Below are 56,049 nucleotides of genomic sequence, written 5' to 3' on the forward strand. Positions count from 1 at the left end.
ACACCTGCCCAGGTGGCGGAATTGGTAGACGCGCTAGCTTCAGGTGCTAGTGTCCGTATGGACGTGGAGGTTCGAGTCCTCTCCTGGGCACCATTCCCCCTCATTCAAAGACCGGCTTACTGCAGCAACGAAACTGCGTGCTTTCGAAGCCATGCGCGCCCGCCGTTTCCGGCAGGCGCAGCGGAGAGTGTCAGGCCGCCTGATATTGCGGTGCTGTCGCCAGGAAGCGGCCATAGGCACTGGCATCGGGTGGTGCGAATTGCTCCGCTAATGGATTCGACCGTTTCCACTGCGTGGCGCCCATATCCATCAGCAGCTCGTCGAAATGTTTGAAGTGGAATGGCGCCGAACATAGCCCTCCATAGATCTGCGCTGCTGGACGCTCCTTGCGGCGCCAGTCGAGCATCATCTGAATGTTCTCTTCCATCTCCGCCCGCGACGGCTGGCGCGCCAGCTTGCCATCGGCGTAGCGCACCAGCCAATTTGCCACCATCTCAGCCGACAGGATGGTGCAGAAGCTGGAGTTGAACCCGACAAAGCCCATCTCCGGCAAATCCGGGTTCACCGCAAGGCGGTAGGTCCGGTACTGGCCGTCCGCCTCGATCAGCTTGTCCAGATGCTGCTGCGCCAGATAGGGGATCCCCAGCTTCCAGCCGACCGCCGAAATCACAAGATCAGCGCCAATACGCTCGCCATTCTCCAGAACGATTTCATCACCGTCATAGTGCGAAAAGGTGGTCCGATGCGGGAGGATCGAGCCGTCCTTGAAACCCTCGAACAGACCGGGCGTCACGATCGGCACCGAGCACGATACATCCTTTTCAATCGGAATATCCGGGACCATATCCCATTTTTTCAAGCCCAACTGCAGCTTCAATAGCGTCTCTAACCCACGGAAATTCGCCCATATCAGCGGCTTGGCGAGCCCGTAAAATGCCTTGTGCAGCCAGCTGCGCCCCCAGCCGTTGAACTGCACTTCTTGCGCCCGCATATAGAGAAGCTTCTTAAAGTTGATGCCGCCGACGAAATACGGAACCCGCCAGACATTCTGCCGGTAGACCAGATGGACCTGTTTCGCACCGTTTTGCGCCGCGTTCACCGCCACATCGGTTGCGGATTTTGAGCCGCCGAGCACCACCACCCGCTTGCCGCGCGCGTGCTCTGGATCCAGGTACTCCGAGGAGTGCATCACCTCCCCGCCCTGCTCGGTGAACGTCTCTTGCCCGGGATGGGTCAGGATATTCTTCTCTGAGAACTGCCCGGTGCACACCACCGCGAAGTCCACATCCTGCACCCGGCTGTCGCCGTCCACCTCAATCACCAGTCGCCAGCCTGGCTGCCCGTCTGGGCGCCGGTCCATCTCAAGCACATTGGTGTTCATCTGGAACAGCCGGTGCAGGTCATGCTTGGTTGCATAGGAATGCAAATAGGCATGCACCTGCGGCCCCTTCGGCCATTCCGGGTAATCATCCGGCATCGGGTGATCGGTATAGCAGTAGAGATCCTTGGGCGACTGCGTCTGCACACCGGGATAAGAGCGCGACGGCTCCCAAACCCCGCCCAAATCATGGCTCCGCTCGAACCCCAGAACCTGATGCCCCTTCTCCGCAAAGGCCTTGGCCGCGGCCAGCCCGCTCACCCCGCCGCCGATCACGGCGACCGTCTTGCGTTTCACCATGTCCGCCTCCCTTATTCCGCCGGCGGCGGCAGGAAATCGACCTCATGCAGGGCCGACAGCCGCACCAGTTCTTCCGGGTCGGTCACGCCGTCAAGCGCGCAGAAAAGGTCATAAAGCTTGCGTGAGGGCGCCACCCCGAAGACACAGGACGCGGTGCTGCCCGAGCGGTTGAAGATGCCGTGCGCCACGCCCATCGGCATTCGCACGGTGTCGCCCGGCCCTGCCCTGTAAACATCGCCGCCGAACTCCACGTCCAGGGTGCCCTCCAGCATGGTGATCCATTCATCCTGGGTAGGGTGTACATGCGGTGGCACAAATGTGCCGTCTGGAATGACTGCGTGCCAGATAAAGGCATTCTCGCTGTGAAGCTTGGGCGTATAGGTATGCCCGACCACATTCCAGGACGTGCCGCTCAATCCGTCGGCGGCCTTGGTGATTCCCTGATCCAGAGCCATTTGTTCCTCCCTTTCCAGCTCGTTCCAAAAGCCTAGGGGCAGCTCTGGAAAAGGATTATCCAAAATGCGCAAATAAGCGCACCCCGGCGTGATTGCCTGACCTGCAAACCGTGCTAGGCTGCGGAAATGACAGCACCGCAGCCTTTAGGAGAACGCGAGCCGCTGCGCGCATGGCGGCAGTTCCACAGCCGCGACATCGACGAAGTGCGCGCGCTGGTGGCACGGCAGTTCTGCGACCACCGTCTGCAGCCGGAAGGCCCTTCAAGGGGAACTGGCGCCCGCTACAACCATGTGCGCGGGCAGGCCCTGTCACTCAATTTCCTCAGCTACGGGTCCGCGGTGCAAATCGACCCGGGCGAGTTGCAGGATTTCTACCTGGTGCAGATGCCGCTCAGCGGCCGGGCGCAAATAGCCAATGGCAGTACTTCGGTGGCGTCAGACCGACGCACTGCCACGGTGCTCAACCCGACCCGGGAAACCCGGATGACCTGGCACGCCGACTGCCGGATGCTGCTGCTGCAGATCAGGCGGAGCGCCCTGCACAGGATCGCTGAGCAGGCTGCCGGCCTGTCCCTGCCAGAGGCTGTTGTTTTTGACACAGCACTCCCCGTGTCCAGCGGTGACTTGCGTGGATGGGCGCGCCAGTTTGCAGCCTGTGTCAGCGCCACTGAAAACCAGACCGGCTTTGGCAGCTGGAGCGCGCTGCAGCAGCAAGTGATCGAAGAGCAGCTGATTCTTGGCCTGCTCACCCATCAGCAGAGCAATATCCGGCACCTGCTGGCTGCCCGCGCTTCAGGGAGCAGCAGCCAAATCCGCCGCGCCCAGGACTTTATCCACGCCAATATCGGCGAGCCGCTTTCCGTCCCGGCCATAGCTGCCGCCGCAGACTGCAGCATCCGGTCGCTGCAGGCCGGGTTCCGCAAGCATTTTGGCCTGACCCCGATGGAATACCTGCGCGACCTGCGGCTCGACCTGGCACGCTACCTGATGTTGTCGCGGAGCGCGCAAACCCCGGTCAGCAGCATTGCCTATGACTGCGGGTTCTCCCACCTCGGCCGCTTTTCCCAACTCTACCGGACCCGTTTCGGGGAACTTCCAAGCGCCACCCCGGGCAATCCGGGCCATTCCCTGTGATCCCCACTTGCGCGGGAATTGCGCAGTGTTTAAACGGACATCACTTGTCTGCCGCCACCGGCGGAGGCCGGTGCCGCTGTAGCTCAGCTGGTAGAGCACGTCATTCGTAATGATGGGGTCGGGGGTTCGAGTCCCTTCAGCGGCACCACTAACCTTTCCAAATCAAGTCTGTGCGCCAGTTTCTGAACCTGGCAGGACGCCTTTCCCGGCGGCCGCCTGCCGCACCCGCTTTTCCGGTGACCGAAGTCCTGGCAGGAATTCAATAACCCGCAACCAAAGGAGTTTTAAGCAGAGGGATTGCCAGCTGGAACAACTTTATGGCGACCCCGGCAGGACACAAAGAGCCCTGCAATAATAACACCTTAACTTGTCCACTGGTCCGTATCGGACACATTGAAAACAAACCGGAATTTGCCGATTTGTCCAACGAGGACAAGCTGATCCACACACCGCCACTTCTAGAAGCTGCGAGCTGAAAATACGTAGCCCCGCCAACTCTGGTCGGCGGGGCATGAAGCTACCTTGGCGGCCGCCTCGTATTTTCATTTAGCACACTCAGAAGATACAATTCGCGCGCCCGCCGATCAATGGGATCGGTGTTATGACACAACATTATTCACAATTGACCGCGCCTCCAATTGCTCGCTCAATCACTTCGGAGAAAAGGGGCAACAGGGGCAAAGCCCCCTACGACGCCGGGAAGGAGGCGGCTGAAACGGTTGCTTGCGTCAGCCAGGACGACAGCGTTAGCGGCGCTTCCCAGCCCGTGCGGGCACAGGTTGCGACTGCCAAGCGCTCTCCAAACCCCTCACTAGCTAATAGGAGGGGTATTTTGAGGCATCAGTCTGATGCCTCACCGGGGGGCGAAGGGGGAAACCCCCACAAAGCCCCTGTGAATACAGGGGCTTCCGATCAGACCGACCGTTCGGGAGGGATGCCTAATCTCCCCCCAGTGGGGGGAGATTACCGCACCGCACCTGTGGGAGGTGCCGCAAACCACCCCCCACAGGTGCGGGTGGTCACAAAAGGAAGGTCGAAACAGAAACGGAAATCCCGCGCGGCGTGGCAGAGTCCGGAAATGGCGGCTTTCCGCGATGAGTGGAAATTTGACTGGCTCAGCGTGACCATTCCGAACGGTTTGGACGGAACAGGGCGGCGGCGGCGTGCAGCCCCAGGTCGATCGGACCCAGACGAGGATGGAGCCGGGGCCGCTGAGGAACGCCACGCGGAGGAAATCTTGACACGTTTTTGTGTTGCGCAAGGGCTGCATCGGCAACGTGTCGGCAACGCGACAGATGGTTACCGGGGTGGAATACGGTACGGTGTCACACCGGTGGATGATGACCGCAAAGTAACTGTGCGGACAAGACACGTAACAAATATGCCTTCAATGGAGATTCCAGGCGGCGATGGCATGTGCGCGGAACTGGCCTCTCGCGCATTCTCGCATCTTGGGCCAGTCAATGTCTCGCGCATCGACGTGTGTTTGGATTGCAGAAGTGATGGCCTTTACGAAGCACTGTCCAGCTACCTTCGTGCGGAATATAATCGTCGCCCGAGTTCAAACGCGCCGGAGGAAATCGACGGCGGCAAGGGCAAAACGATCAAGTGGAACCGTGGTGAGCAGCGTGTCAAAGTTTATCAGAAGGACTGCGAGCAGGCTGCTAATGGCAAGCTAATCGGCCCGCCGGACCCGCACCGGATCCGGATCGAGTTCAGCTTTTACCCGCACAAGATCGGTGACAAAGCAGGATTGGCGCGGCTCGCAGCAGCGGAAGGGCCCGGCGCGCTGCTGGGCACGGCGCGTTGGGTCCGTAGGATGGTCTCCCAAATCGCCATCATGCTAGGTGTCTGCGACAAGAACGCGGCGGAACTGCCGATTACGCGGTATGAGCGTCTCCCCATTGTTCGCAGCATAAAGGACAAGGCAAGGTGGGCGCTTGGGTCAAGTGTGCGGACGCTTTGCCACGCAGCAGCAGCCCAGATTGTCGAGGAACGGCACGGGGGTGACTGGAGCGCGGCCGACGTCGAACCCGAGGACATCAAAGAGGGTGTTCTGCGTCTAGTCGAAGATTTTCTGGATGCTACCGAAGCGCCGTATCGTGCAGCATCTCGGCTCGGTCTCGAAAAAGCGCGCGATATTGAAGACCAAGCCGCTTGTGACCGCAAAAAGCTGAGGCGCTGGATGGACTGGCAAGAGCAAGAGGAAGCGTATGCCCGTGACCGGTTAAATACCGTCTATGAGGTTGCTGCGGATGGAGAACATCGGCGACTGAATCGTTTGCGCGCTGAGCTACAGAGCGAACACACCTCATACATCACGCAGCGCGGTCTCAACTTAACGCCTGCGCTCCTGGCACTGGAACGTGCATATGCAAAACAACTCGCCCCGGCCACCACCGGACAATAGCGCTGACCCTCGCGAGCGAGGAGGTAATGCCAGGAGAGCGGCAAGTGTTCACCGTATTGACCAGGACATCTGCATCCGATGTGACGATATCCCGATTGGGTTCATAGGTGCTCATGGCGGCCTCGCTGAATTCTGGAGCATTCATACTCGCGCCACGGCGCGAAAATCCAAAGCGGCAGCCGTTGAACCGCCACCCGTTGACAGAATGATTTACGTAAACTATAGACTTTACGTAATTTCACCTATTCACGAAGGATTACACACTTATGGAGTTCCGGTCTCCCAACGCGGCTGCAGAGAAATGCAGCTACGCACGCACATACCTCACCGAAAACCTGGATGATCCCGAAGCTGGCAAGGCGGTGTTCGAGGAGCTTCGGGAAGAGCTTGGAAACGTCATCGAGAACTTTCCAAGCTGGCATCCCATCCTGACCGCTCCGCCTCAACCCTACGGCCGATCTGCAACGAGCATCTCCAGTCTTGATGTGTATCGGGGGCGCGACCACACCGTGGAATTCGTCCGCGGATTTGTGACGTGCCCATACAGTGAAGAAGCGGCAGACAATTTGGTGGAGGCTGTCAATAAATTGCTCGGACTGCATGCGCGTCGGCTCGACCAACCCCTTTACGCAGACAATGCCTATCCCGTTGTTGTTTCCGCCATTGAAGTCGAACTCGAGGCAGACGGCACAATCCGCAGCCGCGACGCTCTCGCCTGGTTTGTCCAGGAGCAAGCCAACTCAGCGCCGCGCGCGGAGGTGGCTGAGACATGGTGGACGATGCGCTCTTATATTCTCGGCCGCCCGCATGGCTCACGCTCCTCCCTGTGCGTGAACCAGTATACGGGGTCGCACATGCGGAAGATCCTGGAAGCAATGAATGACAGCGGCATGTTTGGCCCCATCAAGGAATGGTCGCTGGACATGCTGTCCGGGAAGAAACGCGAAACGATTGCCAGCACCCTCATTCGTGCCGCACTGAAGGAGAGCAAGAAGCTTGGCCTGGAGGACGAAGAGGAGTTCAGCTTCGAACTCCGGGGCGAAACTTGCCGCGCAACGGTGCGCGACACCTGGAGCGACGGGACGGAGTATTCGGTCCGCGTCTGGATCGGACAGGATAATGTCGACGATCTGTCCGTCAGCGGCCTATTCAATACGAAGGACGACCGGGTCTCTGCATCAGACCCCAACGGCAAACTGGCGCTCGCCAAGAAGTTTCTGTGAGCGGCTAAGCCCGATGGCGACCTTCCCTGAAATTGCACCCAGCCAGGTCCTGGCTGGGACGCCTTTCAACGATTTCAAGGCGCAAAGAGCAGTCGGAAGGCAAATGCGGCCGCTTTCAAGTCGCGCAACACCATGCGGGCAATTGCCGTCTCCCACGCATTCCGGAAATCCTGGTACCGCTCCTTCACTCTGAGGCCGCCACCCTGGCTCTTCACCGAGTAGAGGACAAGGCACGGTACGCGCTTGGGTCCCCGACTGATCGCTCGAACAGCGGCCTAGACCGAACTTTGATTGAACTGACGGGTCACGACGTGATGGAAGCTGAAATTTCCTTTCTTTTTGCCAACTTACCGGAGAGTTAATGAATATCGCTTCGCCCTTAATCAGGAAGCACATGGAAAAGACCTTCCACCCAAACTACAAGTCGGGTATTGACCCAACAACACAACACAACATATGAGTTGTCATGACGGTAAATTTTGGAGGCGTTTCAGGCCGCTTACCTAAAGGAATACATCGAATGTCTTGGTCGGAGGCGGAAAGCCTTCTGGCATACAACGCAAAGAGGCGTACGCTGATGGAGGGGTTACTACGTGCATGTCAGGCCCTAAAGTCTGCTGGTGTAGACACCGTTTTTGTCGATGGAAGCTTTGCTACGAAAAAGCCCAACCCTAGCGATTGGGACGGATGCTACCTGTCAAAGGGTGTTGATCCGTCCAAGATCGACCCTGTTCTCTTGGAGTTTTCCAATGAGCGGGAGGCCCAGAAAAAAAAGTACCTTGGAGAGGTGTTTCCAGCTGAGATGGATGCAACGGGATTTGGAGAGCCATATCTCTCGTTTTTCCAACAGACAAAGGAAGGGAAACCGAAAGGTATTGTCGCGATAGACCTTGGAACATTGCCATGATCAAAAACAAACTTCAGTATAAGGTTTCCATATCTCAGCTCGAGAACTTTCAGGAGGCGTTGAAAAATGCCTCTGCCATGGAGTGCCCGCCTGAAGGCACTCACCCCTTAATGTGGAAAGCACAAATTGAGGGTATGAAAAGTCAAATCACCACATTAAAGCGCGAAATATCCGAGTATGAAGCACTCGCCTCAGGGGAAATTCAATCCATTGAGGTCAACTCTTTAGAAGATTTTCCAAAGTGCTTGATCATGGCTCGAATCTCCAAAGGATTCACCCACAAAGACTTGGCAAATCTTGTGGGAGTGAAGCCGCAGCAAATTCAAAGGTGGGAAGAAAGCGACTACTACAAAACAAACTTTGCACGCTTGATCGAAATCGCGGACGCGCTAGAAATTACGATCTCTGAAAAAGTGTCATTTCAAAGAGAAGCAAAAACCAATGCTAAAGCTCTTAGCGACGTCGGAATTGACCTGAACTTCCTAAAGAGAAGATTTGCAGTCGAAACGTCCGGTGAAGTTCACGATGTTATTTCCAGATCCGCAGACTTCTTGCAGAAGATCTGGGGAATTATCGTGCGTCCAAATGGAGATCTCGACCTTAGCGGCGTCAACCTGAATCAAGCGGAGTTTGCACGATTCAAAGTTCCGAAGAACGCTGATGAAAAAAAAGTCAAAGCCTATGCACAATATGCCTACTCGGTTGCTGCGACCGTTTCAGCGGTGGAGGAAACACCAATCTCCTCCACCCCATCTGATTGGTCGGAAGCCAGGAAAGCAATTTTGCAGCGTGGAGACATCAACCTGAGAAACTGCCTCGAATATGCGTGGGATCTTGGTGTGCCGGTTATTCCTCTCAGTGACCCTCTCCGTTTCCACGGCTGCTGCTGGAAAGTAGGGGGTAGAAATGTAATAATTCTTAAGCAGTCGGTTAGAGCTGAGTCTCGATGGATGTTTGATCTACTTCACGAATTACATCATGCATCGGAACAAGGAATTAATGGAACGTTTGCACCAAACCATTTGGATGGGACCTCTTCCGAACGCCGTGAGTCTTCTGAAGAAATGGAAGCTAACGACTTTGCTGGAGACGTACTGCTGGCAGGAAAAGCTCGAGAGTACTTTGATGAAGTTCTTAAATTATCCTCTCACAAAATTCCATTTGTAAAAAAGAATGTGGAAAAGGTTGCGAGGAAACGCCAGGTCAACGTTGGCGTCCTGGCCAATTATGTTGCGTTCCGGCTAAAGCAGGACTTTGACGTTGATTGGTGGGGGGCAGCAACAAATTTACAGTCAGATAGTGACGATGCGCATTCAATTACGCAATCTGTATTTCGAGAACGGTTTAATTTCGATGCGCTTCCCGAAATTGACAAACGTATTATTGAACTTGCAGTAGCGGAGCCGGATCTCTAATTGTGGCCCCGGCCTGGTCCGGCCGGGGTTACTTCACCTCTCCTCAAACTGAAGGGTTCCTTGGAGGGCAACCGCCGAAGTGAGCGCCAGTCCGTCTACTTCCGGAGTGGTTACGACTTGGGCCAACCGCTTGACGATCTGGTGCGAGGTACAGGCGACTATCGTCGGATCGCGACTGGACACGCTAAGTGTAGCGGCTTGCAAACATAATCGTGTCGACCTGCAATCCTTCCGATTTTCGGCCCGAGTTATTGGCATCTATCTGGCGCCTCAAACCCGGATGATTTGCAAACGAACCCAGATTATTTGCGACCAGCTTACATTCATCCACCCGGGCTCACATTAAATGCGAACAGGGGTTTCGCCGTGCCTTCAGGTGCCTACCTTCCCACCCAATTGTCGAGGTCCTAAACGTAGATAGTTGTACGCGATTTTAAGACAGTATTCTCCAGCGGTTGTGGTCCCGCCTGTGGTCGCAGCCTACTGTCTGGAAACACCCCGTTTCCTGAACTGCCCAAGGTCGGCCACCTCCTGACCAGCCCCTTGCGATCTTCACTAGTGGATCCCGGCGGAGCCGAAAAATCACGCTACAAGGTTGACCTATAGAGAACTTGAGACACCTTAAGGGTGTTCCTTTATAAGGTGAAGGAGGTAATGGTGTCACATCTTAAACAAGTAATATTTGCGCTCTTCCTGTTTGGCTCGGGACCAGTTTTCTCACAAGCGCAAGTGAAAGAAATTGATGCAATCAGTCAGGACATACTTGATGCAGTTCGGCTGGCTCCAATCGAAACAATCGTTTCGGTTAGCGGAGACTACCTAGTAGAAGGGAATGTCATCAAAGCTGATCAGTTGGTCATGGACTGCAACTCCCGCATCACATTCAAAAGTGTTGACCACCCTTGGCTGATCGTGGCTGCCAAAAGATTGAAATTTAAAGACGCTGGCGGGAACTGCAGTCACATATTCAGGCGGGCTGTATCAATTTCCGCACCGCCGGGATCCACTGGTGCAGATGGTTCACTGGGCAACCCAAATTACGTTCACCACCAGGGAGGACAGGGTCGTCACGGCGGGCACGGGACGGCTGGAAGTTCTGGGGGGGTTGGTGGGACACTTCATCACCCACCCGTTTATTTTGTCATTGGAAACCTTGAAGCACAGACAGGGAACTCGCTTGAAGCAAAGCTGTTTATGTTCTTCCGCGGGATTACGGGAGGCCAAGGCGGTCTTGGTGGCAACGGTGGATCTGGCGGAAGTGGGGAAAAAGGTGGCGATGCAGCCGATGGACTGCTTGACTGCAGGCGTGGTCCCGGTCGCGGAGGAAATGCTGGAAACGGGGGCACGTATGGTATTGGTGGTCAAGGCGGACCGGGCGGTAATGGACCCTCAATCTATCTGGTTGGCCCTAGGCATGTAGTGGACACCCTGTCCTTTGCGGGCTTCATGATTGCGGGAGGGATTGGAGGTCCCGGCGGGGAGTGTGGACAGAGTGGAAACCCCGGAATGACTGGTGATCAGGGACGTCTCAGCAATCGTTGTCGCAGCGGCCCTGGCCCAGGCGCAAGAGGTACTAAGCCCAACAGACCTGCCGAGTGCAAAGGTCCAGATGGGAAAGATGGCGGTCGCGGGAGCATTTTCGCCGCAGCTATCGACATCAACAACCTATTCTAGTTTGGGAAGGCATGGCGGTTGCGTTGAGGCATTTATTAACCTCAGCGCACTCCTTGCTGTCCCATTTTGAACGATTTGGGAAAGGCAGCAATAGCTCTGGCGAACGGCAAGTTTGGGCCCTTGATGTTTATTGCCTTTAACCATCCCAGCGGCTGGAAAGTTCTGCGTCTTTCGAGTTTATGGCCCGGCAGAGAACGGCGGTTGCTGCGATTTCATTCGTCCAGCCTTGACAGGCCATGTTCTCCAACCGGCCTACCGTTCGCACGAAATCTGGGTTCGGCCCGATGATTGCAGGATGGTTGCATACAATGTGAGTTCATTCGCAAATCATCCGGGTTTGAGGCCATTAATAGACGCTATTAATTAAGGTGGAAAATCGCGGTGTTTGCAGGTTGTTACAGCTAAGCACTTCCGCTCGGGTGACGCCGAGACCGAAGCCACATCACGCGATAAAGCCGTATACAACGGGCTTCCCGTAGACAAGGCGAGCTTGGGCCTTCAAACAGCTTCGTGAATAGGCGGTAAGATACCATCCAGTGCCTCAGCACGAAATAGAGCAATGGCGTCCGTATCCGGCGTAGCAACTATCTCCGAAAGTCGCCGGTTGATCTGGCGGGAGGTGCGTGAAACCTCACTCGACTTACGGCTGCTTATACCCGCAAGTTCGGTTGCAGTGACACCGAGACCAAAACTATCTGCCTGCGCAATCAAAATTGCACAACGTCGCATCGCAAGGAGATCAAGTGCGGACCACTTGCAAGATGCCGCTTCAGCACGGTCGCGCGCGAGGCGCTCCGGGATGTCGATGACGGGCGCGTCGGACTTGCGCTGACCATTTTGCTCCTTGAGTTCGACGCGGCGCGCCTCCTCATCGAATACATCCATGCAGATCTCTCGGCGCAAGTGTACGAGCGCGCCACTATTATGCCGATTGTCCTGTTCGGTCTCACTATCGATTTCGAAAGGATCAGCAGGTGCTTCCAAATTGTTCATGATTTTTTCCTTTTTTACATGCCGAAGCGTGGTAGGTTCCGGCGTTTCGCCTTCCGGGCCCCTAACTTCCGGCCTGCACCAATCAGCCCTCCGCGAATGGCGGTGTCCTTGGCGACGGACCCGATAAGCTCTGCGGCAACCTCCGCACCGACCCCTACCACGACCTTTAGGCGTTCTTCTGGCTTTTGCTTCTTGCGCCCAATATGGGTACCAGGAGGTTTTACCAAGGCCAGCGGCCTGCCGTTCGCCCCATCTGAAACCTGGGCGCCAGCATTTGAATGCTTTGAGGTGTCGAGACGGAAACGGAGTTTTGATAATGTCGCCTCGCGGTCGATCTTGCCCGCGGCGATCCTTTGACCGCCTGGGCCGACGAGGACGGCACCTGGGGAGCGCTTGCCCTTCTGGACGGTCTCGAGCCGCCATCCGTCGCGCGCAAGCTCCCTGTGCAGGCCTCGCCATGTCTTTGCGGCGATGAGTGTTTGGCGCACGCGCTCGGGCGCGCTGTGCTGGCGCGGATCTGGGCTGCTGCGATGGCCGGTCATCCTCTTGCCATTAGCCGGGGCGTGGCGCCCATCAGTTATGGTCAGACCACGGCGGAGTTCAATGCGGCGCAATGCGGCTTCAATGCGCGGATAGCTTTGACTGTCGCGGACGGCCTTCCCGTCCGGTCCAACGCGGTTCACCATGATGTGAAAGTGCCGGTAGGCGCGGTCATCGTGCTTGATGACCACGGCCTGATTATCCGCCAGCCCAAGTTCGTCCAGAACTTCGGCGGCGTCAGACCGCATGTCGGCATCACTTGGAGGTGTGTCCTCTGGGTTGTAGCTGATGCTGATGTGCATGACCGGTCTGCTGGTCCGAGTACTGACTGAGGCGGCTATCTGCATTTCGCCGGCGGCTTCGTCTGGAGTCCCGGACGCGAGGTTGCGTAGGTCTAGCAACTTGCCCCGCCCATCTTTGGTGAGGTAGTGGGCGAGGCCCGCGAAGTACGTGCCCTTACTTATCTTCGCGATCAAGACTGCAACTCGGCTATTTTTCTGGTGGGCAAGAGCGTGTGAGGCTCGAGGTCGTTGCTGGCGCGAATGAAATCGAGGGACGTAAGACCTTCGTGCATGTTCATTTCTCCTGAGCGGCGCGGTGCGCACGGCGACATTCACCGGCCCTAACAGCGTAACCGATCATGCCGTTAATGAGGATCATCATGACTGTGACGGCTGCACCACCGCCCGCAACGGTCGCGATACGAGTTGTACGGCGGCTGTTCATTGTGTTGATCCTTGCCGAATGGCGCTAACCGCTTCGGCGACCTCGTTGGTTAGTACGCTTAGCATGCGCATATCGGCGGCGGACAGGCTCCTACTCCTGTTCCCAATCCGGGCAATCTGATTGAGGTTTGCGCCGACCCTGTTCAGAGCGGCGACGGCTTCGACCTCGACGTTCGCACGGCGGGCGGGCAGTTCGATGCTCAATGCGGCATGCCGGACAAACTTCGATACGGGCACGCCAGCCGTTCGGGCCCGGCGGTCGATTTCGGCCCGCTCGTCATTGCTTAGGCGGACTTCCATTCTGAAACTACGGTTCAAACGTTTCGCCACGTCCATTTTCCTTCGGAGCATTCATGCGACCACTATCCGGGCAAGTCCCGGAAGCGTTTTTTGGATTTGTCCGTAAAAAACATTGCTTGCTGTCAATCTTATAGCGAATGGGGTATTATATTACCACACTAAATCTGGAATGATTGAGGCAACGACATGGACAGAATGGAATGGCGAAGATGGGTGCGCCGAGTTGTTTTCTGGCACTTGGCATCGTGGCCGTCGGTGTTTCTGGCCGATTCTCAAAGCTTGCGCGGCAATCTCGGCGCTTACGCAAAAGGCAAGATTTGGCTGGCTGAAGAGCTTGAGTGTCGTGATGATACCGAAGCCCTTGAAGTGCTTTTCCACGAAATCTGCCACGGAAAGATCGACGCTTTTCGTTGCCGGGGGGCCTGGGTCGGCGGTATGCCGGTTGAGGACGCAGCGCGCTACGCCGGTGATGTTGCTCCGGTTCTTTACCCTCGCGGGCGGCGGGCTGAACTTTTGGAACATTATCGGGCTAATTCGGTAGCTGACTACGAAGAGGAGTGCCTAGTGCGGATGTGTTGCGACTTCTTGCGGGACGAAGACCCAGGGATCCCACGTGATCTGAAACAGGTCTGCGCAACGTTATGTAAGCCGCTTGGTCTACGGTGGTCATTTTCCGGAGGGCTGCTGTTTGCCGCGCCAAGCCTGTTATTCGGGATTCGGAAGTGGCCCATAGGAAAACCGTTGCCTGGAACAAGCATAGCCACCGCGCCCGTCTTCCAAGATGAAGGATGTTAGCATTCTGGCGTAGGCACATGGGCCAATTCTCACCAGCTAACGGGACAAGGACTTTCTTAGAACTAGCACAAGACTAGGATTTCCGTCGTCCGCCTCAAGTTTGAACTCCCAACCAGAAGACTCGATCTCCGCATTCGCCCAAGCCAGCCTGTTCTCAAACGTGCCTTGGTCTTCAGCTTCGAAAATATAGTCTTGCCAGTGCTCGATCTCTGCTAGCGTTGGCAGCTCTTTTGTTTCGTCAGGAAATTGATCCTCCAGAAGAGCGACAATTTCCGCGTTCATAGAACGGCCGTTTTTCTTCGCGGCAGCACGGATGCGAGCCCGCATGCCATCTGGAAGGCGGAGCATGAACTTGTCAATGAGAGCGCGTTTTTCAGTCATGATGTCAAATGGACATACGCTTCCACTTGACGCAATAGTGTCCAATGGACATATTTTGTACATCGACAGGAAAACATGATGGAGGTTGCATGACCAAGCGAAAGGGAAAGCCGTTCCAGCTTCGTTTGCCGCGCGAAGTCAAAGAATGGATAGAGCGACAATCGAAGACGAATATGTCGAGCCAAAATAGCGAAATTGTCCGCGCGATCCGCGCTGCCATGTCCAGCGCAACTGATGAGGTATGACCCTTAAACGCCGCCCGCATCTCTAGAGAAAGGAAAGAACCATGGCCAATCGCCCAGTCTTCATCACACAAAATGAGCTCACGGGATACGCTAAGGCAATAATGGCCGCAGGCGTGACGACGTTTTCTGTTACTGCCGAACGGCCCGACGGGACCCGACTAACGATCAAGGCAGGAGAGCGAGAAAGCGGAAGCCCTTCGAGCGAAATTGATGCAATGTTAGGGATCAACAAATGAGGCGGCGCAACCCATTTCCTGGAGCTGCAATTGTCACCGATGCACGTGGTGGCAAACGCATTCGGCTTCGCAGAACGATTAAAGGCAGAAAGATTGATACTTATCTTCCGGGCCCCTGGGGAAGTCAGGCAATGGTCCTGGCTTATAATCAAGCGATCACCGATAGCCCGGTCCAGTCAAAACCCACGAGTACTCGCGGAACCGTCGAGTTTGTAATTACCGACTACCTTTCGAAGAGCGAATTCCTTGCCTTAGCTCCGTCTACCCGCACCGCAAAGCGTCGTCGCCTAGATTGGGTACGCAATTTGATCGGTACCGCCCAATTAGGTGACCTCCAGAGGCACCACATTGAGCACCTCATGGATAGAAAAGGCGGGCCCGAAGCCGCAAACCGGCTACACAAAGAACTGTCGGAAATCTTTAACTTTGCAAGGCGATATCACCAGTTTAAGGGCAACTCACCAACTAGCGAAGTCAAACGCCGCAAGACTAAAACCGGTGGCTTCCATACTTGGACTGAATTTGAGGTTGAACAGTTCCGCGAAACCCACGTCTCAGGAACGCCTGCTCGACTAGCGTTGGAACTGATTATTGGTACTGGCGCGGCACGCCAAGACGTTGCTGCAATGGGGCGCCACAACCTCCGGGGGACTTCGATCTGGTATGCGCGCGGCAAAACTGGTCAAGATGTAACCCTGCCACTTGAAAAGCTTCCTGAGCTCCGAACCGAATTGCGCCAGCTTCCGCCTGGACAACTGATTTTCATTCTAAACCGCAGGGGTAAGCCGTACACGACCGAGAGCTTTGGAAACTGGTTCGCCGACCGCTGTCAGAAGGCAGGCTTGAGCCACTGCAGGGCGCATGGGCTACGCAAATACGGAGCAACCCGCCTCGCCGAACGAGGGGCAACTGAATGGCAGATCATGGCTTTTCTCGCTCACAAAGATCCACGCCAGGCGCGCACATATGTTCAGGCAGCCAGCCGCAAAAAACTTGCCGCTGATGCTCTCTCGCACCTTACGCCCGCTGTCCAACAAAATCGTTCGTTGGACAATTCGTCTTCTTAAGCATTCGGAAAGAAATCAAAAAATGACATGCATGGCGACCCCGGCAGGATTCGAACCTGCAACCTGCCCCTTAGGAGGGGGCTGCTCTATCCAGTTGAGCCACGGGGCCGCGCTTGTTTACGCGATAGCAAATCCCTCTTGCGATCACAATGGGATGGAGGCTGGTGAAAGCCGTTTTGCCGCGCGCAGTTTCCATTGTGCAGCAAGTGATGTCTGCGCTAACGTTAGAGGCAGACAAAACAAGAGGCTCAGGAACGTGACCACGGACAGCAAGCGCCCGCTTACCCTTCGCGATGTATCCGAAGCAACCGGTGTTTCCGAAATGACTGTGAGCCGGGTTCTGCGCAATCGCGGCGATGTGTCGGAGAAGACCCGCACCAAGGTGCTGACCGCCGCCAAGGAGCTGGGCTATGTGCCCAACAAAATTGCCGGCGCGCTGGCCTCGAACCGGGTGAACCTGGTGGCGGTGATTATTCCGTCGCTCTCGAACATGGTGTTTCCCGAGGTGCTGACCGGCATCAACAAGGTGCTGGAAAACACTGAGCTTCAGCCCGTTGTCGGCGTGACCGATTATCAGCCTGAGAAGGAGGAGAAGGTCCTCTACGAGATGCTGTCGTGGCGTCCTTCCGGGGTAATCATCGCGGGCCTGGAACATACGGACGCCGCCCGCGCCATGCTGAGCAGCGCCGGAATCCCGGTGGTGGAGATTATGGACACTGACGGCAAGCCGGTGGACGCGATGGTCGGCATCTCCCACCGCCGTGCAGGCCGTGAAATGGCCAAGGCCATCCTCAAGGCCGGCTACCGCCACATCGGCTTCATGGGCACCAAGATGCCGCTGGACCACCGCGCACGCAAACGGTTCGAAGGCTTTACCGAGGTGCTGGCCAAGGAAGGCGTGGAGATCGAGGACCGCGAATTTTATTCCGGCGGGTCGGCCTTGGCCAAGGGCAGGGAAATGACCCAGGCCATGCTGGAGCGTTCCCCTGAGCTGGATTTTCTATATTATTCCAACGACATGATAGGCGCAGGCGGCTTGCTGTACCTGCAGGAACAGGGCATCAGCGTTCCCGGACAGATCGGCCTAGCCGGTTTTAACGGGGTTGAACTGCTGCAGGGTCTGCCCCGGCAGCTCGCCACTATGGATGCCTGCCGCCTGGAAATCGGACGCAAGGCGGCAGAGATCATTGCCGCCCAGCTGGAAGATCCCGAAGCTGACATCGAAAAACATGTCACACTTACCCCGACCATTTCTTATGGCGACACGCTGAAACGGCGCTGATGGCGCTGCAGCGGCTCGGCACTCAAGGCGCGCTGCGGCTGTTCCTGGACCGCCACGCCCTGCTGGAGCAGCCTGCGGGTCCGGCCAAGGGCGCAGATCTGCTGGCACTTATCCAGCGGCTTGGATTTGTGCAGCTCGACAGTATCAACACCGTGGCGCGGGCGCATGACGTGATCCTTTTCTCGCGCAGGCCTGGGTACCGGGCGAAGAACCTCAAACAGCTTTACGAGCGTGACCGGGGGCTATTTGAACACTGGACCCACGATGCCGCCATGATCCCGATGGCTTTTTTTCCTCACTGGCACCTGCGATTTCAGCGCGACACTGAGCTGCTGCGAAAGCGCTGGCGCAACTGGCGGCGGGACGGTTTCGAGGCGCAGTTCGAAACCGTGCTGAACCATGTCCGGGACCACGGGCCTGTCAGCTCCTCCGATGTGGGCAAGGATGAAAAGAAAGGCTCTGGCGGCTGGTGGGACTGGCACCCGTCCAAAACAGCGCTGGAATACCTCTGGCGCTCCGGAGCGCTGACAGTGGTCGGGCGCGAAGGTTTTCAGAAACGCTATGACCTGACTGAGCGGGTCATCGAAGAACATCTGCGGCCCGGAACTTTCTGCGACGAGGCCGCGACCATCGGCTGGCTGTGTTCTGCCGCGCTGGAACGGCTGGGCTTCGCCACATCCGGCGAACTCGCCGCTTTCTGGGATACAGCCTCGCCAGCGGAAGCCAAGGCCTGGTGCGCCAAGCAGCTGCGCCGGGGAGAGCTGGAAGAGATAGAAGTGGAACAAACAGACGGCCAGCTGCGCAAAGTATTCGCCCGTCCGGGCACGGTGGAGGCCGCCGTGGATCTTGGCCCGGCTCCGGGCCGGATGCGTGTGCTCAGCCCCTTTGATCCTGCCCTGCGCGACCGCAAGCGGGCTGAAAGGCTGTTTGGCTTCCACTACCGGATCGAAGTCTTCACTCCCGCCGCCAAGCGGCGGTACGGATACTACGTCTTTCCGCTGATGGAAGGCGCGCGCCTGGCGGGCCGCATCGACATGAAGGCGGACCGCAACGCGGATATCCTGCGCGTCACTGCGGTCTGGCCGGAACGGGATATCAAATGGTCAGCGGCCCGCACCAAACGGCTGGAGGCCGAGCTGGACCGGGTCGCCCGTTTTTCGGGCGTTGGCCACGTGCGTTTTGCAGACGGCTGGCTGCGCTGATCCGCGTTACTCCGGCCGCAGCTGCGCCTCGATCACCTGACGGTAATCCTCCGGCGCGGGCCTTGCAGTGAAGGTTTCCGGTGCAATGAAGACACAGACGAACTTCCCCTCGAAACACAGCTTGCCGTCCTGCCGCGCGTTCACCCTGAAAGTGACCGACTTACTGCCCAGCGCCGAGGGCCAAACCTCGCACAGCAACCGGTGCCGCGGTGTGACCGGCGAGCGGAAGTCAATGCTCATGTGCACAAAGGGGGTGCCGGTGCCGCGGTCCAGCTCCATCTGATACCAGCCATCGCCGCCCAGTTGATGCTCCCACCAGGCGTCGATTGCCTCCAGCGCAAAGGCCGGCAACCGTCCGGTATAGGCGATCCGCGCCGGATCGCAATCGCCCCAGCCCACGCGGATTTCATGGATGAAAGTGTCCTGCTCTGCCATTTTCTGCCGCCCCGCATATTTCTGCAGGTGCATCCTAGCGGTGCCGGTCTGAGGTATCAAACTGCAAAGGCAGAGGGGACCGCCGCGTCACGAACTGCCGCGTTTGCGGGACAGGATAAGATCCGGCAGCACCAGCGCGTCAATCAGCGCCTCGCACAGTCCAACGCAGTTGCTGCAACCCACACAGGGCCCTTGCAGCCCGGAAACCTCGGTGGCCAATGCCCTGACCTTGGATGCTGCGGTTTTGCTTCGGCTGATTTGCATGGCGGGTCTCCCCTTGTGCGCAGTGTCGGACAGAACCAGCGGAACCCCGAAAGGTGATTCAGGTCAATCCGGACCGGTGTCACAAAATATTTCCATATCCTGCACGAGCAGGCGAAAGGCCCCCTCCCGCGCACAGCGGGAGAGGGCAGTGCGTCACTGCATAAGCATCAGCGGCAGCAGCGTGATGATCGGGAAGGCCACAAGGATGATCACCCGGATAATGTCGGAAGCGACAAAGAACATGACCGCCTTGTAGGTGTCGATCATACGGGTCTTGCGGTCCATCGCATTGATGATGAACAGGTTCATGCCCACCGGCGGGGTGATCAGGCCAACCTCCACCACGATCAGCACAAGCACGCCGAACCAGATGGCGACATATTCCGCTTCGATCCGGTTCACCCGGCCTTCGGTTACGCGGATGCCCAGTTCCTTCATCTGCTCGCGGGTGAGTTCTGCCCCGGTCGCGATGGCATCCTGTATCGAGGCCAGCATCTCCGCCCCCATACCTTCAGGCACGCCGGCCTTCAAAACCTCCATTGCCGCATCCGCCTGCATCGCGGGCAGCGACAGCAGGCCAAAGTCCATGGCGGAGATCACAGGGAAGAAGATCGGAATGGTCAGCAGGATCATCGACAGCGAATCCATCAAACAGCCGAACACCAGGTAGAAGGCCAGGATCAGCGCCAGCACCATCCAGGGGCTCAGGCCCTGGCTAACAACAAAATCCGCCAGTTCCTGCGGCACCTTGGTCAGCGCCAGGAAACCGTTGTAGAAACCCGCGCCCAGCACGATGAAGAAGATCATCGCGGTGGAACGCGCGGTCACCAGGAAACTATCCGCCAAGGTTTCGCGGTTCAGACCGCCATTGAGCCACGCGATCAGGCCGGTGCCGAACGCCCCCACAGCCGCGCCTTCAGTCGGAGTGAACCAGCCCAGATAAATACCGCCAACCACAAGGCCAAACACCAGAAGCACCGGCCACACATGGAACAGCGCGGCAAAGCGTTCGCCCCACGGGACCGGCGGGCGGGTGCCTGCGCTTTCCGGGAAAAGGCGGACATAGATGGAAATCGCAATCACGTAGCCAAGCGCTGCCAGCAGGCCGGGGATGAAGGCCGACAGGAACAGTTTGGCAATGTTCTGCTCAGTCAGAATTGCATAGATCACCAGCACCACCGAGGGCGGGATCAGAATGCCCAGTGTGCCGCCTGCAGCCAGTGTCGCAGTCGAAAACCCGCCGGCATAGCCGTATTGCTTCAGTTCCGGCAGTGCGACCCGGCCCATGGTGGCCGCAGTGGCCAGCGACGAGCCGCAAATTGCACCGAATCCGGCACAGGCACCAATAGCCGCCATAGCGACACCGCCCTTGCGGTGGCCGAGGAACCCTTCGGCTGCCTTGAACAGCGCAGTGGACATGCCGCCCAGCGTCGCAAAATGCCCCATCAGCAGGAACATCGGCACGATGGTCAGCGAATAGGAGGAAAAGGTGGTATAGGTCTCGCTTTTCAAGCGGCCAAAGGCAACCTGGGTCCCGTCTGTCACCCAGATCAGCCCGCCGAGACCGACCAGGAACATCGAAAGCCCAATCGGAACCCGCAAAAAGATCAGAAGCATCAGAACCGGGAAGGAGGCGATGCCAATTTCAAGAGCTGTCACTGTTCACCCTCCACGCCGTCCCAGATCAGGATGCGGCCGGTAAAGAATTCAATGGTGCGAACCGCACCCATGTAGATGCCCACGATGGCGGCTACGACTGCTGCCAGCAGGCTGATGGCGTAAGCCCACCAGATCGGGAACTCGAGCAGGAAGGAGGTCTCGCCGTTGGAATATTTACCTGCCAGACCTTCCGCCAGCCGCCAGGCAATCAGCACCAGAACCGCGGCAAAGACAATTTCGGTCACCATCCGCAGAAACCGCTTCACACTCCGCGGAAAAGCATTGGCCACCACATCGACCGAGGCATGCCCCGCGGTGATCTGGCACAGCGGCAGAAAGGCGAAGATGGCAAAGGCCACCCCGGCCTCGACCAATTCGAAGTCGCCGTTCACAGGCCCGACCCAGCCTGTCATCCATTTCGAAAACCCCGGTGCAATCCGCTCCATCAAATCGCCATGGAAGAAACCGTTGAGCAACCGCCCAGCGATAGAAACACATGTCAGAATGATCAGAAGAGTGAGGACCGCACCGCCCAGGTAGGCCATTGATTTGGCCAGCCGCATCATGAGCTTGTGCATGGTTCAGTTGCCTTGTTCCGGTATGCAAAGGGCCGCAGTGCCAATGCCGCGCGGCCCTTCACCTTTGTCAATCCAAACGCCTTACTGGTACTGAGGCGTGTATTTCTCGATCAGTGCGCTGGCTTCGTCGATCAGCGCGGCACCGTCGATGCCCTTTTCCTTCATGTCGGCGATCCACTGGTCATAGATCGGCTGCGCGCGCTCGCGCCAAATGGCGGTCTGCTCTTCGTCCAGAGTGATCACGTTGTTGCCCAGATCCAGTGCCATCTCGCGCGAGGGGCCGTCCGAGTCCGCCTGGGTGCCACCCGCGAAGACCGAGAATTCAAGGCCGGAGTTGTCGTCGATCGCCTTCTTCAGGTCATCGGGCAGGCTTTCATACTTTTCTTTGTTCATCGCCAGAACGAAGGTCAGGGTGTAAAGAGCCTTGCCGGTGAACTCGGTGTGGTTCTCCACCAGTTCCGGAACCTTCAGCGCCGCGGTCACTTCCCAAGGAATGGTGGTGCCGTCGATCACGCCTTTTGACAGGCCTTCCGGGATCGCCGGAACAGGCATCCCAACCGGGGTTGCGCCCAGTTCGGTCAGCAACGCGTTGACCGAGCGGCCGCCGCCACGGATCTTCATGCCTTCCAGATCTTCAGGCGTTTCCACCGGATCCGAAGTGTGGATCATGCCGGGGCCGTGCACCCATGTGCCCAGGATGTGCACATCCTTGAACTCGGTGTCTTTCATATGCTTGTCGAACATCTCCCAATAGGCGTGCGAAACGGCGCGCGCATTGGTCATCATGAACGGAAGCTCAAACACCTCGGTCGAGGGGTAGCGGCCAGGAGTGTAGCCCACCACGGTCCAGACGATGTCGGCCACACCGTCGATGGCCTGGTCCATCAGCTCCGGCGGCTTGCCGCCCAGCTGCATCGAGGGGAAGCGGTCGATCTTGATCCGCCCGCCAGACGATTCTTCAACATTGTCTGCCCAGACGTCCAGGATCAGTTTCGGCACGTTTGCCTGCGCTGGCAGGAACTGGTGCAGTTTCAGGGTCACCTCCTGAGCAAGAGCCGGCATCGCGCCGAACATTGCCAGGGCCGCTGCGCCCGCTGCCCCCAAAAGCTTTCTGCGAGTGGTCATGTGTGTCCTCCCTTTGACCAAATCACTTGCCGGACCTTCCGCCTTCGCAACATTGCTGCGGCGCCCTGCGAATTTCTTTCCGATTCTGCCGTCAAAGACCCCCATTGGGTTCGTTTAACGAACCGGCTGCTTCCCTGCTATTAGGTGCGTTTGTAACCATCAACAGCAGATTATACATTTTTTACTCATGAAATCTGCCTGCACATCCTGTCTTCAGGCAGATTCGCCGGTCAACGTGTTACGAAACAGTCAGAAATCACACTTAAATTGATACATATGGAAACAGCCGCGTGGCAACAACTATCGAGGCATGGGCCGCTATGCGTCATTCCGCAGCAGCCAATGTCAGTTCAACCGGCACCAGCCCGGCAATCCCACCGCGTATCCGGTCTCCGGCCTGCACAGCCCCCACCCCGGCAGGTGTGCCAGTCAGGATCAGGTCCCCCGGCCGAAGGTGGTAGAAACCGGAGAGGTGGCAAATGATGTCTGCTACAGACCAGATCATCTCTGCCAGAGTGGCTTCCTGGCGGGTCTCACCGTTAACCTCCAGCCATATGCGCTGCCCCTCGGGGTCGTCCCACCCCGCCGCCCGGGTCAGCGGTGCCAGGACTGTGCCGTTCTCAAGATCCTTTCCCAAGTCCCAGGGCCGCTGCTTCTGCCGCTCGCGGATCTGCAAATCGCGCCGGGTCATGTCCAGCGCACATCCATAGCCGAATATGGATGCCACAGCGGCTTCCTTTGTTGCCCGGAAAACCGGCGCCCCAATTGCCACAGCCAGTTCCATTTCATAGTGAAAATTGTCTGTGCCTGGCGGATAAGGCACAACCGCCCCCGTCAGCACCGCATTGGCGGCGGCTTTGGTGAAATAGAACGGCGCTTCCCGGTCGACTTCATTACCCATCTCCGCGGCATGCGCCGCATAATTGCGCCCAACGCAGAATATCCGCCCAACCGGGTATACAGCCGCTTCCCCAGTGATCGGGATGAGCGGAGCCTCTGGCAGTTCAAACAGAGACTGTCCCATGGGCATTTCCTTTCCGCCGCCTGGCTTGCGTTCATTTTCTCAAGTCAGAACTGTTTAAACCCCAGCTGTAAACCCTTGTTTTAACCGGCCGTGCCTAGGCAATTCCTCGGTTGTGCCCAGTCTCCAGTTCCAGAAGCTGCCACTTTTTCAGGTCATGATCCGGTCGCCGGAAGGCCTGCACGGCAGTTCATCAGACACGCCGCACCTATGCGGAAATAAAGCGGCGCGGCGGTGTCTGTGTTAAGAGCCCGCTCTCAGCAGGGGAAAGGGCGTTGCAGATCAGCGGCCCGTGGTGCCAAGAATCGCCAAACCGGTTCTGGCAATGATCCGGACGTCCTTCCAGAAGCTGCACCGGGCCAGATAAGCCACGTCCAATGCCACGCGCGCCTCATAGCTGACGCCATTGCGGCCGGAGACCTGCCACAACCCGGTGATGCCAGGCGTTTGGGCCAGATAGGCGGAGACGCTGCTGCCGTATTTGGCCAGCTCCGCGGCGACGATGGGGCGCGGCCCGACAAAGCTCATCTCGCCTTTCAGCACGTTCCAGATCTGCGGCAGCTCATCCAAGCTGGTCCTGCGCAGGATCTGACCCAGCCGGCTGACGCGTGGATCGCGGGCCAGCTTGCGGCTGCGCGCCCACTCCGCCGCCGCCGCCGGATCAGCGTCAAGGAGCGCCTGCAGCTGCGATTCAGCATCCGCCACCATGCTGCGCAGCTTCCAGCAGGTGAAGGGCCTGCCGTTCCGCCCCACCCGGGTATGGCCAAAAAACCCCGGGCCGCCGTCTAAACGCACAAACGCCCAAATACCCAGGACAACGGGTGCCAGTACCGGCAGCAGCAGCAGAGCCAGGCCCAGATCAAACAGCCGCTTTCCCGACCGGGCGTAAAAGCCCAGGTTCACCCGGCCGCGACGGTCCGCGGTAGCGTCAATAGCAGTCGCAGTGAAGGTTAGATCATTCATCGTCAAACGCCTTGATCTGCGATGCGAATTAGAAGAATTGCACCCGCTATACGTGTTTGCTTTATTTCAAATGCAACTAAAATGGAATGACTAGGGGCAGAGTTTCCGGCATTTTTACGGTCGCTGGACCACGCGCAGCCTGCGTGAAGCCCGGAGCGGTAGCGGCTATGCGGCGCCTGTAAGGGATCTTCTGCCCGCACCCAGGTTAGCTCCTCCGCCGACGGTTCAGCTCCCAGACCAGGGCCAGCGCGGCACCGGTAGCGGCCAGCGCCAGCAGGCCAGAGCCTGCATCAATTTCTGGAACCCCATGCGGGTTGCCAACCCCATTGCTCCAACCGTTGCCGCCGGAATTCCCATTGCCGGTGCCCCAGCCGCCATTGCCATTACCCCTGCCAGCGGCAAAGGCGGCGGATAAAGTTAAGCAGTTCACAACGGCTGCTGCTGCGGCAACAGTCAAAAAGGATTTCATCGGCCCAGCCTCAAAGCGGAGTTATCTACTCTTTTTCGATGGAAATTAACACTTGTTAACCCAGCGCTCAATTTGGAGGCCATCCTCAGCCAACGCTTGCCCCCAAGCTGTAGCCGACCTGCACCACTCCGCCCCGGCGACAGGCCCAGGCGCACATGGCGCGAATCGCACTGCCGGCCTGCACGAGTTGGCGCTTCTCCAGTGCGGCGAAAACCGGTACCGGGCCTCAAGCCGGGTTAGAGGCGATGGCCGCCCGCTGCGGGGCAAGCACTGCCGCTCCGGCGCTGTGGCAGGCAGGCTCCCCCTTCAAGATGATCTCGCTACCCTTGATCTTGGTCGCCCCGGAAATCCGGTTGCACCCCTCTGCCATGAACCAGGCCTTCACGGGCGCGGGGCCGTGGAAGCCGAAGGTGGTGCCGCGATCGGCGCAGGTGCCGGGCTAATAATCTGCGCGGCAATAACCATGCCCCTTCTGAAACCGGGCCGACTCTAGCGAACCCAGACTTCTACCCGGCGGTTGATCTGCCGTCCCCATTCACTGTCGTCGCAGGCCATCGGCAAGGCCTCGCCAAAACCCTCTGTTCGGATATCAACACGGCTTGCATCTGCTGTTTCTGCTGCCTGGACAATAGCCTCCCGCACGGCAGCGGCCCGTTTCAATGCAATCTGCCGGTTGCCAGTGGCAGGTCCGACCCCGTCCGAGAAACCTGCAAAGACAAGCTCCTTTGCATCGAATTCACCTGCCTCCAGAGCCCGGGCAAGGTGTTCGATATTGCTGCGGGATTGAGCATCAGGGCGGGACGATCCAGGTTCAAAGCGGAAGGAGACCGTCAGCCGCCGCATTCCGCCCAGCTGGTTCATCAAGCGTTGCAGCTCATTGAGGTCTTCTTTCCCTTCTGCGGCAAGAATCGCGTTGGCCAGCCGGTTGCCCTGGCGGCTGACCGGGATCAGCTCCGGCGCCTGATCCACAAACCCGGCCCGGCGGATCACGGCCTGCGCAGCAGGCCCGCGCACATAGGCGAGAAAGTCCCGCGCCACCTTGGGGAGGCGCCGGGCCGGCAAATACAGGAACATGGGAACCGTTAGCGGATAATCCTCTGTCTTGACTGCCCGGCGGCTGGCCTGCAGCGAAAACCCGCAAGGGCCGGTCAGCGTCAGCACACGTGCTGCGCCTTTCTCGGCGTAGCTGGCAATGCCGATGGCAAAAGGATCAATCAGCACCCGCCGGACCAGCGTGCTGCTGCGGTCATGGCGGCGGATTGCTGGCGTGAAGCCGGCACCGAAAGGCACCATCAGCTTGTCTTCCACCGCCTGAGAGAGACCGGAAGCGGACACCGGCATATGTATGGAAACGGGCGCATCCGGGCCGCCTAGCTCCTTCCAGTTAGTGATCCGGCCAGACAGGATCCCGGCAAGCTGCGGCAGGGAGACTTCGCGCACCGGGTTGCCGGGCGCCACCACCGGCACAAATGCGTCCAGCGCCAGCACCCGGCTGCGGCCGGCGCCGGTCAAGTCCCCCAGCCCGGCCGCCCTCGCGGCCTTCCGCTCCAGCGGGCGGATTTCCCGCAATGCCATCGCGACATCTGCCTCATCGGAAATAAGGGCTGCAAAACCAGCATCGGTATTGCTGGCAATAAAGGTGAAGCGTGCCACCGGTGTCTGGCCGCGCATCAGCACATGGCTGAAGTTCCCTTCCGGCAGGGGCTCGCGGCGGCTCTGGTACCCGTTGCGCCGGGCAAAGCCTTCAATCAGCGCTGGCAGCAGCACTTCCGACATTACGGAGGAGCCAGCAAGGGTGATCTCGGCCACAAAGCCGGACAGACTGGGGCACCCAGGCCCTTCGCAATCCACTCCCGAGCCGTCCACCGTGAGCTCGCCGAACTGGGTTTGCACCCGGTAGAATTCACCATCAAAACCCAATAGCGTGCCGGTGATTTCAACCGCGCCATCCGGAGAAGACAGGGTGACATCCTGGGCCGCGAGACCGCGCGCCAGAACCGTCAGAAAAAGTGCGGCGCAAACGGCCGCACGGAAGAAGGTCATGTGGATACCTGAAGTTACCGCAAATCAGTTGGTGGCGATTTTCAGGTCTTCCACCAGATTATTCAACACCAGAAAACTGCCCTGTGCGTCACAGTCCGGCATTGCCAGCACCAGATCCCGGCTGCTGAGCCTGCCACCGCGCAGTTGCAGAGCCTGTGCAAAGATGTCCCGTCCGCAATTGCTGGTGGTCACCTCAGCTTCTGCGGTCAGGGATACGGTGCCTGATTGGCCGGGCAGACGGGATGGCAGGCTGTAGACTTCAGCAACACGGGCTGCCAGATGGCTCTCGTCGCCAAGCCGGTCGATCCGCCCGGCTCCTGACTCGCCTGCGGCCCCGTGCCAGACGTGGCCTGCACTGCCGTAGGCTGCACCGAATTCGCGGGCGTGCACTTCGAATCCGCTATTGCCGCTCCACTGCACGACAACACGCTCCATAGATTCGATACCATCCACCTCGGCAACCGCGACGGCCCCGGCGCCGCTTGCCGTTTCCGCAATAAAAACGGCTGTCCGCGCCAATGCAGGCACAAGGGATGCATACTGCCCAGTGCTGTCCAAGGAAGCTGTAAAGCTCATGCCGCTGTGATGCACTGTCAGACGCTCATGCGCGCGGCAAGGCGCATCAACGGAGAACGCCACCATTGCCTGGGGTGCGGCTTCGGCAGTTGCTGTCATCTGACATGATGCTGCCGGCACCGGATCCGCCCCGGGAGTGCCTTTCGGCTCGATGGCCGTATCCGGCGGCGCAGAGGTCAAAGCAATCCGTTCGATCCGAAGCTCGGCCGCTTCCGGCTCAATCGGCAATTCGGACGCGCCCCCTGCCAGTCCCTGGGCAGTTTCTACCCCGCGGCCGGCACCGGAATACTGCATGTAAATTCCGATGCCCAAGGCGCAAGTCAAAGTCATCGCAGCTGTCAGAATTACCTGTCTATTCGGCATTGGATCCTCCTGAGCCCGCCCAGTGGAGGAAACCTGCCCGGCAATGACGGCCAGTTTATGGCCGCCAGCAGGAGAGAATCCGGCAATTTCGCCGATTTCGTTGCGCACAAGGAAACAAACTCGGGGGAGCTGCCCACTCGGATTGGCAGCGCACTGCCCTCCTTTGACGAACCTGGTGCAGCACAGCACCTTCTCCAGCAGAGGCTTGCCATTCCGGCCCTGCCCCGGCCGCAGCCAGGGGCAGGTTACCGGAGTCAGGCTGTTACTTTATTGCAAGCCCGCAATCAGGCCAGGCTGCCGTGGCAATGTTTGAATTTCTTGCCTGACCCGCAGGGGCATTTTTCATTGCGCGAGGGGTTGCCCCAAGTTGCTGGGTCATCCTCGACGAAGCCCGGAGCGGGTTCTTCCGCCGGTGCTTCCGCTGCATGAGCCTGAGTTGCCATCTGCTGCATGGCGGCCTGGCGGGCAGCCATTTCCATCAGCATCTGTTGCTGCTCTTCCTCGGTCATCGGGCGCACGCGGCTGAGCTGCTGAGAGACCTCTTCGCGCAGACTGTCCAGCATGCCCTCAAACAGTTGGAAGCTCTCGTTCTTATACTCATTGAGAGGATCGCGCTGCGCATAACCGCGGAAGCCGACAACTGAACGCAGATGCTCCAAAGTCAGAAGATGCTCGCGCCACTTCTTGTCGATGGTTTGCAGCAGCACCTGTTTTTCGATGTTGCGCATGTTTTCCGGACCGAAGGCTTCGGCTTTTTGCGCCATAAGTTTGTCAGAGGCTTCAACCAGGCGCTCTCTGATCTGCTCATCATCGACGCCTTCCTCAGCCGCCCATTCGGCAACCGGCGCGTCAATCGACAACATCTCCCGAACCTGTTCCTGCAGGCCGGCAGTATCCCACTGATCGGCGTAGGTCTTGGGCGGCATATAGGTGTCGAGCAGGTCGTCGATCACTTCATGACGCATGTCGTCGGTGATCTCGGACAGGTCATCCGCAGCCATAATCTCACGGCGTTGGTTGAAGATCACCTTGCGCTGATCGTTCATCACATCGTCAAACTTCAGAACGTTCTTGCGCATGTCGAAGTTGCGGCCCTCGACCTTCGCCTGCGCGCGTTCCAGCGATTTGTTGACCCACGGGTGAACAATCGCCTCACCTTCCTTCATACCCAGCGAGGACAGCAGCTTGTCCAGCCGTTCGGAGCCAAAGATCCGCATCAGATCGTCTTCGAGGCTGAGGTAGAAGCGGGTACGCCCCGGGTCGCCCTGGCGGCCGGACCGGCCGCGCAGCTGATTGTCGATGCGGCGGCTTTCGTGGCGCTCAGACGCCATCACGAAAAGGCCCCCGGCATCCAGAACCTTCTGCTTTTCCTCGGCGTGCTTGGCTTCCTCAGTGGCACGCAGCTCCACCGGATCCGCCTCAGGGTTTGCTGCCAAGGCTTCCAGCACCTTCATCTCGACATTGCCGCCGAGCTGAATGTCAGTGCCGCGGCCGGCCATGTTGGTGGCAATGGTCACGGCACCCAGGCGGCCTGCATCCGCCACGATCTGCGCTTCCTGCTCATGGTGGCGGGCGTTCAGCACGTTGTGCGGGATGCCTTCCTTCTCCAGCATCTGGCTCAGCAGCTCGGACTTTTCGATCGAAGTCGTGCCCAGAAGCACAGGCTGGCCCTTTCCGTGCGCTTCCTTTGCCTCTTCGATCATGGCTTCATATTTCTCACGGGCCGTGCGGTAGACCTGATCATCCTCGTCCAGACGCGCAATCGGACGGTTGGTCGGAACTTCCACCACGCCAAGGCCGTAGATTTCGGCAAATTCCTCGGCCTCAGTCATCGCGGTGCCGGTCATGCCCGACAGCTTGTCATAAAGGCGGAAATAGTTTTGGAAGGTGACCGAGGCCAGGGTGGTGTTCTCCGGCTGGATGTCCACCTCTTCCTTGGCTTCAATGGCCTGGTGCAGCCCTTCGGACAGGCGGCGGCCGGCCATCATGCGGCCCGTGAATTCGTCGATCAGCACCACCTGGCCGTTGCGGACAATGTAATCCTTGTCGCGCTGGAACAGCTTGTGCGCCCGCAGGGCCTGGTTGACGTGGTGAACCACCGTTGTGCTTTCGGGGTCGTAAAGCGACGCCTCTTCTTCCAGCAGCCCATGCTCACGCAGAACCTGCTCCAGGTATTCGTTGCCATCCTCGGTAAAGGTCACACCGCGGGTTTTCTCATCAATCTCATAGTGGTCTTCCGCCAGCAGCGGGATTACCTTGTCGATGGTCGCGTAGAGCTCCGAGCGATCCTCGGCCGGGCCGGAGATGATCAGCGGTGTGCGCGCCTCGTCGATCAGGATCGAATCCACCTCGTCCACGATGGCGAAGTTGTGCTGCTTCTGAAAAACCTGATCCAGCGACGGTTTCATGTTGTCGCGCAGGTAGTCAAAGCCCAGCTCGTTGTTCGTCGCATAGGTGACGTCGCTTTGATAGGCAGCCATCTTCTCGGCATCGGGCTGGCCCGACCAGATCACGCCGGTGGTCATGCCAAGCTGGGCAAACACCTTGCCCATCCACTCACTGTCGCGCTTGGCGAGATATTCGTTCACGGTGACCACATGCACGCCCTTGCCGGTCAGGGCGTTCAGGTAGGCCGGGAAGGTGGCAACCAGGGTCTTGCCCTCGCCGGTCTTCATCTCGGAAATGTTACCCTGGTGCAGGAATACACCGCCCATCAGCTGGGTATCAAAGGCGCGCAAGCCCAGGGCCCGCTTGGCTGCTTCACGCACGTTGGCAAATGCCTCAGGCAGCAGCGCATCCAGGCTCTCGCCGTCCAGCGCCCGCTTGCGCAGCTCCTCGGTCTTTGCCACCAGCCCGTCATCGCTAAGCTTCACGAACTCATCTTCCAGCCCGTTGATTTGCGCAATCAGCGGCCGTGTCGCCTTGATTTTACGGTCGTTCGGCGTGCCGAAAACCTTTTTGGCGATTGTTCCGAAACCCAGCATATCTTCTCCAGCGATCCTATGTCCGGCCATTGCATCGGGCAGGCTTGCCCGCCGTGTCCGCAACCCATAAACAATGGTGGAAAGACGGTCCTGCCAATGGCCTCAAAGCGATGTAAGCGGCAGGGTATAGAGTGTCAACGCCAGGCCCCACTGCGGCCAAGGAATAGGAAGGTTTCAATGCGTAAAGGTCTCACATTTCTGCGCGGCATGGCGATTGCTGCCTGTGCAGCGCTGCCGCTGACCGCAGCAGCAGCACCGCATGCAAACACCGTTGTTGCCTCGGTCAACGGCGAAGAGATCACCATCGGCCATATGGTCATGGCCCGCGAAAACCTGCCGGCCCAGTACAAGCAGCTGCCGGACGAAGTGCTGTACAACGCAATCCTGGACCAGCTGATCCAGCAGACGGCGCTGAAACAGCAGCTGCGAGGCGAGGTCCCGCGCTATGTCGAGCTTTCGGTCGAAAACGAGGAACGCGCCATGCTGGCGGCGGACGTGATCGAAATGGTTATGGACAAGGCCAGCGGTGAAGAGAAGATACGGGCAGCATACGACGAGAAGTATTCCACCGGCGAAGGCGGCGATGAATTCCACGCTGCGCATATCCTGGTCGAAAGCGAAGAAGACGCGGTGGACGTCAAGGCCGAGCTGGACGCTGGCGCCGACTTTGCGACCCTGGCAAAAGAGCGTTCCACCGGTCCGTCCGGCCCCAATGGCGGTGACCTCGGCTGGTTCACCACCGGCCGCATGGTACCGGAATTCGAGCAGGCGGTCCTGAAACTGCGCGCGGGAGAGGTATCAGCCCCGGTTCAGACCCAGTTCGGCTGGCATATCATTCTGCTGAACGACCGCCGCAAAACGGAAGCGCCCGAATTCGAAGAGGTGCGTGCAGAATTGGCGGATGAGCTGCGCCAGAAAGCGGTTGAGGAGCGGGTGAACGAGCTGACCGCTGCCGCCAAAATCGAACGGCCCGAGATCGAGGACCTGGATCCGGCCATCCTCAAAGACATCAGCCTGGTAAGGAACTGATCATGGCCAAATCCATGCCCGTTTCACCGCTGGCACCCGCTAGCTTCCCCGACCTTCCCGTGATCAGCGGCGTGCGCTTTGCATCTGCTGCTGCCGGTGTCAAATACCAGGGCCGTACCGATGTGATGCTGGCTGTCATGGATCCGGGCACCGCAGTAGCTGGCGTCTTTACTCGGTCCAAGACCCGTTCCGCTCCGGTTCTCGACTGCCAGTCCAAGCTGGGCGGTGCGGCGGATGCCGGCGCGGCCATCCTGGTGAACTCAGGAAATTCCAACGCCTTTACTGGCCACTACGGCCAAACCTCAGTAGCGGAGATTACTTCGGCTGTGGCCGCAGAAACCGGCATCCCGGCGGAACGCGTATTCACCGCCTCCACCGGCGTCATCGGCGAGCCGCTGCCGCACGACCGGATTATTGCCAAGATCGGAGAGCTGAACGGCGCATTGGATGAAAACGCGCTGGAAGATGCCGCCAAGGCAATCATGACGACCGACACTTTTGCCAAAGGCGCCAGCGCCACGGTCGGCATCGAAGGCAAGACGGTCAAGATCGCCGGCATCGCCAAAGGTTCCGGTATGATCGCGCCGGACATGGCGACGATGCTGGTCTACATCTTCACCGATGCCAAGGTGGAGCAGGCGGCGCTGCAGGCCCAGCTGGCGGAGATTTGCGACCGCAGCTTCAACTGCATCACCGTGGACAGCGATACCTCCACCTCCGACAGCCTGATGCTCTGCGCCACCGGAGCGTCTGGCGTGGACGCCACTGGCAACGCGGAATTTGCTTCCGGCCTAGAGCGGGTCATGGTGGACCTGTCGCACCAGGTGGTGCGCGACGGTGAAGGCGCAACCAAATTCGTGGAAATTCAGGTGACGGGCGCGGCTTCGGATGCGGATGCCAAGGTGCATGGCATGGCAATTGCCAACTCCCCCTTGGTGAAAACCGCCATAGCCGGAGAAGATCCGAACTGGGGCCGCGTAGTGATGGCAATCGGCAAGTCCGGCGCCGCTGCAGACCGCGATCTCCTGTCGATTTCCTTTGGCGATGTGCTGGTGGCCGAAAAGGGCTGGGTGTCGCCAGACTACAAGGAAGAGCTGGGTGCGGCGGAGATGAAGAAGCAGGAGATCAGCATCAAGGTCGACTTGGGCCTTGGCAGCGGCTCGGCAACCGTCTGGACGTGCGATCTCACGCATCAATACATCTCAATCAACGCGGATTACCGGTCATGAAGACAGTGCTGGTATCCGCGGTTGCACTTATCGATGTGGATGGGCGCGTGCTGCTCGCACAGCGGCCTGAAGGCAAGTCCATGGCCGGCCTTTGGGAGTTTCCCGGCGGCAAGATCGAACCAGGGGAAACTCCGGAGGCCGCGCTGATCCGAGAGCTGCATGAGGAGCTGGGCATTGATACCTGGGCCTCCTGCCTGGCTCCGCTAACCTTTGCCAGCCATTCTTACGCGGATTTCCACCTGCTGATGCCGCTGTTTGCCTGCCGCAAATGGGAGGGCATCCCGCAAGCAAAAGAAGGCCAGACCCTGAAATGGGTCCGCCCGCAGGACCTGCGCGATTACCCCATGCCGCCAGCCGATATCCCGCTGATCCCCATCCTTCGCGATTGGCTTTAGCACGCGAACAGTCATTTTGCGGTGCAGCTGCCGCAAAGCGGAATCCGTTTTCTGCTTTTTTGCCGGGCATTTAACTGCCCGGCCCCGGCGCGCGTGAACCCTTTGTTAATTTATCTGATCAAGTATTTAAGAACAAACGGGCTTACCGGCTTCGACTTCAGCAAAACAGGAACCGCCTCTCATATTGAGGGGGACTCTTTACCTGCTTCTCGGCTTCATCATACGGGCATTCCCGAACGGAGTAATCGCGGTGCAGTCCCCCCGGCAGCACCCGCGGCCTGGGCAGCCACTCACGCACGCCAGGCAATGAAGGGCAGCTGCTTAGGCTGCCCTTCTTCCTGTTTTCACTGGTGAGGCCGCTGAAGAGGGAAATGCTGAACAAAAAAGGCCCCGGCAAAAACCGGGGCCTGTCTTTTCTGCTTCCCGCGGGGATTAATCGAGGGTGCGGGTCACTTCTTCGCGTTCGAAGATTTCGATCACGTCATTCGGGCGGATATCGTCGTAGTTCTCGAACGCCATACCGCATTCCTGACCGGACTGAACCTCAGAGACCTCATCCTTGAAGCGCTTCAGGGTCTTCAGCGTGCCTTCGTGGATCACAACGTTGTCACGCAGTAGGCGCACACCGGCCGAGCGGCGGGCAACGCCCTCGGTGACCAGACAGCCGGCAACTTTGCCAACACCCGTGACCTTGAAGACTTCCTTGATCTGCGCATAGCCGATGAAGTTTTCGCGGATCTCCGCCGACAGCAGGCCCGAAGCCGCTGCTTTTACGTCATCCACCAGGTCATAGATCACCGAGTAGTAGCGGATCTCCACACCCTTTTGGTTGGCGGTGTTACGGGCCGAGGCATTGGCACGGACGTTGAAGCCCATGATCGGTGCACCGGAGGCTTCCGCCAAGCCGACGTCGGTCTCGGTGATCGCGCCAACTCCGGAGTGCAGCACGCGCACGCGCACTTCCTCGTTACCGATCTTCTCCATCGCCTGAACGATGGCTTCGGCGGAACCTTGCACGTCGGCTTTGACCAGGATCGGCAGTTCAGAGACGTTTTCGTCTTCCTTCGCCTTGGCCATCAGCTGTTCCAGAGTGGTCGCGGCACCAGCGGCGGCACGTTTGTCCTTGGCGGCCTGCTCGCGGTAGGCGGCGATTTCGCGCGCCTGCGCTTCGGTTTCGGTTACGTTCAGAACGTCGCCTGCTTCCGGAGTGCCGTTGAGACCAAGAACCTCGACCGGAACCGAGGGGCCCGCTTCCTGAACGCGCTCGCCCTTGTCGTTGATCAGCGCGCGGACCTTGCCGTACTGCTCACCCACAACAAAGATATCGCCCTGGCGCAGGGTGCCGTTCTGAACCAGAACGGTGGCAACCGGGCCGCGGCCCACATCCAGCTGCGCCTCGATCACGGCACCCTGTGCAGCGCGGTCAGGGTTGGCTTTCAGTTCCAGGATTTCCGCTTGCAGCGCAATGGCTTCCAGAAGCTCATCCAGACCCTGACCAGTAACAGCGGAGACTTCCACATCCTGCACTTCACCGGACATCTGCTCCACGATCACCTCGTGCTGCAGCAGGTCGGTGCGGACCTTCATCGGGTCTGCTGCCGGTTTGTCGATCTTGTTGATCGCGACGATCATCGGAACTCCAGCGGCCTTGGCGTGGTTGATCGCCTCGACGGTCTGCGGCATCACCGCGTCGTCCGCGGCCACAACCAGAACCACGATATCGGTCACCTGCGCACCACGCGAGCGCATCGAGGTGAAGGCAGCGTGGCCCGGGGTATCCAGGAAGCTCAGCACGGTGCCGCCTTCAGTGGTTACCTGGTAGGCGCCGATGTGCTGGGTGATGCCGCCGGCTTCGCCTGCCACCACACGCGCATCGCGGATGGCGTCCAGCAGCGAGGTTTTGCCGTGGTCGACGTGGCCCATGATGGTGATGACCGGCGGACGCGGTTTCAGGTCCTCTTCCTTGTCCTCGACCTCCTTGATCACATCCTCGACGTCCGCATCGGAAACGCGGGTGACTTTGTGGCCGAATTCCTCGATGATCAGCTCGGCGGTATCGGCGTCGATCGACTGGTTCTGGGTGACCATCATTCCCATCTGCATGAGCGACTTCACCACATCGGCGACGCGCTCGGCCATACGGTTGGCGAGTTCGGAAACCACAATAGTTTCCGGCAGCTGCACGTCGCGCACAACCTTTTCACGCTCGACAGAACCGCCCATGGCTTTCTGGCGCGCGCGTTCCTGCTTGCGCTTCATTGCAGCCATCGAACGCTGGCGGTTGCCTTCACCGCCGGTTGCCTGGCCCAGAGTCAGCTTGCCGGAGCGGCGGTTGTCGTCACGGCCCTTGCCGCGTGCCGGGCGCTGCTCGCGTTCCCGGTCGGCTTTGCGGGGCGCTGCAGCGGGAGCAGGCTTGCTGGGGGCAGGACGCTCTGCCTTGGCAGCAGCAGGTGCGGGCGCAGCGGCGGCACGTTTGGCCTCTTCTTCGGCCTCGATGCGCTTGCGCTCTTCCTCTTCAGCCTTCTGACGGGCGCGCTCTTCAGCTTCGCGCTGCTCGCGTTCCTTGGCTTCCTGCTCCGCCCGGCGGCGCTCACGCTCTTCGGCGCGGGCCTTTTCCTCGGCTTCGCGCTGCGCGGCTTCTTCAGCCTCGCGGGCCTTGGCGGCCTGCAGAGCCTTCAGGCGGCGTTCCATTTCTGCGTCGCTAATGCCGGCAGGCCGGCGCGATCCGGATGTGGAAGGCGCGGCACCGCTGCCGCCCTTGGCCGCACCCGGCTTGGGAACCACAACGCGCTTGCGCTTGGTTTCCACCACGACATTCTTGGTCCGTCCATGGCTGAAACTCTGTTTCACGTTCCCCGGACGGGAACCCCCACGCAGACCCAGTGTCTTTTTGCCGTCACTATCGCTCATAAAGCTACTTATCCTTCCGTGCGGCCGTTGCCGCCCACCATTTCGCGCAAACCTTGCAGTCGTTGCGCCTCATCTACAACACGTTTGCTGAGTCCGCCAGAGGCGAGGGCGGCATGGATCGCAGTTTGGCGTCCAAATGCCATTCCCAGCTCGTCCGCCGTGAGGCAGCCGATGAATTTGCCCTTGTAGGGCGTGCTCAGCTTCGACTTTCCGCGCCCCGACCCGTCGGAGGCCTGGATCAGCACCCGCGCCTCTTCCTTGGCCAGCCAGTCCTTGACCCGCTCAAAGCCGGACACCGCATCGCCCGACTTGCGCGCCAGGCTGATCAGTTCGATCACCCGTCGAGCGACCTGGCGCTCGACATCCTGAACCAGCTCTTCCGGCACCTGGACCTGCGCCTTGAACCCGCGGGCAAACAGCTTCTTCTTGACCGCAGTGCCCAGGGCTTCCCGGCTGGAGGTGACATAGACGCCGCGGCCGGGCAGTTTACCCATCACGTCGGGCACGACCCGCCCCTCAGGGCCCATCACAAAACGGATGAGGCCCTGTTTGGGCTGGGACTCGCCGGTCGCGAGGCATTTGCGCTCGCTTTCGCCGGTCCGGTCTTTTGTTGCGCCACCGCGGGTCATGCAGTTCTCCCGTGCAAAGCCTGAAATCAGGCTTCGCCTTCCTCTTCGCCAGCTTCTTCGCCTTCAGCCGCTTCGGCTTCCAGCTCCGCCGGATCTACCCAGCCCAGCATGATGCGGGCGGTCATCACCAGATCCTGCGCTTCTTCCAGGGACACGCCGAAAGGTTCCAGGATGCCATCATCCTTGACCCGTTCGCCGCCATCGGTGGTCCAGCCGCCGGCCAGTTCCCAGTCCGCGCAGGTGGCGAAGTCTTCCAGCGATTTCACGCCGTCCTTGGCCAGCGCCTCGACCATCTGAGGGGTCAGGCCCTCAAACTGGATCAGGCTGTCTTCGGCACCCAGTTCACGGGCCGCGTCCAGCGCCGCCTTGGCCTGGGCTTCCAGGTAGTCGCGGGCGCGGGCCTGCAATTCCTCGGCAGTGCCTTCGTCGACACCGTCGATGACCAGCAGTTCGTCCAGCTCAACATACGCAACCTCTTCGAGGTTGGTGAAACCTTCGGACACCAGCAGCTGGGCAAAGAACTCGTCCAGATCCAGGGTTTCCATGAACAGCTTGGTCCGTGCCTCGAATTCCTTCTGGCGGCGGGCCGATTCTTCTTCCTCGGTCATGATATCAATGTCGAGACCGGTAAGCTGCGACGCCAGGCGCACGTTCTGGCCGCGGCGGCCGATGGCCAGGCTCAGCTGCTCTTCCGGAACCACGACCTCGATCTTGCCGGCTTCCTCGTCCAGGACCACCTTGGACACTTCTGCAGGCTGCAGCGCGTTCACCAGGAAAGTCGGCTGATCTTCGTTCCACGGGATGATGTCGATCTTCTCGCCCTGCAGCTCGTTCACCACAGCCTGCACGCGGGAGCCGCGCATACCCACACATGCGCCGACCGGATCGATCGAGCCGTCGTAGGAGATAACGGCAATCTTGGCGCGCGAACCGGGATCGCGGGCAACGGCCTTGATCTCGATAATGCCATCGTAGATTTCCGGCACTTCCATCTTGAACAGTTCAGCCATGAATTCCGGCGCGGTGCGCGACAGGAAGATCTGCGGGCCGCGCGGTTCGCGGCGCACATCCTTGATATAGCAGCGCACACGATCATTCGGGCGGTAGCTTTCGCGGCCGATCTTCTCGTTGCGGCGCAGGATCGCTTCGCCGGCGCCCACATCGACGATGACGTTGCCGTATTCCTCGCGCTTGACCAGGCCGTTGATGATGGTGCCTGCGCGGTCCTTGAATTCTTCGTACTGGCGGTCGCGCTCTGCTTCGCGGACCTTCTGCAGGATCACCTGCTTGGCCGACTGGGCGGCGATCCGGCCCATCTCAACCGGCGGCACTTCCTCGACGAAGGTCTGGCCCACTTCAGGGTCCGCCATGTACTGGCGCGCCTGCTCGACGGTCATCTCGGCCTGATAGTTTTCCAGCTCATCATCGGCCACGACGGTGCGCACGCGGGTAAAGGTGGCGCGGCCGGTCTTGCGGTCGATCGAGACACGGATGTCCATCTCGGCGCCGTAGCGGCTTTTGGCCGCACGGGCGAGGCTCTCTTCCATCGCCTCGATCACCAGACCGGGGTCGATCATCTTTTCGCGCGCCACGGCCTCGGCGGTTTGCAACAGCTCCAGCTGGTTTGCAGAGGTGATAGCCATTACTTGTTCTCCTCTTCGGACTCTTCGGTCTCGATTTCGTCGAATGCGTCTTCGTTCAGCGTGCCGGCCTCTTTGCGCTGGCGCAGCATTTCCTTGATCAGATCATCAGTCAGGACCAGCTTGGCGTCGCTCAGCCAGTCGAATTTCAGACCAATGGTCACGGTTTCGCCCTGATCGTCGATGTTGATCAGAACTTCATCCTCTTCAGTGCCCGCCAGTTCGCCCTTGAAGCGACGGCGGCCGCCGACCATCTCAGCGGTTTCCAGCTTGGCCTCGTAGCCTTCGAACATCTCGAAGTCCTTCAGCCGGGTCAGCGGCCGGTCGATGCCGGGGCTGGAGACCTCCAGCGCATAGGCATCGATGATCGGATCCTCGACATCCAGCACCGCGCTCACGGCGTTCGAAATTTCGGCGCAGTCATCCACCTCGATGCCGCCATCCGGCTTGTCAGCCATGATCTGCAGCGTGGTCGCCTTACCAGACATCAGCCGGATTCGCACCAGCTCATATCCCAGATCCTCGATCACCGGGGTGACGATCTCGGCCAGGCGCCGGTCGATGGCAGCTTTGGCAATCAGGTCGTTGGTCATCAGACCTCCACTTGGGGCGTGCAGACAAAGGCCTGCAAACACAAAAAAACGGGCGCGCGGCCCGTCGAATTTCCCGGTGGAGCCTTGAGCCAGAGGTTCAACGCGCCGCTGTTGTCAAAGGCATATAGGGGGAATTGGGGAAAACTGCAAGGCTTGTGTTTTCACCGGCTCCGAGGGGGCCTAAACTCGCCACCAGCGTTCAGCGATACGGCCATCGTCCAGCGGTGCGCGCTTACCAACTTTGCGCGGAATGCCGACATCGTGGCGGGCGGCCAATGCCATATCCCTGGAGGAAGGATAGTACAGGAACTCCCCGCGCTTCAGCAGGCCCCGCGGCTCCGGCAGGGCAGCCACATCGACATAGCCGTCGCGCAGCGCCTCGGCCCGGACTGCAGAGTCCGGGATCACGATAATATCAATCGTATCCGCCCAGCCAGCAACGCCAGCCTTGTAATGGCCGGGCACTTTCGCTGCGCGGAAATGACGGTCCTCCTGAGCACGTTCAACCCGGTAACATCCGGTCCCGACTGCATCAGTCAGCGGCACGGGAAGTTTCCCGCCCGGGGCAATCAGCTGATCCGCATTGGCCAGCAGATAGGGCAGATGCGGGTTGGGCTGCGCCAGTTCCAGCAGCAGCTGATGGCCGCCCAGCGCGGTGACAGACCGTACATCTGCACCGGTCACACCCAACGCGTTGAGCGAGGCCGCGGCATCCGCCGCCGTCAGCGGTGAGCCGTCGTGAAAAGCGACACCGTCGCGCAGATCAAAGGTCCAGGTTCGTGCATCCGGCGCCGATTGCCAGCTGGTTGCCAGCTCCCCGCGCAGCAGCCCGTCAGGCGCGATTTCCGTCAGCGTGTCATAGACCGCGCCGCGGGCAGCCTGCTCCAGCATTCCGCCCTCACGCGGCACTGCCAGGCGCAGCACACCGCCAGCCTTGGGCGACGCATGAACCGACCCCCCAGCTGCCGCCAGCAAGGCTGCAGCAGCACCCGAGGTGAACAGCGCACGGCGGTCGATGCGCGTCATGGCACAAGCTCTCCTGCGATCCGGTCCATCGCCCGGACCAGCTCTGCGCTGATTCCCGGCTCCGACAGAGCATGGCCCGCATTGCGCACCATCTTCAACTCCGCATTTGGCCACAGCTCGTTCAGGCGCCAGGCGGAGGACGGCGGGCAGATCATGTCATAGCGGCCCTGCACGATCACACCCGGAATATGGGAAATACGCCCCATATTGGCGAGGATCTGGCCATCGTAGTCTAGGAACCCGCCGCTGCTGAAATAGTGATTCTCCAGCCGGGCAAAGGCACGAGCGTAATCGCCAGGGCTTTCTCCGCTGTGGCCATTAGAATGCACCGAAGCCAGCGCGTTTTCCCAAGCCGACCAGGCCCGGCCATAGCGCACTTCTTCGTCCAGGTTTCCGGAGAACAGCCGTTTCTTGTAAGCAGCGATCATATCGCCCCGCTCCGCATCGGGAATCAGCGAGACAAACTTGGCCCAGGTCTCTGGCCAGAACTTGCCCGCGCCGCCGCCATAGAACCAGTCCAGCTCAGCCTTGGTCATCAGGAAAACGCCGCGCAGGATGATCTGGTGCACCCGGTTTGGATGGGTCTGGGCATAGATAAGCGCTAGTGTCGCCCCCCAGCTGCCGCCGAACAGGATCCACGAGTCGATTCCCAGCTGCGAACGGATAAGCTCCATGTCGGACACCAGGTGCCAGGTGGTATTGTTCTCGCAGGAAGCATAGGGGCGCGACCGGCCGCAGCCGCGCTGGTCGAACAGGATGATTCGATAGACATGCGGATCGAAGTAGCGCCGCATCGCTGGGCTGCTGCCGCCCCCGGGGCCGCCATGGCATACGATCACCGGAATGCCGTTGGGATTGCCGCTTTGCTCCGCATAGATACGGTGGCCCTGGCCTGCGTCGATCATACGCTGGTCAAAAGGCTCAACCGGCGGGTAAAGATAATGCACAGCGCGCTTTTGGTCCGGGTATCTATCCATTACTGACCTTAGTGAAACGTCAGACTACAAAAGAGCACACGGAGACAGGAATGCAAGCGCCTCAATCCACGGTCGACCCTGCGGAAATCGCCAAATTCGAAGCGATGGCGGCGGAGTGGTGGGATCCGAACGGCAAGTTCAAGCCCCTGCATATGCTGAACCCGTGCCGTCTCGACTACATCACCAGCCAGATCGCTGGCGAATTCGGCCGCGACCTCAGGTCACAGCGCCCGTTTGAGGGTCTGCGGCTTCTGGATATCGGCTGCGGCGGCGGGCTGCTGAGCGAGCCGATGGCGCGGCTGGGCGCCACCGTCATCGGCGCGGACGCAGCCGAAGGAAATCTGCCGGTGGCCCGCATTCATGCCGAGCAATCCGGGCTGGAAATAGATTACCGCCACACCACCGCGGAAGCGCTGGCCGAGGCAGGCGAACAATTCGACGTCGTGCTGAACATGGAAGTGGTGGAGCATGTCGCCGATCCGCTCAGCTACCTGACGGCCACGCAGCAGCTTCTGAAACCCGGCGGCTTAGAGATCTGCTCAACCATCAACCGCAACCCCAAGAGCTTTGCGATGGCAATTGTCGGGGCCGAGGTGATCATGCGCTGGCTGCCGCGCGGCACCCATGAATGGTCCAAGTTCATTACCCCCGACGAACTGTTCGAGCTATTGCGCAACGCCGAGCTGAAACCGGTGGACCGAAAAGGATTCGTGTTCAACCCGATCACCTGGAACTGGTCGATCTCCGAGCGCGACCTGTCGGTCAACTACGTGACTGCCAGCGTGAAACCTGGCTGAGAAATCGGCCCGTGATGCCTGATCACGACAGCGGCTTATCCGAAAGGATAGGGAGTAATCCCTATGCACACTTTGTCGGCTGTGGCCGGCTTGCTATCGTCAGATAGCGGATTTGGAATGTTTTCCGCTCCGCAAACGGGCGCAAGCCCAACAACCAAGTGAATGCTTGCCACTTTTAAACGGGTGGGTCCGCCCAAAGGTTACCGGGACCGCCACTCACGGACCGATGGGGAAGAAAGGCGCCTGCTTGCAGGTGTCTTTCTTTTTTGAAAGGTGTCCGCGCCTAGCCGAGTGCGGCCGTTTGGATCAGCCGCTCTCTTCCAGCTTGCCTCGGAGTTCCCGCAAAATCGGGAGGGTGGCCCGGACCCTGTCGCTGCCCAACTCCCCGACAACTTCGGAAATGACCGGGATGATCCCGGCCAGCGCCGCATCACGGGCCTGTTTTCCTGCCGGACTGATCGCCACCATTTTGCGCCGCGCATCGTCCCAATCGGGACGCACATGGATATAGCCAGCCACTTCCAGCTTGTTCAGGGTGTTGGTCATGGCGCCGCGTGTCACATGGAACGCTTTGGCCAGTTGCGCAGGCGACCTTTCAAGCCCGGCACGGGCCAAATGGTTCAGCACTGAAAAATGCGACAGTTCCATACCCTTGGGCAGCACTTTGCTGAGGCGTGACCGGGCCAGCTGGTCAGCCATCAAAATCTCGCTGAACAGCGAGACTGCCAGGGAATGGGTCTCGTCCATCAGGGTCCGTCGAACTCCCGGTCATGGGTCAAAGAAGGCACACGTTTTCGTGCTTCTGCCACTTTTTCGAAGTCGAGATCAACGTAAGTCACGCCTGGTTCCTGACCCGCATCTGCCAGAACTTCGCCCCACGGGGCAATGGCCAGCGAATGGCCGAAGGTCTTTCGGCTGGGACCGCGGGAAGCTGGGTGCTTTCCGGTTTGCGCAGGCGCCAGCACGAAACAACCGGTCTCGATCGCCCGCGCGCGCAGCAGCGAATGCCAATGCGCGGCACCAGTCACATAGGAAAAAGCGGCGGGTACGGTGATGATCTGCGCGCCGCCCTTGGCCAGAGTCCGGTGCAGATGCGGGAAGCGCACGTCATAACATATGGTCATGCCGATTTTGGCAAACGGCGTGTCTGCCACAACCGCCTTGGTACCCGGGCGGTATCCGTCGGATTCTCGGTAGGTTTCCTCCGGTGTAACCTCGACATCGAACATGTGGATTTTGTCATAACGCGCCTTGATCTCTCCTTGCGGGGAAATCAGGAACTGGCGGTTGGCAAAGCGGCCGTCATCGTCATGGGTCTTTATCCCCAACGATCCGAGCAGCAGCCACACCCCATGCCTGGCTGCTTCTTCCTGCAAGGCCGCCAGAGTTGGATCATCTTCCTCGTGGCACAGCACACCATTCTGATGCGTCCGGCTGCCTGACAGGCAATTGGTGACCTCCGGCGTTAGTACAAACCCGGCACCGCCGCGCACAGCTTCCGCCATCATTGCCTTCACTGTTTCCAGGTTTTCGGCCGGAAGATCAGTGGATGTCATCTGAAGCAAAGCTGTACGCATGTCGATTCTCCGGGCTCAGGCCGCAAGCAGCGGGTCCAGCTTGCCCGCCTGCTCAAGCGCGTAAAGATCATCACAGCCACCGACGTGGGTATCGCCGATGAAGATCTGCGGCACCGTGCGGCCGCCATTGGCGCGCTGGATCATTTCCGCTTTGCGATCCGGTTGCGCCAGCACGTTAATTTCCGAAAATGTAACACCTTTCTGGTTCAGCAGCCGCTTGGCAGCGTGGCAAAAGCCGCAGAGCGGCGAGGTGTAGATTTCGACCGGTTTCATTCAGGACCCCATATTCTGGTTTCGAAGGTTGTGGAGGAATTGGGCATTCATTGCAACAATTGCCAGTGGTCGGCCCGCGGCCTCACGCTTGCGTGACCCGGGCCAGAACCGCCACCCTCACTTCTGCCGCACCCGCTTGCAGGCAGGCATCGGTGCAGGCGCTGAGCGTGGCGCCAGACGTCATCACATCATCCACGATCAGCACGGCCCGCCCTTTGATCCTTGCCTTCCGGCATCGCGGGACAGTTATGGCAGAGCCCAGGATCTGAAAGCGCTGATCTCGCGTTTTCCCCTCCAGCGCCGGTGTTCGCCGAGCGCGTCTTAGCAGGTCCGGGCAATGCTCCAGCCCCGCGCGCCGGGCCAGCGCCCCCGCCAGCAAGGCGGATTGATTGTACTTGCGCTTCAGCAGCCGGGTCCAATGCAGCGGCACCGGGCAGACCAGCGGATGACTGTCCAGCAGCTGTTCAGAAGCCCTTTGCAGCCAGCCGGCGGCCGTGTCGGCAATTTCCGTGCGGTCCCCATGCTTAAAGGCCAGCACCAGCCTGCGGCCCTGCCCCTCATAAAGCAGTACAGACCGCCCCTGGTTCCAAGGCCGCGGATGGCGCATGCAGCTGTCGCATTCCAGCCGAAACCCGTCCGCCTCCCCAGGCAGCGGGACACCGCAGCCTTCGCAAACTGTGCCGCTTATGAAATGCATGCCCGACCAGCAGTCGGCGCAAAGACCGAAGTCGCTGCCAACCAGCCCGCCGCAGCCCAGGCATTGTGCAGGGTAGATCAGTGAAACAGCGGTTTGAATCCGGGCCGTCAGCATCTAAATAGCCCCCATGACACAAGCACCCATGCAGCTTTTCGACCGCCGCGCCTTGGAAGCCCGCCGTTCACGCCGGCAGCCGGATGCCCTGTTCCTGCACCAGATGGCACGGGACGAGGCAGAGGATCGCCTAAGCTTGGTTAACAGAACCTTTACAGCCCCGGCGGTGGTCTGCCCCTTTCCGGAGGTTTGGGAAGGATCGCTGCCAGGCGCGAAGATTGTGGAAGATCAGGATGTGCTGGCGCTGGAGGAAGGTGCCCATGATGTGGTGATCCACGCCATGTGCCTGCATTGGGCCAATGATCCTGTCGGCCAGCTGATCCAATGCCGCCGTGCTCTGAAGGAGGACGGTTTGCTGCTGGTGATCACGCTGGGCGGCCAGACCCTGCACGAACTGCGCGCAGCCATGGCGGAAGCCGAAACCGTGGTGCTGGGCGGGCTCTCGCCACGGGTTGCGCCAATGGGAGAGATTCGCGATCTAGGCGGCTTGCTTCAGCGTGCGGGCTTCGCCCTGCCGGTTGCGGATCTGGTGCCGCTCACTGCCGAATACCGCGACCTTACCCATTTGATACACGACCTGCGCGGCATGGGGGAAACCAACGTACTTGCCCAGCGCCTGAAACGCCCGGCGCCGCGCGGCCTGTTCCAACTGGCCGATCACATTTACCGGGAGCATTTCGCCAACACCGAGGGCCGCCTGCCCGCCACCTTCGAACTTGTTTGCCTGACCGGCTGGTCGCCTTCGGACAGCCAGCAGAAGCCGCTGCGCCCGGGGTCAGCCCAAATGCGCCTGGCGGATGCGCTGAAAGTGCCGGAGACCAAACTTTGAACCCGGTCAGTTTCCGCTATAACTGCGCCAATGTGATCCAATTGGCCTTCTGCCCGTAAAGACAGTAACTTGCCTTCGTTCAACGAACTCTCAATTCCACAGGACCTGCCCATGCTGGACGCCGCCCGGACCGCCAATTGCCCTGCCCACGCCCCTGCCGATCACCCGAAGATCCCGGCGGAGAAGGTCGGCATCCTGCTGGCCAACCTTGGCACACCGGACGACTACTCCTACTGGCCGATGCGCCGGTACCTGAATGAGTTCCTGTCCGACAAGCGGGTCATAGATTACCCGTCCTGGAAATGGCAGCCGCTTCTGCAGCTGATCATCCTGACCAAACGCCCGTTCTCCTCAGGTGCGGCCTATAAATCTATCTGGAACCACGACAAGGGCGAAAGCCCGCTGATGACCATCACCAAGGATCAGACCGCCAAGATGGCCGCAGCGATGAAAGCCCGTTACGGCGATCAGGTGATGGTCGATTTCTGCATGCGTTACGGCAATCCCTCCACCAAGTCCAAGGTGCGGGAACTGATAGCGGCCGGCTGCCAGAAGATCCTGTTTGTGCCGCTGTACCCGCAGTACGCCGGCGCCACGTCGGGCACCGCCAATGACCAGTTCTTCCGCGCGCTGATGGAAGAGCCCTGGCAGCCCGCCGCCCGCACCATCGCACCGTATTTCGATCAGCCCGCCTATATCGACGCTTTGGCACGATCGGTGGAAGAAGCCTATGCCAAAGCCGAGAAACGCCCGGATATTCTGGTAGTTTCCTACCATGGGATGCCAAAGCGGTATCTGGTGCAGGGTGACCCCTATCACTGCCAGTGCCAGAAAACGACGCGGCTGCTGAAGGAGCGGCTTGGTTGGAACGACACCCAGATTACCAGCACTTTCCAGTCGGTATTCGGGCCTGAAGAATGGCTTAAACCCTACACGGTTGATCACGTCGCCACGCTGGCCAAGGAAGGCAAGAAGAGCATCGCAGTGATTGCGCCGGCCTTCTCGGCGGACTGCATCGAGACGCTGGAAGAAATCAACGAAGAGATCCGCGAGAGCTTTGAGCACGCAGGCGGAGAAGACTTCCTTTATATCCCCTGCCTCAATGACGATGACGATCACGTCGCGGCATTGGCAGGCGTGATTGAGGAAAACCTGAAAGGCTGGCTGGACTAACCCTCCGCCTCAGTCCAAAAAGTATCCAATATTCAATTTCCGGACCTGCCGGAACACGGGGAGATATTGGATGACGCTTGCGCATTGGGCAGCTGCACTCCGGGAGCATTGGGGAATTGAGGCGGAGCTGACTCGCCTGGATGGAGAATACGACCTGAACTTCCTGGCCAAAGGGCTGGACGGCCAAGGTTATATCCTCAAGGCCATGCGCCCCGGCTGCGAGGAATGGCTGGTCGATATGCAGGTGAAGGCATTCGAGCATATCGCAGAGCGGCAGCCGGACCTGCCCTGTCCGCGGGTCATTGCCTCTGCCACCGGAAAATCTTTGCTGACCCTGCCAGACGAGGAAGGTCAGGACCGCCTGGTCTGGCTGCTGAACCAACTGCCGGGGCGCTGCTACGCCAAGACAGAGCCCAAAAGCGATGCGCTGATCCATGAGATCGGGGAGGTTCTGGGCGGCTCGGCCAAGGCGCTGAAAGATTTCCAGCACGAAGGGATGACGCGCGATTTCAAATGGGATCTGATGCGCGCAGGCTGGATCCAGGACCAGCTTTCCTGCGTCACGAATCCCGCGCGCCGGGCGATCTTGGAACAGATTTCAGCGGAATTTGCTGGATTAGAGCCTGATCTGACAGCGTTGCCCGCGCAGGCCGTCCACAATGATGCCAACGATTATAACATCATGGTGGCAGGTATTTTGAACGAGCCGCGCCGGGTGTCCGGCCTGATCGACCTGGGCGACATGTGCGCTGCGCCGCGGATCTGCGATCTGGCAATTGCCGCGGCTTACATTGTGCTGGACCACCCGGCACCCGAGGCCGCACTTGCGTCACTGGTCGCGGGCTACCACGACAGCTACCCGCTCACCGCTGCCGAACTGGACATGGTCTGGCCGCTGCTGCGGATGCGTCTGGCGGTCAGCGTGGTGAACTCCACCCTGATGGCCGTGGAAAACCCGGATGATCCATATGTCACCATCTCCCAGGCGCCGGCCTGGCGGTTCCTGGAAGGCAATAAACTGCACGGCGGCCTGCTGACGGCCCGGCTTAGGGCCGCCTGCGGTCTGCCGGTAGTCGAGGGCGCGGACCGCGTGATGGCCTGGCTGGAACAGGAACGCGGCAGCTTTGCCCCGCTAATGGGCTATGACTTGAATGACGCCCCGATGGGCTCGCTGTCGGTCGAAAACTCCACATGGCCGCAGAATCCCTTCAATATGCCTTTGGAGGAAGCCGCTCGGGTTGGCGGCGAATTCGAGGACAACGGACGTGTATGGCTTGGCTACTACCACGAACCACGTCTGATCTATACCGATTGCGCCTTCCGCAAGGGACCGTTCAAATCAAGCAACCGCCGCACCGTGCACCTGGCCGTGGACGCCTTTGCTCCGGCGGGCACGCCACTGTTTGCGCCTTTGCGCGGCAAGGTTTTTGCCGCCGAATTCCGCAGCGGGCATCTGGACTACGGCGGCGTGATCATCCTGCGTCATGAAACGCCAGATGGAGATGCATTCTACACCCTTTACGGCCACCTGAACCCGGAGTTTCTGGACCGTCTGAAGCCGGGCGAAACGGTTGAAAAAGGCGAAGAGTTCTGCCGCTTGGGCGATCCTGGCCAGAACGGCGGCTGGGCGCCGCATGTGCATTTCCAGGTCGCGCTCAGCACCGAGGGAATCGAAACCGATTGGCCAGGCGTCGGGGACCCTGACGAAATGTACCTTTGGCACGCGCTCTGCCCGAACCCGGCAGCCCTTCTGAACCTGCCGGATGAAAAGGTCCTGTATCACCCCACGAGCAAGGAAGACGTGCTTGCCGGGCGCCGCGCCCATTTCGGCGGCAACCTCAGCCTCACCTACAGGGATCCGGTGATGCTGGTGCGCGGCTGGAAACACCATTTGTTTGACGAATGGGGACGGCCGTATCTGGACGCGTATAACAACGTGCCGCATGTAGGACATGCGCACCCGCGTATCCAAGCTGTTGCGGCAGACCAGCTGAAGCGGATGAACTCAAACACCCGCTATCTGCACCCGGCACAGACCGCCTTTGCCGAGAAGGTGCTGTCCAAGCTGCCTGATCGTTTCGAGATCTGCTTCTTTGTAAACTCGGGCACCGAGGCCAATGAGCTTGCCCTGCGCCTGGCCCGCGCCCATACCGGATCCAAAGGCATGGTGACGCCCGATCACGGCTATCATGGCAACACCACTGGCGCGATCAGCATTTCCGCCTACAAGTTCAACAAGCCTGGAGGAGTTGGACAGGCAGACTGGGTTGAGCTGGTCGAAGTAGCCGACGATTACCGCGGCTCCTTCCGCCGCGATGATCCTGACCGGGCGCAGAAATTTGCCAACCTTGTGGATCCGGCAATTGAACGCCTACTGAAGAAAGGCCACGGCGTTGCTGGATTCATCGCGGAAACCTTCCCCTCAGTTGGCGGGCAAATCATTCCGCCCAAGGGGTATCTGCCTGCGGTTTACGAGAAAATCCGCGCCGCAGGCGGGGTCTGCATTGCTGACGAGGTGCAAACCGGCCTTGGCCGCCTGGGAGACTTTTATTTCGGCTTCGAACATCAGGGAGCAATTCCTGACATTGTGGTCATGGGCAAGCCGATCGGCAACGGCCACCCCTTGGGCGTGCTGGTGACAACTAGGGAAATCGCCGACAGTTTCGATAACGGGATCGAGTTCTTTTCCACCTTCGGCGGCTCGACCCTGTCCTGCCGGATTGGCAAGGAGGTGCTGGATATTGTCGATACTGAAGGGCTGCAGGAAAACGCCCGCGTTCAGGGTGGCAGGCTGATGGCAGGCCTGAAAGCGCTGGAGCAGAAATATGCCTGCGTCGGCGATGTCCGCGGCATGGGTCTGTTTCTGGGTCTCGAACTGATCAACACGGATGGCTCTGAAGCCACGGAAATCTGCTCCTACGTCAAGAATAGGATGCGTGATTACCGGATTCTGATCGGCAGCGAGGGCCCCAAGGACAACATTCTGAAAATCCGCCCGCCCCTGACCATCGAATCAGACGACACAGACGTGATAGTCCGCACTCTGGACACTATCCTTCAAGAGGTGGAGGCAGCTTGACCACCCAGCCATTTCACATTCGGGCAACAAAAAAGGCGGTGGGGAACCACCGCCTTTTCTGTAACCGTTTTTCGAAATTAGTTCGATGCAACAGCTACGCCGACCAGGACCAGCAGCAGCAGCGGCAGCAGGATGCCGCTGGAAGAGCCCTGAGCTTCTTCAACGATGACCGGCGGTTCAACAACCGGCTCAGCCAGGTTGCCAGCGGTTGCAGTCGAAGCAGCAGCGGTCAGCGCAGCAGCGATAACGAGTTTTTTCATGTTAACCTCCAGAATTTGCGCGGATCAAACATCTGAACCGCGCACCCAAGACTTACCTCGTATTTTTTTCTAACCAGCAAAAACGCGGGATTGCAATTGCTTGTTATAGTTAACAGCTTAGCGCCCAGCCGCGTGTCGTCAAATTAGCAACACCTGTGTGCCAACTTTTGCCAGGCTGAACAGTTCAGCGATATGTTCGTTGTAAAGACCGATGCACCCGTTGGAAGATTTGCGGCCGATCTTGCGCGTGTCGTGGGTTCCGTGGATGCGGTAATACTTCCACCCAAGGTACAGCGCATGAGTGCCCAGCGGATTGTCCGGGCCGGGCGGAATATATGCAGGCCACTCCGGATTGCGCTTGCGCATGTTCGGAGTAGGCGCCCAGCCGGGTCCTTCGACCTTGCGAACAACTTGGGTGCGGCCACGGCGGGTCAGATCATCTGACAGCGGCACCGAAGAGGGGAACAGCTTGTAGGTGTTCTGGTCATGCGACCAGTAATGCAAAGCCCGGCTGTCAATGTCGACCAGGATCGCCCCGTTGTGCAGATTATCGAAATACGGCCTCCAGGACTTGGCGCGGAAAGCTGAAATATTGCGCTGAACCGGCGGTTCCGGTTCCGGCGGCGGGCGCAGCGGATCGAAGGCCTGCTGCGTCACGTCACTGTCGTCCTGCGCCAATGCGGGAGAGGAAATCAGAGCGGCACTGCCGGCAAGAAACTGCCGCCGGCTGAAGGTTTCAAAGGGGTTTCTGGACATCACTCTTTCCAACTTGCGCATTCAGGATCCTAGATTGCGGCATTTTATGGCCGGAAAGCCGCAGTCGCAAATCAATCCGGGCGGGAGGCCTGCATATTTCTGCCGGTCCGTTTGCACCTCTGCCACAGGAAGGATAAATGCATCAGCAACTGATGGAGCGAGAGAGCATTATGAATCGCGTTTTTCTGCTGGTGGCTGCTGCACTTCTCACGGTGGCGGCTGCGTGTACGCCTTCAACCGAATCCGGCGGCTCCTACCGCATCAGGAATGCGGACAAGGTGCAGATCCGGATGCTCGACTCGGTCAATGCGCTGCGCCAGGCCTCCGGTGCGCAGGCCGTTCAGCTGAACGCGGAACTGAACGCAGCGGCTGCCACCCATTCCCGTGACATGTCGGTGCAAAACCGGCCTTGGCATTTCGGCTCCGACGGTTCTTCGCCGCTGGATCGGGTCGCCCGGGCGGGCTATGCCGGCACGCTGCTAGGGGAAAACATCTCCGAAACCTACGAGAACGAGCAGCAGACGCTGGCCGCCTGGCTTGAAAGGCCCGCAACCCGCGCTGTGATCCTCGATCCCAAGGCAGTGAACATGGGCTTCTCCTGGTTCCAGGAGCCGAACGGCAAGATCTGGTGGACGCTGGTGATGGCAAACTGAGCAGCGGCGCCGTGCGGCCGCACGGCTCTGTTCCCAAGCCCGGCAGAGAATGCACCGCTCTGCGATCAGACACAGCCGCGGCGGACCTATCCCTTACACCCGTTCCTTTTGATCAGGGCCGCAGCGCGATGGCAGTGCCATCCTGCACCATGGCATAGATCTCTTCTATTTCTTCGTTGGTTACAGCGATGCAACCGGCGGTCCAATCGTCAACCCGTGCTGCGCGCTTGCGCTCTTTGGGGTTGTTAGGCTGCCCGTGGATGAAAATCTCGCCGCCCGGCCGCTTTCCACTGGCCTGCGCATGGGCACGGTCCTGGCTGTTCGGATAAGAGATACCAATCGACAGGTGGTAACGGCTGTTGGGGTTACGGCGATCGACTACGTAAGTGCCTTCGGGTGTCTTGCCATCGCCTTCGAACTGCTTGGGCCCAAGCGGTGCAAAGCCGAGATCAACTTTGTACTCCCTCAGGATTTCGTCATCATGCATCAGGTACAGCTTCCGCGCACCCTTGTTGATCACAATCGACGTGACCTGCGGACCATCATACGCCCGGAATCTGCTCACCGATCCGCCTGTGGTGCTGCAACCCGCCAGCGCAAGGCTAGCGGCAGCACCGATGCCAAATGCCCTTCTGTTCATTGTCCCAGCCTGTATTTTGTTTTTGCCTCTATTCAGGCTTTAGCGCGAATTGGCTGTTAAGGAAATTCACAATTTCCTGTCTTGGGCCGCCTGATTGGACAGCTTCTGCTCGATGGCCTCCAGCCTGCTCAGAACCTCGTCCCGGTAAGCATCCGTGCGTTCGCCTTCTTCCTCGCCATGCGCATCCTGCATGGAATTGACGATCAGGCCGACCAGCAGGTTCACCACTGCAAAAGTAGTGACCATGATGAAGGGCACAAAGAAGGCCCAGGCATGCGGATGAACCTCCATCACGGGCCGAACGATCCCCATCGACCAGCTCTCAAGTGTCATGATCTGGAACAGCGAATAGGCACTGAGCCCGAGGTCGCCGAACCATTCGGGAAAGTCCTGGCCAAACAGCTTGGTGGCAATCACCGAGCCGATATAGAAAATGATCGCCATCAGCAGAAAAACCGACCCCATTCCGGGCAGCGCGGTGATGAACCCCTCGACCACCCGGCGCAGGCGCGGTGCAACCGAAATCACCCGCAGCACCCGCAGAATACGCAACGAGCGCAGCACCGACAGCCCCTGAGTGCCTGGCGCCAGAGCAATACCGACAATCACGAAATCAAACACATTCCAGCCGCTCATGAAGAACCGCAGACGCCGGACAAAGAGCTTGGCCAGGATTTCGACAACAAAAATCGACAGGCAGGTTTTGTCGATCAGGTGAATAAGCCCACCCACCTTCGCCATGACTGACGGCGCCGTCTCCAGCCCAAGGGTGACGGCATTGACAAGAATGACAGCGGTGATGAAGCGGCCAAATCGGCTGCTGTCCAGAATGGCTTCCAGGCGGCGGGTCGGTGTCATCACATAGGTATCCGTCATGTCAGTCTTTCAGGGTAAATCTTGCAGCCAGTTCGGTATGGGCCGACCATCGGAACTGGTCACCAACCTGAACCCAGTCAAGACTGTAGCCCGCTCCGGCAAGCACCTTTGCGTCGCGGGCAAAGCTGACCGGATTGCAGGACACATAGGCGATCACTGGTGTGCGCGCCTTGGCAAGCTGCGCGACCTGTGCCTCTGCTCCGGCCCGCGGCGGGTCGATCACCGCAGCCTCAAAGGCGGCGCCAAAGGGATTGAGGTCTTCCGGCAGCAGCGGATTGCGGAACAGGTCGCGGGCTTCGGTGGTGACTTTTTTCAAGCCCTTTGCCTTGCGCCAGCCGGCATCCAGGGCCTTCACCATATCCCGCTCGCCCTCCACCGCATGCACTTCCGCCATTTGCGCCAAGGGCAATGCAAATGTGCCGCAGCCGGCAAACAGGTCCACGATGCGCTTGGCGCCTTTGGTGGCCTCCAGAACGGCGGCAAGCAGTGCTGCCTCGCCTTCGCGGGTTGCCTGCAGAAAAGCCCCGGGCGGCGGGCAGACATGCGCCGCGCCAAAGGGCTGCACGGGCGGCTGCTCCATCGCGACGGGCTCATCCTCCCAGGTCAGCCGCGCAATCCTGTGTTTCTCGGCCAGCTGCGCCAGTTCTATCCGCAAAGGGCCATCCAGCGGTTTTCCGTTGCGGACGAGCATATCAAGGCCGGAATCCGAAGTGGTGACCGTTACTGCCAGCGGCGCTTTCCGGCTGGCACCCGCCAGGGCCAGCGCTTCGGCCACCGGAATGGCCGACAGAAGCTCTGGCTCCAACAGCTGGCAGTCCGGGATCTCGGTGATCACATCAGACGCCTGACCATGAAAACCGACCATCGCCCCTTTCTTGGTGCGCCGTACCGCCAGCGTCGCGCGGCGGCGGGAGCGAGGCGGCGAAGTCAGGATCGGGCGGAACTCCGTCTCCAGACCTTGCGCAGTCAGCGCATTGCGCACCACATCTGTCTTCCACTCTGCCACAAAAGCATCGCTGGCGTGCTGCAGCTGGCAGCCGCCGCAGGATTTATAGTGGCGGCAGGGCGGCTGCACCCTGTGTTCCGAGGGGGTCTGAATACGGATCTGGGTCAAACGGCTGCCCTCGGCAATACCGCTGACGATCTCACCCGGCAGGGTCCGCGGGGCAAACAGGGGGCCATCGGCCACGCCATCCCCCTGATGGCCCAGCCGGCTGATCGTTGCTGTGGTTCTGGCTGCGTCAGTCATGGCCGCTCATTACCCCGGCAAAACGGTCAGCAAAAGCAAAATGCGCCGGGAGCTTTATTCAGCTGCTGCCGTCCGCTCATCGTCGGTGCAGATGAAACCGCCCGACTGGCGGGCCCAGAAGGAAGCATAAAGGCCGCCCTTTGCCAGCAGCTGCGCATGGCTGCCGCTTTCGGCTATCCGGCCCTTTTCCATCACGATAATGCGGTCCATTTCGCTGAGCGTCGACAGGCGGTGCGCGATGGCCAGGACTGTCTTGCCTTCCATCACCCGGTGCAAAGCGGCCTGGATCGACGCCTCAACTTCCGAATCCAGGGCCGACGTCGCCTCATCCAGCACAAGGATCGGTGCGTCCTTGAGAATGGCGCGAGCCAAGGCAATCCGCTGCCGCTGCCCGCCGGACAGCTTCACCCCGCGTTCGCCAAGGTAGGCATCATACCCGGTGCGGCCCTGGCCGTCCTCCAGTTCGCTAATGAAGCCGTGCGCTTCGGCCTTCCTGGCCGCAGCTGTCAGTTCAGCCTCGGTTGCATCCGGCCGCCCGTACAGGATGTTCTCCCGCGCGGACCGGTTGAACATGGCGGTTTCCTGCGTGACCATGCCGATCTGGCTGCGCAGGGAGTTCTGGGTAACATCAGAGATCTCCTGCCCGTCAATCAGAATGCGCCCGTTTTCTTCGTCATAGAGCCTGAGCAAGAGCGAAACGAGTGTCGATTTTCCAGCCCCTGATGCGCCGACAATGCCCAGTTTCTCGCCCGGATTGATCCGCAGGCTTATCCCCTGCACCCCGCCCACATCGCGGCCATAGGCAAATTCCACCTGGTCAAACTCAATCTGGCCTTCAGTGACGCGAAGAGCCTTGGCGCCCGGCGCATCTTCGACCCTGTCGCGGACAGACAGGGTCTTCATGCCGTTTTCGATCTCGCCGACGTTGGAGTAGATCGCCATCAGCGTGAAGCTGACCCAGCCGGTCATCTGCGCAATGCGGATCGAGACGGCACCTGCAGCAACGATGTCGCCTTCTGTTGCTATGCCGGACTGCCACAGGAACAGCGTCGCACCAATCAGCAGCACCGGAAGAACGCCAGCCAGACACATGAGGCAAAACCGGAAGCTGGCGGAAAGATAGCCGAAACGCAGCGACCTCTCGCGAAACGCAACCATGGCGTCCTGGGCCGTGCGCTCCTCGTGGTCGGCATGTGCAAACAGCTTCACCGTCTTGATATTGGTGATCGAGTCGACAACCTGCCCAGTCACCATTGCCCGTGCACCCGCCCGCTTTCCGGACCGTTTGCGGATGCGCGGCAAGAACCAGCGGATCAGCGCGAAATAGGCCACCAGCCAGACCACGAACACACCAGTGACGCGCCAGTCAATAGAGCCTAACAAGGCCAAAGACCCAGCCAGAGAGGCCAGAGCAAAGGCAACCACGTTGATCATCTCAGTCGTGACCGACGTGACTGCCGTCGCCGTTTGCATCTGTTTCTGAGCAATACGGCCCGCAAAATCATC

54 protein-coding genes and 3 tRNA genes (1 of these 57 only partly in view) are annotated in these 56,049 nt (G+C 59.5%); 22 read left to right on the plus strand and 35 right to left on the minus strand.

All coding sequences use genetic code 11. The annotated features are described in order from the left end of the window. Positions 1-6 precede the first annotated feature (6 nt). A tRNA-Leu gene (locus tag LHL23_RS14570) sits at positions 7-93 on the plus strand. 97 nt (positions 94-190) lie between these two features. On the opposite strand, the gene LHL23_RS14575 is transcribed toward LHL23_RS14570, so the two are convergent. Together LHL23_RS14575 and LHL23_RS14580 are read right to left on the minus strand one after the other, a co-directional pair. Then, complete coding sequence (locus LHL23_RS14575; RefSeq protein WP_226430419.1) at positions 191-1,678, minus strand: flavin-containing monooxygenase; 1,488 nt, start codon at positions 1,676-1,678, stop codon at positions 191-193. 11 nt (positions 1,679-1,689) lie between these two features. After that, entirely contained in the window at positions 1,690-2,133 is a 444-nt protein-coding gene (locus tag LHL23_RS14580) for a cupin domain-containing protein (RefSeq protein WP_226430420.1), read from the minus strand. A 126-nt stretch (positions 2,134-2,259) separates the two neighbouring features. Between LHL23_RS14580 and LHL23_RS14585 the strand changes: the two genes are divergently transcribed. The 7 genes from LHL23_RS14585 (at position 2,260) to LHL23_RS23515 (ending at position 10,642) form a co-directional block, all read left to right on the plus strand. After that, positions 2,260-3,267, plus strand: coding sequence for a helix-turn-helix domain-containing protein (locus tag LHL23_RS14585; RefSeq protein ID WP_226430421.1), 1,008 nt, complete (start codon positions 2,260-2,262; stop codon positions 3,265-3,267). A gap of 72 nt (positions 3,268-3,339) precedes the next feature. Then, positions 3,340-3,415, plus strand: a tRNA-Thr gene (locus tag LHL23_RS14590). A gap of 1,089 nt (positions 3,416-4,504) precedes the next feature. Continuing rightward, positions 4,505-5,677, plus strand: a complete 1,173-nt coding sequence (locus LHL23_RS14595; protein WP_226430422.1) for a hypothetical protein — start codon at positions 4,505-4,507, stop codon at positions 5,675-5,677. 266 nt (positions 5,678-5,943) lie between these two features. Beyond that, the gene (locus LHL23_RS14600) at positions 5,944-6,900 is read left to right on the plus strand and encodes a hypothetical protein (protein WP_226430423.1); all 957 of its coding nucleotides are present in this window, start codon (positions 5,944-5,946) and stop codon (positions 6,898-6,900) included. A gap of 466 nt (positions 6,901-7,366) precedes the next feature. Then, a complete protein-coding gene (locus LHL23_RS14605) occupies positions 7,367-7,807 on the plus strand; it encodes a DUF6932 family protein (RefSeq protein WP_226430424.1) in 441 nt (146 codons plus the stop codon). Beyond that, on the plus strand, positions 7,804-9,222 hold the full coding sequence (locus tag LHL23_RS14610; RefSeq protein ID WP_226430425.1) for a helix-turn-helix domain-containing protein: 1,419 nt from the start codon (positions 7,804-7,806) through the stop codon (positions 9,220-9,222). The genes LHL23_RS14605 and LHL23_RS14610 overlap by 4 nt, the downstream gene beginning before the upstream one ends. A gap of 1,009 nt (positions 9,223-10,231) precedes the next feature. Next, a complete protein-coding gene (locus tag LHL23_RS23515; protein WP_264181244.1) occupies positions 10,232-10,642 on the plus strand; it encodes a hypothetical protein in 411 nt (136 codons plus the stop codon). 752 nt (positions 10,643-11,394) lie between these two features. On the opposite strand, the gene LHL23_RS14620 is transcribed toward LHL23_RS23515, so the two are convergent. The 4 genes from LHL23_RS14620 to LHL23_RS14635 are packed head-to-tail and all read right to left on the minus strand — an operon-like array spanning position 11,395 to position 13,484. Further along, positions 11,395-11,889: a hypothetical protein gene (locus tag LHL23_RS14620; RefSeq protein WP_226430426.1), complete on the minus strand. Its 495-nt coding sequence runs from the start codon at positions 11,887-11,889 to the stop codon at positions 11,395-11,397. A 14-nt stretch (positions 11,890-11,903) separates the two neighbouring features. After that, complete coding sequence (locus tag LHL23_RS14625) at positions 11,904-13,046, minus strand: relaxase/mobilization nuclease domain-containing protein (protein WP_319005207.1); 1,143 nt, start codon at positions 13,044-13,046, stop codon at positions 11,904-11,906. Beyond that, complete coding sequence (locus tag LHL23_RS14630; RefSeq protein WP_226430513.1) at positions 13,006-13,155, minus strand: hypothetical protein; 150 nt, start codon at positions 13,153-13,155, stop codon at positions 13,006-13,008. The genes LHL23_RS14625 and LHL23_RS14630 overlap by 41 nt, the downstream gene beginning before the upstream one ends. Then, positions 13,152-13,484 carry a plasmid mobilization protein gene (locus tag LHL23_RS14635; protein ID WP_226430427.1) on the minus strand — a complete coding sequence of 111 codons (333 nt, stop codon included), beginning with the start codon at positions 13,482-13,484 and terminating at the stop codon, positions 13,152-13,154. The genes LHL23_RS14630 and LHL23_RS14635 overlap by 4 nt, the downstream gene beginning before the upstream one ends. A gap of 156 nt (positions 13,485-13,640) precedes the next feature. On the opposite strand from LHL23_RS14635, the gene LHL23_RS14640 reads away from it, so the two are divergent. Beyond that, positions 13,641-14,249, plus strand: coding sequence for a hypothetical protein (locus tag LHL23_RS14640; RefSeq protein WP_226430428.1), 609 nt, complete (start codon positions 13,641-13,643; stop codon positions 14,247-14,249). Positions 14,250-14,285: 36 nt separating this feature from the next. Here LHL23_RS14640 and LHL23_RS14645 read toward each other — a convergent pair whose 3' ends face one another. Next, a complete protein-coding gene (locus tag LHL23_RS14645; protein ID WP_226430429.1) occupies positions 14,286-14,630 on the minus strand; it encodes an Arc family DNA-binding protein in 345 nt (114 codons plus the stop codon). Between the two features lie 89 nt (positions 14,631-14,719). On the opposite strand from LHL23_RS14645, the gene LHL23_RS14650 reads away from it, so the two are divergent. Beyond that, positions 14,720-14,875, plus strand: a complete 156-nt coding sequence (locus tag LHL23_RS14650; RefSeq protein ID WP_226430430.1) for an Arc family DNA-binding protein — start codon at positions 14,720-14,722, stop codon at positions 14,873-14,875. Positions 14,876-15,107: 232 nt separating this feature from the next. Further along, on the plus strand, positions 15,108-16,178 hold the full coding sequence (locus LHL23_RS14655; protein WP_226430431.1) for a tyrosine-type recombinase/integrase: 1,071 nt from the start codon (positions 15,108-15,110) through the stop codon (positions 16,176-16,178). Positions 16,179-16,210: 32 nt separating this feature from the next. Here the strand turns inward: LHL23_RS14655 and LHL23_RS14660 are convergent. Continuing rightward, positions 16,211-16,287 (minus strand) — tRNA-Arg (locus tag LHL23_RS14660). Between the two features lie 147 nt (positions 16,288-16,434). On the opposite strand from LHL23_RS14660, the gene LHL23_RS14665 reads away from it, so the two are divergent. Further along, positions 16,435-17,460 carry a LacI family DNA-binding transcriptional regulator gene (locus LHL23_RS14665; protein WP_222476971.1) on the plus strand — a complete coding sequence of 342 codons (1,026 nt, stop codon included), beginning with the start codon at positions 16,435-16,437 and terminating at the stop codon, positions 17,458-17,460. Beyond that, complete coding sequence (locus LHL23_RS14670; RefSeq protein WP_226430432.1) at positions 17,460-18,662, plus strand: winged helix-turn-helix domain-containing protein; 1,203 nt, start codon at positions 17,460-17,462, stop codon at positions 18,660-18,662. The genes LHL23_RS14665 and LHL23_RS14670 overlap by 1 nt, the downstream gene beginning before the upstream one ends. Before the next feature lie 6 nt (positions 18,663-18,668). On the opposite strand, the gene LHL23_RS14675 is transcribed toward LHL23_RS14670, so the two are convergent. From LHL23_RS14675 to LHL23_RS14710, 8 genes are all read right to left on the minus strand, one after another. Continuing rightward, on the minus strand, positions 18,669-19,130 hold the full coding sequence (locus LHL23_RS14675) for an acyl-CoA thioesterase (RefSeq protein ID WP_226430433.1): 462 nt from the start codon (positions 19,128-19,130) through the stop codon (positions 18,669-18,671). Between the two features lie 54 nt (positions 19,131-19,184). After that, entirely contained in the window at positions 19,185-19,361 is a 177-nt protein-coding gene (locus LHL23_RS14680; RefSeq protein ID WP_226430434.1) for a hypothetical protein, read from the minus strand. A gap of 153 nt (positions 19,362-19,514) precedes the next feature. Beyond that, the gene (locus tag LHL23_RS14685; RefSeq protein ID WP_226430435.1) at positions 19,515-21,020 is read right to left on the minus strand and encodes a TRAP transporter large permease; all 1,506 of its coding nucleotides are present in this window, start codon (positions 21,018-21,020) and stop codon (positions 19,515-19,517) included. Next, positions 21,017-21,598: a TRAP transporter small permease gene (locus tag LHL23_RS14690; RefSeq protein WP_222476963.1), complete on the minus strand. Its 582-nt coding sequence runs from the start codon at positions 21,596-21,598 to the stop codon at positions 21,017-21,019. Before LHL23_RS14690 ends, LHL23_RS14685 begins: the two co-directional genes overlap by 4 nt. Before the next feature lie 81 nt (positions 21,599-21,679). Further along, on the minus strand, positions 21,680-22,723 hold the full coding sequence (locus LHL23_RS14695) for a TRAP transporter substrate-binding protein (RefSeq protein WP_222476961.1): 1,044 nt from the start codon (positions 22,721-22,723) through the stop codon (positions 21,680-21,682). Between the two features lie 325 nt (positions 22,724-23,048). Beyond that, a complete protein-coding gene (locus tag LHL23_RS14700; RefSeq protein ID WP_226430436.1) occupies positions 23,049-23,747 on the minus strand; it encodes a fumarylacetoacetate hydrolase family protein in 699 nt (232 codons plus the stop codon). A gap of 279 nt (positions 23,748-24,026) precedes the next feature. Then, a complete protein-coding gene (locus LHL23_RS14705) occupies positions 24,027-24,707 on the minus strand; it encodes a sugar transferase (RefSeq protein ID WP_226430437.1) in 681 nt (226 codons plus the stop codon). Between the two features lie 205 nt (positions 24,708-24,912). Beyond that, the gene (locus LHL23_RS14710) at positions 24,913-25,176 is read right to left on the minus strand and encodes a VPEID-CTERM sorting domain-containing protein (RefSeq protein WP_226430438.1); all 264 of its coding nucleotides are present in this window, start codon (positions 25,174-25,176) and stop codon (positions 24,913-24,915) included. 155 nt (positions 25,177-25,331) lie between these two features. On the opposite strand from LHL23_RS14710, the gene LHL23_RS14715 reads away from it, so the two are divergent. Beyond that, on the plus strand, positions 25,332-25,619 hold the full coding sequence (locus LHL23_RS14715) for a hypothetical protein (RefSeq protein ID WP_226430439.1): 288 nt from the start codon (positions 25,332-25,334) through the stop codon (positions 25,617-25,619). A 46-nt stretch (positions 25,620-25,665) separates the two neighbouring features. Here the strand turns inward: LHL23_RS14715 and LHL23_RS14720 are convergent, their stop codons facing one another. From LHL23_RS14720 to secA, 3 genes are all read right to left on the minus strand, one after another. Beyond that, complete coding sequence (locus tag LHL23_RS14720; RefSeq protein ID WP_226430440.1) at positions 25,666-27,219, minus strand: phosphate ABC transporter substrate-binding/OmpA family protein; 1,554 nt, start codon at positions 27,217-27,219, stop codon at positions 25,666-25,668. A 24-nt stretch (positions 27,220-27,243) separates the two neighbouring features. Next, positions 27,244-28,347: a hypothetical protein gene (locus tag LHL23_RS14725; protein ID WP_226430441.1), complete on the minus strand. Its 1,104-nt coding sequence runs from the start codon at positions 28,345-28,347 to the stop codon at positions 27,244-27,246. A gap of 95 nt (positions 28,348-28,442) precedes the next feature. Further along, positions 28,443-31,142, minus strand: coding sequence for a preprotein translocase subunit SecA (gene secA, locus LHL23_RS14730; protein WP_226430442.1), 2,700 nt, complete (start codon positions 31,140-31,142; stop codon positions 28,443-28,445). Positions 31,143-31,319: 177 nt separating this feature from the next. Here secA and LHL23_RS14735 point away from each other — a divergent pair, with 177 nt between their 5' ends. Genes LHL23_RS14735 through mutT form a run of 3 tightly spaced genes read left to right on the plus strand, consistent with a single transcriptional unit; the run spans position 31,320 to position 33,795 of the window. Next, positions 31,320-32,171 carry a peptidylprolyl isomerase gene (locus LHL23_RS14735; RefSeq protein WP_226430443.1) on the plus strand — a complete coding sequence of 284 codons (852 nt, stop codon included), beginning with the start codon at positions 31,320-31,322 and terminating at the stop codon, positions 32,169-32,171. 2 nt (positions 32,172-32,173) lie between these two features. After that, positions 32,174-33,400, plus strand: a complete 1,227-nt coding sequence (argJ, locus tag LHL23_RS14740) for a bifunctional glutamate N-acetyltransferase/amino-acid acetyltransferase ArgJ (RefSeq protein WP_226430444.1) — start codon at positions 32,174-32,176, stop codon at positions 33,398-33,400. Next, positions 33,397-33,795 (plus strand): 8-oxo-dGTP diphosphatase MutT, encoded by a 399-nt coding sequence (gene mutT / locus LHL23_RS14745; RefSeq protein ID WP_226430445.1) that lies wholly within the window; start codon positions 33,397-33,399, stop codon positions 33,793-33,795. The genes argJ and mutT overlap by 4 nt, the downstream gene beginning before the upstream one ends. A gap of 432 nt (positions 33,796-34,227) precedes the next feature. Here mutT and infB read toward each other — a convergent pair whose 3' ends face one another. The 6 genes from infB to pip all read right to left on the minus strand — a co-directional run bounded on the left by infB (position 34,228) and on the right by pip (position 41,570). Next, a complete protein-coding gene (gene infB / locus LHL23_RS14750) occupies positions 34,228-36,705 on the minus strand; it encodes a translation initiation factor IF-2 (protein ID WP_222476941.1) in 2,478 nt (825 codons plus the stop codon). Positions 36,706-36,713: 8 nt separating this feature from the next. Further along, positions 36,714-37,334, minus strand: coding sequence for an RNA-binding protein (locus LHL23_RS14755; protein ID WP_226430446.1), 621 nt, complete (start codon positions 37,332-37,334; stop codon positions 36,714-36,716). A gap of 26 nt (positions 37,335-37,360) precedes the next feature. Continuing rightward, the gene (gene nusA / locus LHL23_RS14760; protein WP_222476930.1) at positions 37,361-38,977 is read right to left on the minus strand and encodes a transcription termination factor NusA; all 1,617 of its coding nucleotides are present in this window, start codon (positions 38,975-38,977) and stop codon (positions 37,361-37,363) included. Continuing rightward, entirely contained in the window at positions 38,977-39,567 is a 591-nt protein-coding gene (gene rimP / locus LHL23_RS14765) for a ribosome maturation factor RimP (RefSeq protein ID WP_222476929.1), read from the minus strand. The genes nusA and rimP overlap by 1 nt, the downstream gene beginning before the upstream one ends. Positions 39,568-39,747: 180 nt before the next feature. After that, complete coding sequence (locus LHL23_RS14770; RefSeq protein WP_226430447.1) at positions 39,748-40,593, minus strand: ABC transporter substrate-binding protein; 846 nt, start codon at positions 40,591-40,593, stop codon at positions 39,748-39,750. After that, positions 40,590-41,570, minus strand: coding sequence for a prolyl aminopeptidase (gene pip / locus LHL23_RS14775; protein WP_222476919.1), 981 nt, complete (start codon positions 41,568-41,570; stop codon positions 40,590-40,592). Before pip ends, LHL23_RS14770 begins: the two co-directional genes overlap by 4 nt. A gap of 50 nt (positions 41,571-41,620) precedes the next feature. Between pip and ubiG the strand changes: the two genes are divergently transcribed. Beyond that, positions 41,621-42,367: a bifunctional 2-polyprenyl-6-hydroxyphenol methylase/3-demethylubiquinol 3-O-methyltransferase UbiG gene (gene ubiG, locus LHL23_RS14780; RefSeq protein ID WP_226430448.1), complete on the plus strand. Its 747-nt coding sequence runs from the start codon at positions 41,621-41,623 to the stop codon at positions 42,365-42,367. Positions 42,368-42,673: 306 nt separating this feature from the next. Here ubiG and LHL23_RS14785 read toward each other — a convergent pair whose 3' ends face one another. The 4 genes from LHL23_RS14785 to LHL23_RS14800 form a co-directional block, all read right to left on the minus strand. Next, positions 42,674-43,114 carry a MarR family winged helix-turn-helix transcriptional regulator gene (locus tag LHL23_RS14785; RefSeq protein ID WP_019295272.1) on the minus strand — a complete coding sequence of 147 codons (441 nt, stop codon included), beginning with the start codon at positions 43,112-43,114 and terminating at the stop codon, positions 42,674-42,676. Beyond that, a complete protein-coding gene (locus tag LHL23_RS14790) occupies positions 43,114-43,944 on the minus strand; it encodes a carbon-nitrogen hydrolase family protein (protein WP_226430449.1) in 831 nt (276 codons plus the stop codon). The genes LHL23_RS14785 and LHL23_RS14790 overlap by 1 nt, the downstream gene beginning before the upstream one ends. A gap of 15 nt (positions 43,945-43,959) precedes the next feature. Further along, positions 43,960-44,217 carry a glutaredoxin 3 gene (grxC, locus tag LHL23_RS14795; RefSeq protein ID WP_222476913.1) on the minus strand — a complete coding sequence of 86 codons (258 nt, stop codon included), beginning with the start codon at positions 44,215-44,217 and terminating at the stop codon, positions 43,960-43,962. Between the two features lie 82 nt (positions 44,218-44,299). Continuing rightward, positions 44,300-45,028 (minus strand): ComF family protein, encoded by a 729-nt coding sequence (locus LHL23_RS14800; protein ID WP_226430450.1) that lies wholly within the window; start codon positions 45,026-45,028, stop codon positions 44,300-44,302. A 13-nt stretch (positions 45,029-45,041) separates the two neighbouring features. Here LHL23_RS14800 and LHL23_RS14805 point away from each other — a divergent pair, with 13 nt between their 5' ends. The 3 genes from LHL23_RS14805 (at position 45,042) to LHL23_RS14815 (ending at position 50,109) form a co-directional block, all read left to right on the plus strand. Beyond that, the gene (locus LHL23_RS14805) at positions 45,042-45,857 is read left to right on the plus strand and encodes a methyltransferase domain-containing protein (protein WP_226430451.1); all 816 of its coding nucleotides are present in this window, start codon (positions 45,042-45,044) and stop codon (positions 45,855-45,857) included. Between the two features lie 111 nt (positions 45,858-45,968). Next, the gene (gene hemH / locus LHL23_RS14810; protein WP_226430452.1) at positions 45,969-47,030 is read left to right on the plus strand and encodes a ferrochelatase; all 1,062 of its coding nucleotides are present in this window, start codon (positions 45,969-45,971) and stop codon (positions 47,028-47,030) included. A 70-nt stretch (positions 47,031-47,100) separates the two neighbouring features. Then, on the plus strand, positions 47,101-50,109 hold the full coding sequence (locus LHL23_RS14815; protein ID WP_226430453.1) for an aminotransferase class III-fold pyridoxal phosphate-dependent enzyme: 3,009 nt from the start codon (positions 47,101-47,103) through the stop codon (positions 50,107-50,109). A gap of 77 nt (positions 50,110-50,186) precedes the next feature. On the opposite strand, the gene LHL23_RS14820 is transcribed toward LHL23_RS14815, so the two are convergent. Then, positions 50,187-50,369, minus strand: coding sequence for a hypothetical protein (locus LHL23_RS14820; protein WP_222476908.1), 183 nt, complete (start codon positions 50,367-50,369; stop codon positions 50,187-50,189). A 138-nt stretch (positions 50,370-50,507) separates the two neighbouring features. Continuing rightward, the gene (locus LHL23_RS14825; RefSeq protein ID WP_226430454.1) at positions 50,508-51,125 is read right to left on the minus strand and encodes a L,D-transpeptidase; all 618 of its coding nucleotides are present in this window, start codon (positions 51,123-51,125) and stop codon (positions 50,508-50,510) included. Between the two features lie 170 nt (positions 51,126-51,295). Here LHL23_RS14825 and LHL23_RS14830 point away from each other — a divergent pair, with 170 nt between their 5' ends. After that, entirely contained in the window at positions 51,296-51,778 is a 483-nt protein-coding gene (locus LHL23_RS14830) for a CAP domain-containing protein (RefSeq protein ID WP_226430455.1), read from the plus strand. 112 nt (positions 51,779-51,890) lie between these two features. Here the strand turns inward: LHL23_RS14830 and LHL23_RS14835 are convergent, their stop codons facing one another. The 4 genes from LHL23_RS14835 to LHL23_RS14850 all read right to left on the minus strand — a co-directional run. After that, positions 51,891-52,418 (minus strand): L,D-transpeptidase family protein, encoded by a 528-nt coding sequence (locus LHL23_RS14835; RefSeq protein WP_226430456.1) that lies wholly within the window; start codon positions 52,416-52,418, stop codon positions 51,891-51,893. Positions 52,419-52,484: 66 nt separating this feature from the next. Beyond that, on the minus strand, positions 52,485-53,294 hold the full coding sequence (locus tag LHL23_RS14840; protein ID WP_222476905.1) for an ion transporter: 810 nt from the start codon (positions 53,292-53,294) through the stop codon (positions 52,485-52,487). A gap of 1 nt (position 53,295) precedes the next feature. Then, positions 53,296-54,543 carry a class I SAM-dependent RNA methyltransferase gene (locus LHL23_RS14845; protein ID WP_226430457.1) on the minus strand — a complete coding sequence of 416 codons (1,248 nt, stop codon included), beginning with the start codon at positions 54,541-54,543 and terminating at the stop codon, positions 53,296-53,298. Between the two features lie 54 nt (positions 54,544-54,597). Further along, positions 54,598-56,049, minus strand: the 3' portion of a protein-coding gene (locus LHL23_RS14850) for an ABC transporter ATP-binding protein (protein WP_226430458.1). It continues 396 nt past the right edge of the window; the window shows 1,452 of its 1,848 coding nt (coding positions 397-1,848); its start codon lies off the right edge, out of view; it ends in the stop codon at positions 54,598-54,600.

The organism is Leisingera sp. McT4-56 (genome assembly GCF_020514995.1).
Classification (GTDB): Bacteria; Pseudomonadota; Alphaproteobacteria; order Rhodobacterales; family Rhodobacteraceae; genus Leisingera; species Leisingera aquaemixtae_A.

Coding starts and splice junctions, on each gene's coding strand:
- LHL23_RS14605 (WP_226430424.1), top strand. CDS start 7,367: ATGACGGTAAATTTTGGAGGCGTTTCAGGCCGCTTACCTAAAGGAATA.
- LHL23_RS14630 (WP_226430513.1), bottom strand. CDS start 13,155: ATGAACAGCCGCCGTACAACTCGTATCGCGACCGTTGCGGGCGGTGGT.
- LHL23_RS14755 (WP_226430446.1), bottom strand. CDS start 37,334: ATGACCCGCGGTGGCGCAACAAAAGACCGGACCGGCGAAAGCGAGCGC.
- LHL23_RS14600 (WP_226430423.1), top strand. CDS start 5,944: ATGGAGTTCCGGTCTCCCAACGCGGCTGCAGAGAAATGCAGCTACGCA.
- LHL23_RS14830 (WP_226430455.1), top strand. CDS start 51,296: ATGAATCGCGTTTTTCTGCTGGTGGCTGCTGCACTTCTCACGGTGGCG.
- LHL23_RS14580 (WP_226430420.1), bottom strand. CDS start 2,133: ATGGCTCTGGATCAGGGAATCACCAAGGCCGCCGACGGATTGAGCGGC.
- LHL23_RS14800 (WP_226430450.1), bottom strand. CDS start 45,028: ATGCTGACGGCCCGGATTCAAACCGCTGTTTCACTGATCTACCCTGCA.
- pip (WP_222476919.1), bottom strand. CDS start 41,570: ATGGATAGATACCCGGACCAAAAGCGCGCTGTGCATTATCTTTACCCG.
- LHL23_RS14790 (WP_226430449.1), bottom strand. CDS start 43,944: ATGCGTACAGCTTTGCTTCAGATGACATCCACTGATCTTCCGGCCGAA.
- LHL23_RS14815 (WP_226430453.1), top strand. CDS start 47,101: ATGACGCTTGCGCATTGGGCAGCTGCACTCCGGGAGCATTGGGGAATT.
- ubiG (WP_226430448.1), top strand. CDS start 41,621: ATGCAAGCGCCTCAATCCACGGTCGACCCTGCGGAAATCGCCAAATTC.
- LHL23_RS14620 (WP_226430426.1), bottom strand. CDS start 11,889: ATGAACAATTTGGAAGCACCTGCTGATCCTTTCGAAATCGATAGTGAG.
- infB (WP_222476941.1), bottom strand. CDS start 36,705: ATGAGCGATAGTGACGGCAAAAAGACACTGGGTCTGCGTGGGGGTTCC.
- LHL23_RS14735 (WP_226430443.1), top strand. CDS start 31,320: ATGCGTAAAGGTCTCACATTTCTGCGCGGCATGGCGATTGCTGCCTGT.
- LHL23_RS14705 (WP_226430437.1), bottom strand. CDS start 24,707: ATGAATGATCTAACCTTCACTGCGACTGCTATTGACGCTACCGCGGAC.
- LHL23_RS14825 (WP_226430454.1), bottom strand. CDS start 51,125: ATGTCCAGAAACCCCTTTGAAACCTTCAGCCGGCGGCAGTTTCTTGCC.
- argJ (WP_226430444.1), top strand. CDS start 32,174: ATGGCCAAATCCATGCCCGTTTCACCGCTGGCACCCGCTAGCTTCCCC.
- grxC (WP_222476913.1), bottom strand. CDS start 44,217: ATGAAACCGGTCGAAATCTACACCTCGCCGCTCTGCGGCTTTTGCCAC.
- LHL23_RS14785 (WP_019295272.1), bottom strand. CDS start 43,114: ATGGACGAGACCCATTCCCTGGCAGTCTCGCTGTTCAGCGAGATTTTG.
- LHL23_RS14710 (WP_226430438.1), bottom strand. CDS start 25,176: ATGAAATCCTTTTTGACTGTTGCCGCAGCAGCAGCCGTTGTGAACTGC.
- LHL23_RS14675 (WP_226430433.1), bottom strand. CDS start 19,130: ATGCACCTGCAGAAATATGCGGGGCGGCAGAAAATGGCAGAGCAGGAC.
- LHL23_RS14700 (WP_226430436.1), bottom strand. CDS start 23,747: ATGGGACAGTCTCTGTTTGAACTGCCAGAGGCTCCGCTCATCCCGATC.
- LHL23_RS14575 (WP_226430419.1), bottom strand. CDS start 1,678: ATGGTGAAACGCAAGACGGTCGCCGTGATCGGCGGCGGGGTGAGCGGG.
- nusA (WP_222476930.1), bottom strand. CDS start 38,977: ATGGCTATCACCTCTGCAAACCAGCTGGAGCTGTTGCAAACCGCCGAG.
- LHL23_RS14840 (WP_222476905.1), bottom strand. CDS start 53,294: ATGACGGATACCTATGTGATGACACCGACCCGCCGCCTGGAAGCCATT.
- LHL23_RS14690 (WP_222476963.1), bottom strand. CDS start 21,598: ATGCACAAGCTCATGATGCGGCTGGCCAAATCAATGGCCTACCTGGGC.
- LHL23_RS14650 (WP_226430430.1), top strand. CDS start 14,720: ATGACCAAGCGAAAGGGAAAGCCGTTCCAGCTTCGTTTGCCGCGCGAA.
- LHL23_RS14770 (WP_226430447.1), bottom strand. CDS start 40,593: ATGACGCGCATCGACCGCCGTGCGCTGTTCACCTCGGGTGCTGCTGCA.
- LHL23_RS14645 (WP_226430429.1), bottom strand. CDS start 14,630: ATGACTGAAAAACGCGCTCTCATTGACAAGTTCATGCTCCGCCTTCCA.
- LHL23_RS14680 (WP_226430434.1), bottom strand. CDS start 19,361: ATGCAAATCAGCCGAAGCAAAACCGCAGCATCCAAGGTCAGGGCATTG.
- LHL23_RS14720 (WP_226430440.1), bottom strand. CDS start 27,219: ATGACCTTCTTCCGTGCGGCCGTTTGCGCCGCACTTTTTCTGACGGTT.
- LHL23_RS14845 (WP_226430457.1), bottom strand. CDS start 54,543: ATGACTGACGCAGCCAGAACCACAGCAACGATCAGCCGGCTGGGCCAT.
- mutT (WP_226430445.1), top strand. CDS start 33,397: ATGAAGACAGTGCTGGTATCCGCGGTTGCACTTATCGATGTGGATGGG.
- LHL23_RS14835 (WP_226430456.1), bottom strand. CDS start 52,418: ATGAACAGAAGGGCATTTGGCATCGGTGCTGCCGCTAGCCTTGCGCTG.
- LHL23_RS14655 (WP_226430431.1), top strand. CDS start 15,108: ATGAGGCGGCGCAACCCATTTCCTGGAGCTGCAATTGTCACCGATGCA.
- LHL23_RS14640 (WP_226430428.1), top strand. CDS start 13,641: ATGGACAGAATGGAATGGCGAAGATGGGTGCGCCGAGTTGTTTTCTGG.
- LHL23_RS14610 (WP_226430425.1), top strand. CDS start 7,804: ATGATCAAAAACAAACTTCAGTATAAGGTTTCCATATCTCAGCTCGAG.
- LHL23_RS14805 (WP_226430451.1), top strand. CDS start 45,042: ATGACACAAGCACCCATGCAGCTTTTCGACCGCCGCGCCTTGGAAGCC.
- LHL23_RS14820 (WP_222476908.1), bottom strand. CDS start 50,369: ATGAAAAAACTCGTTATCGCTGCTGCGCTGACCGCTGCTGCTTCGACT.
- LHL23_RS14695 (WP_222476961.1), bottom strand. CDS start 22,723: ATGACCACTCGCAGAAAGCTTTTGGGGGCAGCGGGCGCAGCGGCCCTG.
- LHL23_RS14585 (WP_226430421.1), top strand. CDS start 2,260: ATGACAGCACCGCAGCCTTTAGGAGAACGCGAGCCGCTGCGCGCATGG.
- LHL23_RS14715 (WP_226430439.1), top strand. CDS start 25,332: ATGGCGCGAATCGCACTGCCGGCCTGCACGAGTTGGCGCTTCTCCAGT.
- LHL23_RS14670 (WP_226430432.1), top strand. CDS start 17,460: ATGGCGCTGCAGCGGCTCGGCACTCAAGGCGCGCTGCGGCTGTTCCTG.
- secA (WP_226430442.1), bottom strand. CDS start 31,142: ATGCTGGGTTTCGGAACAATCGCCAAAAAGGTTTTCGGCACGCCGAAC.
- hemH (WP_226430452.1), top strand. CDS start 45,969: ATGCTGGACGCCGCCCGGACCGCCAATTGCCCTGCCCACGCCCCTGCC.
- rimP (WP_222476929.1), bottom strand. CDS start 39,567: ATGACCAACGACCTGATTGCCAAAGCTGCCATCGACCGGCGCCTGGCC.